The sequence below is a fragment of the Saccharibacillus sp. JS10 genome (assembly GCF_024436065.1).
Classification (GTDB): domain Bacteria; phylum Bacillota; class Bacilli; order Paenibacillales; family Paenibacillaceae; genus Saccharibacillus.
In genome coordinates this window covers 118,374-163,434 of the sequence record NZ_JANFNS010000006.1, presented here as the reverse complement: position 1 = coordinate 163,434, position 45,061 = coordinate 118,374, and the positions used below count along the sequence as shown (strand labels likewise).

Sequence of the window (45,061 nt, the reverse complement as noted above, 5' to 3'; positions counted from 1 at the left end):
CTCCTTTTTTAGTTCAGAAAAATAATAGTCGGCTTCGATATACAACTAAAAACCTCCAAATAATTCATAGTTATTAGGAGGTTTTTTGCTATATATTCAGCTTATTTCGCGGGTTAAATTTCGACAGTACATTCTTCTTTCTTTTGATCGAAACTTCGGTATAAATCTCCGTTGTGCTTACGCTGGAGTGCCCTAGAATCTCTTGAACCGACCGCAAATCGGCTCCGTTATCAAGCAGGTGAGTCGCAAAAGTATGTCGTAAAGCGTGAGGTGTAGCGGTTGGCGTAATACGTGCAGTGTCTCGGTATTTCGAAAAAATATTTTCAATCGAATAAATCGTTAAGCGGTTCCCATATTTATTAATAAACAAAGCTTCGTCCTGCGGAATGAGTTTAGCGCGTATCTTCATCCAATTTCTTAAAGCGGTTACGACTTCTTTACTAGACAGATACAAGATCCGTTCTTTTCTCCCTTTGCCAAAGATAAGTAATGTGCGCTCTCCCACATTCAAATCGCTCAGATCAATGTTCACTAACTCTCCAATTCGAATTCCTGTAGAAAATAATAACTCGACAATCGCCAAGTTCCTCGTAGCGATCAACTTTCTATAATCCGACTTGAGCATGGTAACGTCGTGTTCAATACTTCCCAGTAGCCGTTGAATTTCATCAATCGGTAATGTTTTCGGAATTCTTTTTGCTTTTTTAAACTTTGCTCCGAGCGAAAAGTCCGACATGGCACCCATCAATTGTTGTTCTCGCAAAAATTTAAAAAAGGTCTTTACCGAAATATATTTTCGCTTGATTGTCGTATCTTTCATCGTTCTTGATTCAATCAATTCAATAAAATACAAATGCAAAATACGATGATCTACAGCCTGATGATGATTACGCTCGCACCATGAAACAATTAAATTCAAATCATATTGATACGCTTGCACGGTTGTATGTGATAAGTTCCGTTCTACAATCAGATTTTCTCGATAACGATATATGTAACTTCGAAATAAATTAAGTTCCAGTCCTTCTTCTGCCATCCGGTTTTGCCCACTTCCCTTTCCAATATACGCGCATCATTAGTATCTTAAAGGGTAAAATCTTTTTACTCAAACCCAATATCTCCCACCCATAAAAAAGAGATAACCTTCTGAAAAGAAGGTTATCTCTTAAACAGGTTTTTCTCTCCATCTCAAAAAAGTGTAACGTAACTAGAAGCGAGAAGGCGGAGAGAGAAATTTGTTGTAGGAACGATAGTGTTCGCCTTTGAAATTGGGAAAGCTCCACTAAAAATTTATAATCTTTTTCCCAATTTCAACACGCGACCTAAAGACTTTCGAAGAAAGACACATCGTAAGCATACGCTAACGAATTTCTCTCGGAGCCTTCTCGCTTCTTCCCTCACATCAGTGCCCGAAATTCTCTTCCTCCGGCACATCCGTCTCCAAATACCGAATAAACTGCCTCAGTCTACCCGCAAGTTCTCGAGAAATTTCGCCTTTCTCGAACAACCGTTGTACATGGTCGCGTTGTTCTTGAATCGCAGCAAGACGCTCTTGCATACGATGTTCACGTTCTTCGCGTTCTTCCTCTGTTTCTTCGTCCAGCATACCGAAGTTCACTTTCGCCAAACGTGCAATCATCTGATTGTAATTTTCAATCAGACGCTTCGATTCTTGGCGATTGTATTCATTGGTGCGCTTTTCAATCGCTTCGATCGCGGCTTGCGCCATACGCGTTTTTGCAGTTTGCATCGTACACAGCGCTTTTTTGTCGCCCAATTCGCCGCGACGTCCGCGAGCGAATAAAGCAGCGGCAAAACGTCCGATGTCCGCAGCCGACGTCGTAACGCGAGCTTCCAATCGACCCGGAATACTTTCCTCAATCCGGCTCAAATGCTCAAAGATCGGCGTTGCTTCTTCTTGACCAAGCTCTCCGTCTTGAACCAATCGGCTTAATTCGCGGCGCTGTGCGCGAATACCCGCGTACATCAGATCCGCTTCCCGGCGCGGCGCATCCGGGTCGGCTGCATACGAATTCGTTGCTTCTTCAACCCGCTGCAAATAGCGGGTAAAATCGCGCATATCCGATGCCGACAACGCGGAACGTCCTTCGTCCAATTCTTCTTGACCGATCCGCTGCGCGATCGCGCTCAAAATACGGCGTTTAAGCGGCTGCTCGGCTTTTGGCGCTTCTGCCACTTCTTTATCCGTAAGTAGCGGCAATACGATACTTGCGGTCAGCAGCGTAAACAAAATCACTCCAGCAGCTAAGAACAAAATCAGATTTCGTTCCGGGAACGCTGTTCCGCCTTCCAACACCAAAGGAATCGAGAACGCACCGGCGAGTGTGACCGCACCGCGTACACCGGATAATGCGGTCTGAACAGCGGCTTTGAATAAAGGCTTGCCGCTACGTCCGCTTTGGAGTTTGCGATTGGTGAAAAACCAATAAGCGTAAATCCATAAGAATCGAAGTACGATCAGCCCAACCGAAATCCAAGTTACATGCCATAGCGCACTCCAGCTGCTTACAGACGGATCTTCAAAGATCGTACCCATAACTTCGGGAAGCTGCAAGCCGAGCAAAACGAATACAAGCCCGTTGAGTACATATAAAAATACCGACCATGTACTGTTCGACACGACTTGCAATTTCACACGTGTGGATTCGGCGCGATCACGCTCAATCGCATGGACGACCCCACCGGAAACGACGGCAAGGATACCCGAAAGCCCTAAATGCTCGGCAACCAAATACAACACAAACGGCGTTACCAATTGAATTAACACATGCAGCGTTTCGTCTTCCATACCGAATCGACGCAAAAATACCCGAATTCGAATAATGACAAAAGAAAGCACGGCTCCGGTAAACAACCCGCCGATCGCAATCAGCAAAAAGCTAAACGAGGCTTGATAGATCGAAAATGCACCGGTTACCGCAGCCGCAATCGCAAATTTAAACGCGACCAGACCCGACGCATCGTTCATCAGCGCTTCCCCTTCAAGCAGACGCATAATGTCTTTGGGAAGCTTGATCCGTCCAGCTAACGAACCGACCGCGACTGCATCGGTCGGCGATAAGATCGCCGCCAAAGCAAATGCCGCAGCGAGCGGAATACTCGGAATCACCCAATGGATCAGGTAGCCGAAGACGAAGACCGTAACAAATACTAACCCGAGCGCCAACAGTAAGATCGGCGCTCGAAGATTCCATAACTCACCGCGCGGAATAATTCTTCCGTCGTTGAATAACAATGGCGCAATAAATAGAACAAGGAATAATTCAGGTTCGAGCGGTACATGAATATGCGGCGGCAATAACTCGGCGGTTACGCCCAGACCGATCTGAATCAATGGAACTGGAATGAACGGAAGAAAACGATTCACGACATTCGAGATTCCGATAATCGCAAGCATAACTAAAATACTGATAAACAGCTCCATCTCATATCCCCCTTTTTATTGAAATCGACGATGTAGAAAACGTGTAGAACATAGCCTTTCGTTTACATGCAATCAATGCCGCTGGACTCGGTATACGGCTTTCGCCAATTCTTCTGCGACAATCTCAACGCTATCGCCGATTTTCTCGTCAGGCACACCCGATACGTTAAGCTTTAATATCGCGTCGTTACGAAATCCTTTCAAGTAGTGAGGTTTCGTAGATTCCGTATAAATATAACGCTCGCTCATCCGTTGGATAGCCGAAGATAAAGCCGCCGGAACTTTGGGGATTAGGTGCGTATGAATTCCGCCTTCGTCAGGCAAAAATCCGGTGAACGCATCTGGATAAGCATCTTGAGCCTGCCGAATCGCTTCGCCCAGTAGCTTAGAACGCCGAGCATAGCGACTGCGGATTTTTTCTCGGTGCCGCGCAAACATCCCGCTTTTTAAATACAATTCCAAAGCCGCTTGCGACAGCATCGAACTATCGATGTCTTGCAGTTTTTTGTAACGTCCAAATGACTCTGCGAGTTCGCTTGGCAGTACCGCAACGCCTATTCGCAGACCGGGAAACAAAATCTTGGAATAGCTTTTCAAATAAATAACTCGCTCCGCACGGTCATACGCATAAAGCGGATCAGACTTGGCATCGCACTCCAGATCTGCCATATAGTCATCTTCGACGATATACACCCCGTACTTTTCTGCTAGCTGAGCAATCTGCTCTTTTTGCCGACGATCGTACGAACAACCTAGCGGATTATGAAATCTGGGAATCGTGTAGAAAAACTTGATATTCCCGCCTTGAAAAAGACGTTCGAGTTCGCCCAGATCAATGCCGTACGCATCGCGCCGAATCCCGACTACCGGAACATGATGCGTCTCCAGATAGTTGATAAATAACGGATAGCTTGGCTGCTCGATAACCACGGTATCTTTTCCGTCTGGAAACGGCAGGTCGGCAAGGATTGTGAGTGCCTGCTGAACCCCGGACGTAATAAAAATCCGCTCCTGATCCGCAAACACCTGGTAATCCGCAAGATGACGCTGCATTTCTTTGACTAGCGAAGGCAATCCTTTTGGCGTGCCGTAGATAAACAAGTCATTTCGATACGTATCAATCGCTTTGTTCAGACAATGCTGAAAATCCAGATACGGAAAAATCTCCGGGTCTGGCGCCGCTTGAACGAAATCGATGACTTGTGCTTTCTGTCTTTCTTTTTCTAAGCGACCCAATACATAATAACCGCTTTTCGCTGACGCATAAATCAGATGGGAACGCTCTAGCTCGGATAATGCGCGGATTACCGTACTTTTGCTGCACGTATACCGTTCGGACAAGGTGCGAATCGAAGGCATTTTATCTCCTTCTTGCATATTTCCGGCGATCTGACGTTCCAGCTCGTTCAGTAATTCCATATACTTGTACATCCGCGACCTCCTAACTGTAATCTGTACCGGTACAGATCGTGAATATGTCTATTGTAGCATGTCATTGAGGTATTTAGAATAAGGATCAACCCGTCGCGCGACATTAAATTTTAAATAGTCGGAGGTTTCAAGATGTCTCAAGGTTCGATCAAAAAAGCTTATATCGCAGCGGCTTCAAACGCGCTTATTATCGGTTTTTCGTTTTTGTTCGTTAAAATCGCGCTTCAAGTATCGAATCCGCTCGATATTTTGGCTTATCGCTTTTTGTTCGCTTTTGTAGCGGCTACTTTATTTGCTTTTCCGGGAAAAAAGGGCATCCGTCATATTCGCAGCGGAGCTTGGAAAATGTTGCCCGTGACTTCGCTGTATCCGATTGCTTTTTTCAGCTTTCAAACATTCGGTCTGCTGTATGCCACTTCAGCGGAAGCCGGGATGATTCAAGGCGCTGTGCCGGTCTTCACTCTGATTCTGGCGATATTTATACTCGGCGAACGTGCCAGTAAAATTCAGATGGCGTTTACCTTATTATCTGTAATCGGCGTTGCCTTTTTGTTCGCTGGACGCGAAGGGGCTGCTTTTACCGCAAGTATCGGAGGAATTTTGCTGATCGTCTGCTCTGCGTTTTCCCAAGCCGGCTACAATGTATTAGCACGTCGTCTTCGAAGTTCTTTTGCGCCAAAAGAATTAACGTATTTTATGAATCTGCTTGGCTTTATCGTCTTCGGTCTGCTGGCACTGATTCGTCATATAGCCAACGGAACGTTATCCGATCTGCTTTCTCCGCTGTCGTCGCCTTCATTCCTGATCGCGATGCTGTATCTCGGCGTCATGTCTTCGCTCGTCACTTCTTACTTGTCGAACTACGCGCTGTCCAAAATCGAAGCGTCTCGGATGAGCGTGTTCGGAAGTTTGTCTGCTGTTGTCGCTTTGGCAGCCGGCGCTTTTATTCTCGGCGAACAAGTCGGAACTTTCGCTTTACTCGGCGCTGTCGCGATTGTAGCTGGCGTTATCGGAACCGCTACGGCTGGACGCAAAAAAAGCTACGCACCTTCTCGTCAATGAGAGGTTGCGCAGCTTTTTTCACTTTTATTTCTCAATCTTCGTCAAGCCTGTTCCCGAACCGTCGATACTGATCGAAGCTTCCGTACTCGGAGTTTCCGGTGCGCCAGGATACCACGGATTCAAGTGAATCATCACTTCGCTCACATTCGGATGAGAAGAAAGAATCGCTTTTTTGATTTTGCGGATCACGTCGTGACCTTGTTGGATCGTCATTTGTCCGTCTACCCCGACCCGTAGATCGATAATAATGTATTGTCCATGCTCGCGCGCACGAATACGGTCGATCCGCTTTACGTCTCCGATACTGCGAACGATACGTTCAAGTGCGGCGAGTTCTTCGGTACCGATAGCTTTTTCCATCAAAATATCGATCGACTCCCGCGCCATATCCGCAGCAAGTTTTAAGACGAGAACGGCTACGATAATCCCTGCGATCGGATCGGCATACGCGAGGATCGGCATATCGATCCATTGACCCCAGAGACCAAGACCAATCCCGATCACCGCAGCACCCGACGCATACACATCCGCCAGATGATCTTGCGCGGTTGCAATTAGCCCTTTGCTGTTCGCGCGGCGACCGATACGAATCGTATAGATATACAGCACGAATTTCCAGATCAGCGATACGATAGCAGCAAGCAGCGCCACGACATGGGCTTCCGGCATCGGATGAAACAACGCGACTGCTGAATGATAACCGACATATAGCGCCGCAAGCAAAAGAATCGTCGCGACAACGCTTGCTCCAATGACTTCCGCTTTGCCGTGCCCGTAGGGATGATCTTCATCCGGTGGACGACTTGAGATTTGCATAGAACCCAGAGCGGCTGCCGATGCAATCACATCCCCCGCGTTATGCACACCGTCTGCGATCAGTACGGGGCTTTTGAACAGCAGTCCTACTATAATTTTGATGATCGTCAAGATCACATTGCTGATTAAGCTAATCCATGCCGCGAAAATAGATTGCTTTTTCTCCAGCTCCATAGGGTTCAACTCCAATAAGTCGGATTATGGTTTCCGTATCGTTTTTTCAAAAATTCGTCAAGACGTATCATTATATTTCATTTCATCTGATTTGTGAACTTCTTTTTCAATGCTATTTACAAGCTTACATAAAGATTTTATACTGAATCCAGCCAAAGAACCAATCATCCTACCTTTAAAGGAGCTTCTATGTTTGAAAAGTTAGAAAAACGTACGTTATCCAGTCGCATTTACACCCAGCTTGAAACTTTAATTACAAGCGGCGAATGGAAGATCGGCAGCCGAATTCCGCGTGAAGCGGATCTCATGGAGCAGCTTGGAGTGAGCCGAAATACGCTACGTGAAGCGATTCGCGGGCTTGTACAAGTCGGTTTATTAGAGACGCGTCAAGGCGACGGGACGTTCGTGACCGCAAGCAGTGAACTCAGCGCGATCTTGAATCGGCGGGTTAGCCGTTCTTCGGTTCTTGAATCGCTTGAACTTCAACATGCGCTAGATCGGGAAGCGGCTGCACTGGCTTGTATTCGGCGTTCCGACAAAGATTTGCAAGAGTTGGATCGGTATTCGGCGTTGTGCATTCAAGCTGTAGCCGCTGATGATTATGTCGCTTTCAGGGAAGCCGACTGGCAATTGCATCTCTGCGTCGCTGTGGCGACTCAAAATTCGCTGCTTAAAGATTTGTACGAAAGTCTTTTCGAAAAACTACAAATCTCGCTTCTGTTCAATCATTTTATTCCCGGTAGCCGTTACGACGTGGGACATCCGACCTTGATTGATGCGATTCGTAGCCGCGATGCTGATCGCGCCGTCCAAGCGGTTGACGATTATATCGCACATTATAAAGCACCGCACGAAACTTAACAGACCCTCTCACCGAGAGTTAGAATGGAGAATCTCGTCATCATGAACAAAACCCAAATTCCAAGTACGCAAGACGCGCCGAATCGCGTCTATTATTTGCTGCTAATCGGCATTTTGCTCGTTGCAGCCAATCTACGTACGCATATCACTTCGCTCAGCCCGATTATCGATCATATTCGCAGCGCGTTGTCGTTATCGAACACGACCGCCGGATTTTTAACCACGCTTCCTTTACTTGCTTTTGCCCTACTGTCGCCTTTTATCGCGAAATGGGCTCGTAAGTACGGAACCGAGCGTATGATCTTCGTATCGCTAGTGCTAATCGTGATTGGCAGTCTGTTCCGTCCGTTCGGCGGCATTATTTCGCTGATGGCAGGAACGTTCTTGATTGGCTTGGCCGTTGCCGTATTTAACGTCTTGTTGCCCAGTATTATCAAACGGGAATTCCCATTAAAAGTAGGCGTTATGACCGGGCTATACTCGATCATGATGGGGATTTTCGCTTCGGTCGCCGCAGCGATCAGCGTCCCTGTCGCAAGTACGGGAATCGGCTGGCGCGGAGCGCTGTTGATCTGGACGATCTTGTCTGCGATCGGTCTGGTCGCTTGGTTGCCGCAGCTTCGTCGCAATCGACGCGTCGTTAACAATGCTGCGCCGGATGTACCGAAACGCAGCATCTGGCGTTCGCCGCTCGCTTGGATGATTACGATCAATATGGGGATGCAATCTTCGATCTATTACATTATGGTTGCTTGGCTTCCGAATATGATGCACGCGCAAAACCTGGATCCGGTCGTTGCCGGATATATGCTGTCGCTATTCCAAATGCTGATGATTCCGATCAATTTTATCGCACCGATCATCGCAGCCAAATTGAAAGACCAACGTTCGCTGATTATCATGACGTCGGCTTGTTACATCGTCGGTATTTTCGGATTTTTGTTTGCAAACGGTTCGTTCCCGATCATCATCGCGTCCATCGTCTTCTTCAGTCTTTCGGGCGGATTCTCGTTTAGTCTGATCATGATGTTCTTCTCGCTTCGTACCCAAAATGCTTCCGAAGCCGCCGATATCTCCGGTATGGCTCAATCGGTTGGTTATTTGCTCGCAGGTTGCGGCCCTCTGCTGTTCGGCGCTCTGCACGATGCGACAGGCGGTTGGACGATTCCGTATTACGTGATGTTCGGCATTACAGCCGCTTATCTATTGACCGGATTGATCGCCGGCAAAGGCGGCAAGTTTGTACACGAGTGATTGGATTTTAAAAAAGGTAAAAAGCGCGCCGACGAAGGAAAGATTCGTTGGCGCGCTTTGTTTAATTTTATAGATCGAATTTTCCAATTCCAGTCTGACTGATTTCTTGCAATTGAATATGTTGGTGAGACAATCTCAAATTACTACCTTCGATAGGTGCTACTGTCGTTTGATTCCACTCACGAACTTCTCGATTGTTGAATCCGGTTAACGATTTCAAAGCAATGAGTCCTGTTACTCGTTGTTGTGCTTCCAAGATTTCTATTTCTTTTTGCAAGATTTTATCATAACTAAAAACAGTATGAAACCGAATTTCGCTTGGCTTCAATCCAATTGTTGTGCAAAAAGATAAAGCACGCAATGTCGCACCTTCAAACTGAGTTTTGACTTTAGACCACTTCGTAAAATCAATCGTTCTTTTTAATTCAAAAATATAAATAGATGCTGCATATGGAGAGGTGGCATCATATTCAATAATTACACCATCTGCACATCTTTTGGCGCGCTCTGTATAACGAAGCCACGGATCATGTTCTAAAAGAAGCTGGATTCTTTTTTTATAAGGATGTGTTTTGAAATTTAGAGTTAAATTCGCTTTTCCATCGTTCCCTTTTTCCTCAATTGTTACAACCTGACCAACCTCTTGAAAATATTGGGGATCAGCACGCCGAAGGTCAAACCCAAAATTGATCACCGTCATCACTCACTCCGTATAATTTTGAATCATATCCGTTTCGACGATTAGTTTTTTTAACGTATCGTTAAACGTATCAATTACAAACCCATTTCGTCCTAATTCTAATTTCTTGACTACTGTATGCTCGCCTTCAACTTCAAATTGATACGCATTGACCGTCGATAAATCAGCTAAAATATCAGTTTCTTCATATTCTAGTTTGCGCAGTAAACCTTGTTTATTTGGATGTTGCGAGATTGCAAGTAGATTATTGATTTGCTGTGCTAGATTATCACTATGCGTTGTAATCCATACAGATTTGCCCTTATTAATCATGCGGAATAAAAATCTTGCCATACGAAGCTGCATTTCAGAATGAAGATGTGACTCTACTTCTTCTATAATCCATAGATTCGGGTCGTTCTGTGCAGATAAGAAAATAGAGATAGGCGTTAATTCAGAAATTAATGAAGATGTGACGTGTAATGGATAAGTTTGTTGATCTTGAGTGGAACGAAAACGAAATTGCTGACTTTCGTCTTTCTCAATTTCACCACCTAATAGCTGATTATTAAGGAAAGCAATTTCTTCAGCATACTTTTCTCGATTTTTACTATTGAAATTATGTTTTTGAAGCTGTGCAATAAAACGCGTTACAGGCAACGTTAATTGAGTTCCCGATATGGAAGAATAATTTTCATTACTATAAAAAGAATGTGTTAACCTATCCTCAAATACATTACCGACGATTGCTCGATACGTTTGCATAAAGCCGCTACGTGAAGCTGGAAAATAGATTGGATCTCGATCATGATCCACAAACAACGAATTGCTATCAAAGGAATTATCAGTGAGAAAGATGCTTAAAATAAAATATAATAAATATTTAATCTCTTCACTAAGTGATTCGTCCTCTTCGATTGGAATACTGATTTTAAATTCGTTATTGTAGTAAATATGAACCAGCTTAAAACTTTTAATAAATTCATGGTCTTCTACCTTTAAAAATACTGAACTCGGCTTTTCAAACTGGATTTCCAATTCATCTATAGATATATCAAAATTAAAAATTTTTTTAACTAGCTCATCTTTATACTTCTTTAAAAATTCATTTAAAATTCCAAACAATTTATTTTGAATAGTATGATCAATTTCAATCAAACCATTTTTCATAAACTGAGGCTTAATATAACTAATCAAATCGTCGAATTGATGACTCTTACTTAATGTCCTACCCATTAACTCAGGCACTTCATTAATGATCCCCCATAACAACTGCATCATATAACTTTTCCCACTATTATTTTTCCCGACAAACATCATAAAAGGCGACACTGTAATCGTGGCTTCTCGGATACGTCCGAAATTCGTTACATGTAGATCCCAACTATTAGACATCTTTAGCCCACCTTTCGAATTTCCGTGATTCGACTGCTTCGATACACAAAAGCTTCGAACTCTCTAATACCTTCATCATAGCAACAAAGAACTCCGTAATACAAACCCAATTCTTTGAATGTTCACTTTCTTTAATATTGACGCCGCCCCTACAGCTTTGCGACAATGAAAGCAATCGATATATCCGCACACAGCGCTGAACACGCGATGATTGTATACCCTATTTCACAACTTAAGGATGGTTAGCGATGAATTATTCAAAAGGCACAAATTATGCGCTCCATACGATGCTGGATTTGGCGGCGCGCGAGCCGGGCGTCAAAGTCGGCGTGCAAGAACTCGCAGCGAAGCAACATGTGTCGCCTACGTATTTGTCCAAAATTCTGACAAAGCTCGCCAAAGCCGGATTGATCGATTCGTACTCGGGCGCGCAAGGCGGTTATTGTCTGCGTTTGGACAAAGACGAAATTTCGTTTCTCGATATTATTCAGGCGATCGAAGGGCATACCCCTCTATTCAAAGGTTGCGAAATGAATGGCCCCGGCTGCTTGGTCGAAGCCGTGATGCGAGAATCGGAACGTAAAATGGACGAGCATCTGCGTTCAACGACAATTGGGCAACTTGCTGATCAAATGGCGGCTCATCTTGCCAAGCATACGTCGATGTCGAGTGAGAAGTAACTGACTTCTCTATATGTTAAAAGAAAAAGATCCGGTTCCGCACCTCAAGCGGTACACCGGATCTTTTTCTTTTTCAAAAAAACTCAATCTTTGAATCTTGCCGCTTCCCAAACTTCGCAGAACTGCTCTACCGATTCCCAGCGCTCTGTACGCTCCGCTGATACTGCTTTTGCAGCAATCTCGTATAATTCGTCGCTGGCTTCCCAGCACTCGCGCGAACGGTCGCTTTCATTGCCGAGCAGGCAAAATGCCATCGCACCCAGTGCATAGACATTCGTACGCGAATCAATCTCTGCTCCAAGTTCATATTCTTCTGGCGACATAAATCGTGAAGATCCCCACATCCGTCCCATTTCATTGGTATAAGGTGCCGGGCAATAAAAATCGATATCGCAGATTGTCATCGTTTTGCGTTCGAAGTCATAGATTAGACTGCCGTCATACAGATCGATCGCTACGTAACCACTGGCTTCGACATGAACATGGAAATCCAGAATTTGCTGCATCGCATCTAGTCGCTCTTGGATCGGGAGTCTACGGAACTTGGAGATTCCCGAATCTGGATCGTCGTTACGTAACAGCAATTCGCCGTCTGTCCATTCGAAGATTAGCGCGTACCCTTCCTCCGTATCAAAATGATCGAGTAATCGAACCAAATTGGGATGCTGCAACGCTTCAAAACTTCGCGCTGCGTCCCGCAATCTGCGAACCGCATCAAACGGATAACCTTCGTAACGAACGGTAGAAGCTCCCGCATATTTAATGAACACTTGCTGGTCTTCGATCTTCAAACCGAAAGCAATATTGCCCGAATCTTGCTGATCCCAGATTTTGAACACAATCCCGAACGGAGCAAGCCAATTAAAATCATGCGGACGTCGCAGCCAAAACGAAATGCCGTCGACACGCTGCTGCACTTCGGACGGGAAAGCCCCGTATCCCTCTGGTCGCTCCACTCCGACTACAGTTCCAATCAGCGATACAGGTTCCAGTTCGGGCGTATTCGGCTGGGTCAAAATGGGAGCAAAAGGCGTTCCGGCGTCTCCGAGTTCGACCGTTACTTGCGTAATGTCCAAATCTTCTAGCTCATGTTCCTCTGAATCTTCGGTTGGATGTTGATCGACTTGGAAATCACCGATCACATGAAGCAGCGATTCTACGGTATCCTCTACGCTATAGGTAGGCTCGGTTCCGGCATGTTCAATCGATTGCTCCGTTTCGACTTGTTTTTGCAGCGGTATTTCTTGTGGCTGGTTCAGCTTCATCACTTGCTCATGAACGATCCATTCGCTGCGAAGCAGCGCGTATAGGCATTGATCTTTCCATTCGCCATCTACCGTCGGTAGACTTTGACGGAAAAACCCTTCCATTCGCATCCCTATTTTTTCAAATAACGCACGCAAAGCCAGACTTTCTGGCGGGCAAGTGACGGTAATCCGATGTAGACTCCATTCATCGAAACCATGACGAAGCAACGCTTGTACCGCTTCATTGCCGTATCCGCGTCTACGATAATCGGAAGAAATCCCAAGCCCTAATTCAGCGGTCAACGGCTGTACACCCGGTCGGTAAAACACATGACCGATCAATTCGTCATCGTCCATCAACGCATACAGATTCGGATCGGCTGCCAAATCCCGCAAACGCCGCTCGGTATAAGCGCCTTCCGGAAAAGCGTCTGCGATCCCGTCGTCTTGCAAATAATGCAATAACCGCATCCATTCCTGCTGCTTAAAACGACGGATTTGCATCCGAGGCGTATTCATAAGCACTTCCGGCGTGAACTCGTCATCGATGATTTCTTTGTCTTTTTCCATCTTTTCCCCTCCTATGCCAAGCCGCTTTGCGGTATTTTTCTCCTCTGCGTCGCTTTTTCAAATCGGTAGGCGATCTCGATTAATAACGGATCAGACATTGCCGTACCGGAAAGGAGCAAGCCTACCGGACGTCCCGACGACGTATAACCGGCAGGTACGGATACCAATGGATAACCTGCGCGCGCCGCGAGATCCGAACCTGCTGAATCGACAAAAGCCAGCGCATGTATATCGTACTTTTGCAACGCAAGATCGATCCCTTCTGCACCTGCTCGGCGAACCCCGCTTTCTTTGCTGCCGCGATATTCGTCGTCTTCCAGACTGCCACCGCTTTGCTCGGCTTCTTCTAATAACGATTGCCCATATTTCAAACAAGCCGAGCGATTGTTTTCGTTAAAAGCAATCAATTCTTTTAAATTCGCGGGACTGGTTTCTGGATCTTGCGCCGCAAAAAAGGTATCAATCGCCGTTTTGAATTCGCGCCGCAATACAGTTCCGTCCCATTCGTCGTTGTAGGACGGTAGATCCACATTTTCGACCACTTGGATGCCCGCTTCTTGAAGCCCGGCAATCGCTTGCTGGAACACCGCTTGAGTTTCTTCATCCATCTCAGCCACCGCTTGCCGGACAATTCCGACTTTTAAGCGCATCGGCAGATCGTCTTCGCCGCGACCCGGCAAAAAGGAAATCGGACGCTGAGGAAGCAATGTGCAAGCATCAGCTTCATCGCCAAACGCCATCGCTTCCAAGATCAGCGCAGCATCCAGTACCGTACGCGCGATCGGTCCAAGCGTATCTTGCGTCAGCGACAACGGAATAACGCCGCTTCGACTAATCAATCCTACCGTTGGTTTGATACCGACTACCGACTGATAAGCAGACGGATCGACAATCGAACCCGAAGTTTCCGATCCCAATGCGCCTAAAGCGAAGTTTGCCGAGACCGCAGCGGCACTGCCGCTACTCGATCCGCCTACCGGATAATCGTCGTACGGATTGCGGGTCTGACCGCCGCGCGAACTATAACCCGACGGCATACGATCCGACATATAGTTTGCCCATTCCGTCATATTTACTTTGCCAAGCAAAATGGCTCCGGCTTCTCTCAGCTTTGCAGCGGCGAAAGAATCTTGCTTCGCGCGGCGTCCTTTCAATGCCAACGAACCCGCTGAAGTCGTCATCCGATCTGCGGTATCGATATTATCTTTGAGCAAAATCGGCACCCCGTACAGCGGAAGCGAACCAAGTTCATCGAAATTATCGTCGAGCTGCTTGGCTAACGCGACCGCATCCGGGTTGATTTCGAGTACGGCATGGATTTTTTTGTCCAGACGTTGAATACGGTGAATATAAGCTTCGGTCAATTGCATACAAGTCCAGCGACCGCTTTGCAATCGTTCTTTGAAACGTTCAATCGTAAGCTCTAACAAGTCTTCGTCTTGAATCTCTTCACGATCATGCGCTTTGTTGTGACTAAGCGCATTCCGGTTCGCGTTTTCCGAAGCGGTAGGCACATCTTCATCCAGTTCTTTTTGAATCGGTACCTTTAATTCCAAAGGCTTGGAAAGAGTCTTCGGTTTTTCGGTTTGAAGGTCACTCCACCCTGACGAAGCTTCCAAGATCGATGCCAAATCTTGCTTATTGGGACGATCCTTTTTAGGCGGCGGCGCGACCACTTCATTTTCGACCGGAATTCCTCTAGGATCGGGACGGTTAGGACGTTCAGCTGCTTCGGCTTTTTCGGAAGCCAATGATTTCGACGGTTCCTGCATAGATGATGCGACCTCCTTCTATATGAGTCTGTACCCCTATATGACTGCCGCGATCCACTATTTTCTGACGGAATTCAGTTAATCGATTTTTCCTTATTTAAAATGTACCACGAAGCACCCGAAAATAGTTTGATAAAAAGGTTGTTTCTCGCGTATTGAAGCTCTTTCCACATTCGCCTATGATAAAAAGCAGAAGGAGGCGCTGCATCATGGCAAGAACCAAAGCATTCGATCCGAACGAAGTCCTGCTCAAAGCGCTTGGCGTATTCGGCAATTTGGGCTACGAAGGAACTTCGCTCCCGGATCTACTGAAAGGACTCGGCATCGCCCGTCAAAGTATGTATGATACTTACGGCACCAAACGTAACCTGTTTTTGGCAGCCGTCAAACACTATATGGACAGCAAGCTTCACGATCTGCTCGAACTCACTCGGCAGCCGGGAAGTGCAGAAGAACGCATCACGCTGATTTTTGAACGCATTATCGATATATTGGATGATCCGGCTCTACGGCAAGATTGCTTCATTATCAGCAGTGCAATCGAGCAAGCGCCTCGCGACCCGGAACTCGCTGCTTATTTGTTGGCGAACGACCGCGAGGTCGAGCTTGGATTTGAAAAGCTGCTCTACCGCGGTCAAGAGAATGGCGAATGGAATAAAGATTTAAATATCTCGGAACTTGCCTGCTTTTTGACACATGAGCGTAATGCGCTTGTCCTCACCGCCAAACTCGGAGCAGATCGCGCCAAATTAGAACGTATTGTTCGTACTTCTTTATCCGTGCTTCGCTTGGCAAAAAGCAAAATGGAATAGCCGTTACGATACGCTTATTCTTATTTTTACCGCTTGTGTATTCGAAAAAAAGCCGAAACTGGACATCGAAATTTCGATGCTCGGTTTCGGCTTTTGTTGAGAAAGCTTCTTTTATACGAAAAGCGGCAATTCATCGCGAACAAATTGTTCAAAAGATCGAGGTTCTTTTCCTGTTACGCGAAGAACGGTATCTGTGACTTGATCTTCGATGCCTTCTGTCCGAATACGCGTATCCAAATTTGCCAAAAAAGACGCGTACGCTTGCGGTAAACCGACTTCGACCATACTCTCTTTTAATTCTTTTTCCGTAATCGATACAAAAGCAACTTCACGCCCGCTCACCCCTCCGATGATCTCCGCCGCTTCTTGATAGCTCAGCGAATGGGGCCCTGTAATAATTAATTCTTCATTAAAAGGTTCAAGGCGAACAAGCGCTTGAAATCCGACTTCCGCAATATTTTCCGCATCGACAAAGCCGACTTTTCCAGCACCTGTCGCGGTCAAGATTTGTCTTGAAGCTTGAATCGTCGCAGCGTGTACCGCTTCGCTAAAGTTTTGCATAAAGTACGAAGGTCGAAGTACCGCCCATTCCGGTGCATGTTGCTGCAAATAACGATGAACGGGTCCAAACACCGGATCATTTGCCGACACCGAAGCGCTAGATAACAACACAAAACGGCGTACCGACATATGGATGGCTTGTCGGATAAACGGAATCATGAGCTTTTCGGGATGCAAATCCGGCGGTGCAACCAAATACACAGCGTGGATACCGCTCAGAGCTGGCTCATAAGTGGATGGATCATACCAATCGAACATGACGTGTTCGGCATGTTCGATTGGATTTTCCGGAGCACGGCGCCCCGCGGTTCGAATAAGATACCCTTCTTTAGCAGCGAGCTGTGCAATTCGTGAAGACGTTTTGCCTTGACCGCCTGTTAACAGAATACGTTCTGCCGTGAAGTTCGAAGTTGAAGAAATTTCAGACATGATAAGCCCTCCTTTTTTATCCGAGACTAAGCGGGTTCCAATAATCTTGATAACGAATAATTTTGCCTTCTTGAAGCTCAATGACCGAAATATATTGTTGATCGTAAGGTTGACCCGAATCGTTCATCACGCCATGACCGCAAAACTCTGCGGTAAATACCGAAGCATCGACCGAACGATGAATAACCGGTTCAGAAAACGAATGTATTTTGAAAACACCTTGTAGGCTCAACAGATGAGCACGCAACTCACTTTTACTGGTTAGCTTTTTAACATACGGCTCCGGTGCATAAGGAAATTCGAAGCTTACGTTCTCATCGAATAAATCCAAAAATGCTTCAAGGTCTTGATTTAGAAAACTTTCTCGAAATACGACCATAATCTTTTCGGCTGTTTCGCGGGTAACAGGAATCATCGTAACGCCTCACTTTCGACTATAGAATGTAAAAAATCAGTCGCGAATTTGGATGGGCTGTCGATCTATAAACAGACTATAACCTATTTCGGACTATTCAGTCAAATATATTTTGATCATTTAGTCCGAAATAAAAAAACAAGATCGAACAGCATAAAAAATCCCGACCGCGAACCTTTGTCCACGATCAGGATTTTTTAGCATATCGATCATAATGATGCTTTTGCTTATTCAGGTTTTAAATTCACAATTTGGCATACCTGCTTGAATTCTTCGTAATTAGCATAACGTTTTTCACCTGTCCAAGCTTTTTCTGCCATGGCACGAAGCGGTTCGCGAATTCCCGAAGCGACGGCTTCTGCCGTCTGCATGGTCGGCTTATCCGACCAGACCGAGAACGAACATCCGAGCAGCGATGTCGGGTACGGAAGTGCCCACTCTTGCGATTCGCCTTCGGCGATTCTAGGCAACACGCCCGGCGTCCATCCTTCATACACTTTTTCGCCCGTAGGATAAGTGTACCCTGCATGTTCGCCCAATACGTAATAGAAATACGCATCGTTAAAGTTAATCAGTTGATGTCCTTGATCGACGAATGTTTGCGCCAATGCCATTTTCCGATCCCATTTTGTCCAATACGTGATCTGGATCGACGTTTTCAGCGCTACTCTTTGCTCTAGCCCTTCGCGGTATAGCCCATCATTCCAGACTCTAACCGTGAAATCTTTGTTTTCCAAATGAGTCGCGATTGTATTGAGATAATGAATATAGGCATCGACGCCTGTTCCTTCGGAAATACCAAGTTGCTGCTGAGCATATAGGGCAAGCTTGGGATATTCGTCGAATTTGCTAAAATCGATAAATTCATCGCCCCCGATATGAAAATACGGGCTGTCTGCGAATAATTCTGCATATTCATCGATTAGATCCATCACGAAAGCAACCGCTTTTGGATTCGTAATATCCAGCGCTCCTTTGGCAGCTACGCCTTCTTGATCCGTAAGTAACCACTCTCGGCGGTTGCGCAATGCCCAATCCAAATGTCCGGGCGAATCGAGTGACGGAATCAACGTAATGCGATGTTTGCGTGCTTCTTCCATGATTTCGCGGATCTCGATTTTCGTTAAATAACGTTCCGACATGAGATCTGGAAAACGTTCACTTTCGAACGTAAACCCTTCATGTTCGGAGAAGTGTAACTGTAACGTATTGAGCTTGAGTTCGGACATTTCGTGAACGCGTTCGATGATCCATTCTTTCGAATAAAATTTACGTCCGATATCCAGATGCAGCGAACGCTCACCCAGTACAGGTTCATCTTCGATCGCTCCGTATTCAAGCTTCCCTTCACTTGATGAAAGAAGCTGGAGCAAACTACGCAATCCGTATAATATAGCTCGCGAAGTCATTGCAATCAAGCGAATATGCTCTCCGATTTCGATCCGATAAGCTTCCGCATTTGTGGTATTTGGCACTTCGCCAAGTTCAATCAGAATATCGCCCGCTGCCGCTTCATGCGGCAATCCGTTACGTGAAGGCACGGCAAATACGCCAAGTTCCGCAAAGGTTTCTCGCATTAATTCGGTGATTTCAAGCACACTCAGCAATTCTTCTTCATCTAGCATGGCTTGTTCTTGTCGATAGACAAGTAGCGAAGATTGAACATGCGGCTGCCAAACTCCCGATTCGGTTTTCAAATACCGCCTGAGCCCGGGTACGGTCACACTCTGATACTTCTGTGGATTCTCCACGTTTCACCTCTTATCCAAAGTCTTTCTCCGATCAAATCGGCGCCTTTTTAGTTTTCTTTAATACGAAAAACATAATACGCATACGGTTGTAATTTCGACTGACCTTCATTCAGATCGTCTATATTCCATTCATCGGAGCAGACGATACATTCAGCATGACGAAGCTCAGCCGCGATATCCGAAGAATATTCGAATACGGTAGCCGTACGCGAAAAATTCAATACAACCAGCCAGCGTTCTTGTTCGTTTTCACGGAAATACGCATAAATATGCTCATGGTCATCCAAAATCGGTTCGTAAGTTCCAAGCGTCATCACCGGATGTTCCCGACGAAGAGCAATCATACGCCGATATAGATCCAATACCGAATTCGGATCCTCTTCTTGCTGCTTCGCATTGATTTCCTCGCGATTCGGATTGATGCGTTGCCACGGCTTGCCTGTCGTAAATCCGGCGCCTTCTTCATCATTCCACTGCATCGGAGTGCGGCTATGATCCCGATTTTTGTGAAGTACGCGGCGTAGAATAGTTTCTGGATCTTCTCCACGTTCGTCCACCATCAGATGATAATAGGCGAGCGCTTGTTGTTCTTTGATATCGTCGATACTGTTGAAAAAATGTGCGTTCGTCATGCCCAGTTCTTCGCCTTGCAGCAAGTTCGGCGTACCCCGTAGCGTCATCAAAAATACCGCCAACATTTTTGCCGATTGTTCCCGGTATTGCTCATCGTCGCCTAGATAAGACACCATCCGTACATGGTCGTGGTTGCTCAGATACATCCCGATCCAAGCTTCGTTATGCAGGTCTTTCAGCCATTTGCGCATAATATCTTTCAAATGACTTAATTCCCACGGCTTGGATTGCCACATATCGTTGGATTCGTCGCAAATTTTCGAAGCTTCGATCATTAAAATCAGATCCAGTTCGCCGCGATTCGGTAACGTGTACTTTTCTACGTCTTCCAATTCCACTTGCGAAGCTTCACCCATCGTAAAGATCGGATATTTCGAAAAAACAGAATCGTGCATTTCTCGCAAATATTCATGAATACGTGGACCATTTTTGTAAAAAGGTTCACCGCTGCCTTGAATTCGCTCTGTATCTTCGGTGTCCGGGAAACTCATATCTTTGGAGAGTACATTCGCGGTATCGACTCGGAATCCATCGGTTCCTTTTTCCAGCCAGAACTCCATCGCTTGCGCAATTTCTTGACGCACTTTAGGATTTTCCCAATTCAAATCCGGTTGATGCTTGGCATACGTATGCAAATAATATTCGCCGGTTTCTTCATCCTTTTCCCAAGAGGAGTCCCCGAGAAAAGATGTCCAGTTGTTCGGTGGATTGCCTTTTTCGTCGCCTGCGCGCCAAATGTAATAATCCCGGTAAGGACTGCTTTTACTTTTCAGTGATTCTTGGAACCACGGATGATCGCTGGAAGTATGATTCGGTACAATCTCCATAATGAGCCGAATCTGCCGATCATGGAGCGCTTGAATCAAGTTTTCGAAGTCTTCCATTGTTCCGTATTCCGGATGAATCTTACGGTAATCTACCACATCGTACCCGTAATCCCGGTTCGGCGAATCAAAGATCGGAGATAACCAGACCGCAGTCACGCCAAGATCTGCAATATAATCTACTTTTTCCATAATGCCGGGTAAGTCGCCGATCCCGTCGCCGTCACTATCATTAAAGCTGCGTACATAAATTTCGTACACGATATTTTCTTTCCAATTCATATCTGATGAGAGCTGCTTCGAAGAACGAGTAGAATCTAAAGATTTAGACATGGGAATCCTCCTTAAAAACAAACCTGAATAAAGTCGAAAAAGTGTAGCTCGCCTACTGTATATGTTTGATTACCCAAAAAATCGTAAGTAACTTTAAATTTAAAATGATAAAAAGCCCGCCGAACAAAGTTCGACGAGCTTTGGCAATCATTCCATCTATACAATTCGCTTACATTCGGATGCCGAGTCTTTCCCAATCTGCCGCTTCGTTTTGCTTATAGAACGGATACTTCACTCCGGTTAATTCTTCCGATACCCGCCACAACTTCGCCATCGTCTCTTCATTCATTTTATGATCGACAGACAAATCGAATCCCGGGTAGCCTTTGCGTCCGCCTTTTCCGGTTGGGCCGATATATTCTCCGCCGTACAGACCCGGATGTGTAGCTGCGTACAAAGTAGGCAAAGCTCCCATCGAAGCCGGTTGACTCATCAGTCCCCATAAGAAAGAAACCGCGCGACCTGCTTGCTTGCCTGAACCTCTTGAGATCAGATTTGTATTGGATACGCCAGGGTGACAAGCGACGCTGATCGTGCTCGCTCCGACTGCCGACAAACGTTTTTGCAATTCGCGCGCGAATAACAAATTGGCAAGTTTACTTTGACCGTAAAATTTCATCGCACTGTAGCCGAGTCTGCCGTCCAGATTGTTGAAATAGAGATACCCGCTTTTAGCGGCAATACTGCTGAGCGTCACGATGCGAGAATGCGGGGTGCTCATGAGCAGCGGCAATAAACGGCCTGTCAAAGCAAAATGCCCTAGATGATTACTTCCGAATTGAAGTTCGAATCCATCTTTCGTTTTGCCGTATGGAGGAATCATCACGCCCGCATTGTTGACCAGTACATGCAGCGAATCATATTTCGCGGTAAACTGGGCAGCAAAATTCTGAATACTTGATAAATCCGCAAGATCAAGACGCATCACTTCAACACTGGCTTGCGGGAATTTTTTGAGTAGACCGCTAGCGGCTTGATGCCCTTTTTCCAGATTACGCACTGCAAGGATGACTTGTGCTCCTTTTTCCGCAAAGCCATAAGCCGTTTCCAGCCCAAGACCTCCGCTTCCTCCGGTAATAATCACCGTTTTTCCATACATATTCGGCATATCTTCAATGTTCCATTCTCCGTTTGTACTCATGCTTAATTCCTCCTCTATCATTCGGTCAGTTACGTATTATATTCAGTTTGCCTGAATACGCAACGTTTTTCAAATCCGCAGCTCATCTTGAATAAATTCATTAAAAAAAGGCGCTTCCCGTAGGATAAACGCCTGTCTATCTGCTGTATCTGTATCGCTAATTCAACAACATCAACATAACACCTAACGACAACGAAACCAATAACAGAAAAAATCCGAGGGCTCGAAACGCTTGAGATTGAAATCTTGCCGGCTCAGACAGCTCACCGCCTGCATGATCACGCAGCGGATGAAGCAATCGATCCGGACGAGCAATCACTAACGGACATAGCAGTAAAAAAACACCGATCAGCAAAAACATCGTTATCGCCTCCACGGGTTGCGGATTTCGACGACTTAGCCGTCTATGTATGTATCATGTACCCGCAAAACACGAAAACTTATCACTGAATCAAGTCTTTCTTGATGGACTGCATGTTCTAAATTTTTATTCCTGATTGGATGAACGATCACGCTCGGCACGCAGCATCATTTCATTTTGTTCGCGCAGCAACTTGTTTTGTTCTTGAAAATGTTGATCCAAAGCTTGAAACCGATCCGCTTGACGATGCTCCAATAGATTTAGGTCTTTGCGCAGCGCATCGATATCCAATTTCACATCAGAATGATTGATCGCGGTGCGAATCACAAAATAATACACAATAAACGGAATGACCATAAAAGCTAGTGATAACAAAATCCCAAAAAACCCTGCTCCATATCCAAAATTAAAACTCATTTAAACCCCTCCTTGTCAAAAACCTCTAATCTATATAACGCTGCGTACACGAGAATAGTTGGGCTTTTCTGTATTTTTTTAAAAATAAAATGAAATAAAATAAGGAGAAAAAGATGAGATTCCAACCTCTTTGCTGAGTTTTGGTAAGTTCATTAACTTTTTTTTGAAAGCGTACGCTTTTCCTCTTGCCAACGATTGAAAACGGTGTTATTGTGTGTGTGGGATTGTTACTGAAAAGGCAAAACCTAAAACATGTGCGTAACGTGTTTTGGGTTTTGCCTTTTTATTTTTATTGTGCACAATCATTTATTTAAATTGTGTACAATGATATAATAGATACATGAAGCAGCTTCGATAAACAAGAGGTGAATGCAATGCAAATCTTAAGGGTGCTCAACAATAACGTCATCACGTCATTGGATGAATCCGATACGGAAATCGTCGTAATGGGTCGAGGGCTCGCTTTTCAAAAAAAGTCGGGAGACGAAATCGATAAAGACAAGATCGAAAAAATCTTTCGTCCGGAAAGCAATGATACGTCTCAAAAGCTAACCGAACTTTTGCAGCAGATTCCGATGGAATACGTTCAGCTAACCGAAGAGATCCGTAAGCTGGCAGTGTTGATGTTAGACAAAGAATTCGGAGATTCGATTTATCTATCGTTGACCGACCATATTCATTTTGCGGTAGAACGTCATCAACGCGGGTTGGATATCAAAAACGGGCTTTTGCTTGAAGTGAAAAGTCTTTATAAAGCCGAATACCAAGTCGGTCGTTCTGCTTTGAAGCTGATCAAAGACCGTTTAGGCGTCGAACTGCCAGACGACGAAGCCGGATTTATCGCGCTGCACTTGGTGAATGCTCAGCTTGGCGAAGAAATGCCGGTGCTGATGGACATCACCAAAATCATTCAAGATATTCTCGATCTCGTACGTAAGCACTTCGGGCTTGAGTATAACGAAGATTCGATCAGTTACTACCGTTTCGTCACGCATCTGAAATTTTTTGCTCAACGCTTGATCAGTGGGGATCATTCAGGCAACAATTACGACAGTCTTTACGAGATCGTCAAAGAAAATTGCCCGGAAGCTTATCCATGTACGGAACAGATCGAAGCTTACATCATGGAACATTATGATTACCGTCTGAACAAAGAAGAGATGTTGTACCTGACGATTCATATCGACCGTATCGCAAAATCTTAATTAAATACGATTCTCTAGCTTCACCGGGATTGTTACTGAAAAGGCAAAACCCGGGCCGTTACCGATCAGCAGTTGGCAATTTGCCAGTTCTGTGTTCGAACGCCCGGGTTTTTCGTTTTGTCCGGGGTAACGCTGACAGCGCTTACCCCAACTCAAGCTTTATCATTTTGTCTATGCGAAAGGAAGGCTTATCATGAGCAAGCACGAACAAACCGCTAAATCCGTCCTTGAAAAAATCGGCGGAGAATCCAATGTCAAAACAATGACCCACTGTATGACACGTCTGCGTTTCGAACTGCGAGATAACAACAAAGCAGATCGAGCAGCACTGGAAAATACACCTGGCGTTATGGGAACCAATATCGCAGGTACACAGTTCCAAGTCATCATTGGTAACGATGTACCGAAAGTCTACGAAGAAATTAATAAAGTTGCAGCATTCGGTGGTGGCTCCGCTCAAGCGGAAGAAGGACCGAAAAAGAAACGCAACCCATTCTCGGCGCTTCTTGACGTCATTTCCGGCATCTTCACTCCTTTGCTCCCTGCACTTGCGGGCGCAGGTATGATCAAAGCGCTGCTCTCCGTATCCGATGCGTTCGGATGGATGGCAGCGGACAGCAGTACGTATCAAATCTTAAAAGTCATCGGCGACGGTACGTTCTTCTTCTTACCGATCCTGATTGCATTTAGTGCCGCTAGAAAATTCGGCAGCAGCATGTTCTTGGCAGCGGCGATTGCCGGCGCTGTACTTCACCCGGATTTGACCGCGTTGTTCGGTAGTGGCGGCGATCTGAATTTCCTCGGATTACCGGTTACCGTCGTTACGTATTCGTCTTCCGTTATTCCGATTTTGCTCGCAATATGGGCATCTTCTTACGTAGAGAAATTTTTGGATAAAATTATTCCAAGTGCGCTTAAACTTCTGTTCGTTCCTATGCTTACACTGCTCGTGATCGTTCCTGCGACATTGGTCGCTTTCGGCCCTGTCGGCAGCATCATCGGTCAAAGCTTGGCAGGCGGTATTACTTGGTTGATCGACAACACAGGCATCTTCGGCGGTCTTGTACTGGGCGGCACGATGTCTCTGATCATCATGACGGGTATGCACTGGGCACTCGTTCCTATCGCAATCTTGTCGTTGTCCGAACAAGGCTTCGACTATATCTTGCCAATCATGTTCGCAGCGAACTTGGGTCAAGCGGGTGCAACATTCGGCGTATTCTTACGCTCGCGCAACCCACAGTTCAAAGCTTTGTCGTTATCCACTAGCTTCTCGGCAATGATGGGGATTACCGAACCAGCGATGTATGGCGTAAACATGCGTCTGAAAAAACCTTTCGTTGCCGGCCTGATCGGCGGCGCAGTAGGCGGCGCAATCTACGGATTGTTCCAAGTTAAAATCTATGTCATGGCTGGCGGCGCAGGTCTGCCGGGTATCCCAGCAATGATCGGCCCTACTTTTGTTTACGGTATGATCGGTATGGCTGTAGCCTTTGTTGTTGCAGCAGCAGCTACTTTCATCATGGGCTTCAAAGACGTTGCCGTACCGGCTTCCGAAACTGCACCGACAACAGATGCAGCTCCAGTAGCTACAGAAGAAGCTCCGGCTGCTGTCGTTGTACCAGAAGTTGCAGTTATCCGTAATACTGAACTGCTTAGCCCATTGGCAGGTACGGTTCTTCCGCTTAGCGAAGTAGACGATGCCACATTTGCAGGCGAGTATATGGGTAAAGGTATCGCGGTAATTCCAAGCGCTGGTGTCGTTACGGCTCCAGCAGACGGTATCGTCAACTCACTCGCCGTAACCAAACATGCAGTCGGCATGCAAACAAGCGACGGCGCGGAACTGTTGATCCATATCGGCTTGAATACCGTTCGTCTCAAAGGCCAACATTTCAACGTTCTCGTTGAAGAAGGCGAAGCTGTAGTCGCAGGTCAACCGCTGATTACGTTCAATATGAACGCGATTCGCGCAGCCGGTTACAGCCTGACTACGCCTATGATCGTGACGAATACCAAAGAATTCGAAGGCTTCACTTCCTTGCACGAAGGTTCGATCGAAAGCGGCGAACCGCTGCTGAAACTCAATGTTGCAGATCAAAACCTTGCGGCTTTGGGTGACTAATTTCGATACGTTGTCTGGCTCCGGTTACACGTTGATTTAACGTGTAACCGGAGTTTTTTTATTTGGCTTGGCTTAAGGATTCTGTATCCGTTAGCTATTTGCGATCGTTTCACTTTCAAAAAAAGACGACCCTTATAGGTCGTCTTTCAATCTCTTTTCCCAATTTCGACACGCGACCGAAACGAATTTTTCTTGTAGCCTTTTCGCTTCCTTCGCAATCGTCTTACTTGATCGAGTCGCCAACCCACAGCGTATCATTGGCTTTGTCCCATTTGATAGACTCGCCTACGCCTCTAACGATAATGCCGACTGGAACGCGAAGGACGCCGCGTTTGAATGACGGTGCGCCTTGCAATTTCACTTCTTTGCCGTTTACCCATGCGATATTGCTATCGGCAGTGATTTTTACCATGTTATCGCCGCGTGTGTACGTATAACTTTTCGTTTTTTGATCCCAAGAGATCATCAAGCCGTCAATCTCAAGTTGCTTAATGACGTCAGATGTCGCGTACAACGTACTTTTGATAAAGAACGGATACGCACTTGGTTTCACCATACCGTTGTTGCCGTAGATCATAGCAGCCGGTTCGGATGTTGGCATCATCGTCGCTTTCGGCGTAGTCGCCGGAGCGGCTTGAGCAGCAGAAGCGCCAAGAACAGCCGAGCCGAGCAGCGAAGCAATTAGGATTTTTTTCATAAAAAAGTCCTCCTTCTAAGTATGGTTATGAGTTTTGATTATAAGATGTCCAATAAAACACCCTACCTCTATATATAAACCTTATGAAGAACGATTTAGTTGCAGTTCTGACACTCCGTGGGAAAAATTTTGTAAGCAGCATCGATTATGTGTCGAGTTATAGTCAAAAAGAAGACCATATTTGCCCGGCAACCGTCCATTTGATCGCTTCTCGCTTTTGTCCATATCCGTCTAACAAAAGTCGCACTGCCGCTTCGCACAACTGCTTTTTATCGACAGTTATTGTAGCGTATACCCCGGAATCCGGCAGACAGGCTTGCTCTAATCCGTCGAACCCCGTGACTTTAACTTGCTGCGGTACGGCGATATTCAGTGCACGCAAGCGGCGAATCAGCAACAAAGCGATCCGGTCGTTCCCGCAAAAAAAAGCATCCGGCAAATCATCCGTATTCATAATTCGATCCAAAAACTCCCCGATCTCCTGCTCGTTTTTCTTTTCGTCAAAATCATCGGCATCCAGCAGTATATATCGGTCGTCGATCTGAAGCTGCGCTTCGCGCATCGCTCGCCAATACCCAAACCAACGTTCTTCATGACTCGTCGTCAGGTTAGCAGGGCCGATAAATCCGATCCGTTTATGTCCTTGCTCAATCAATAGACGGACAACCGACTCCGCACCTTCCGTATTTGCCGACACTGCCGCGGCGCAATGTAGATCGCGATAATACGAATCGAGCATCACCAGAGGAACGCCGGTTTCCCAGATCATCCGTGCGTAAGGCTTGGCGATGATCCCGAATAAAACCACTCCGATATGCGAGACGTCTTCGTACAATTTGGGCAATTCCAAATGCTGCTCCATATGACGATCGATTCGCACAATGACGGCATTATAGCCATGATCGCGAACGGTTTCTTCCAAAATCCAGAGCATATCATGGAAAAAACGAAAATGTTCACGGTCTTCATGGCTGATAATTCGTTCAGGTACAAGGAGCAAAATATTCGAGGAACTTTCTTCTTTTTGTGTAGAAGTTTTAGGCGGGATGTAACCTATCTCTTGAGCCGTCTGCTTCACCAATTGTCGTACGGATTCACTGACCCCTTTTTTACCGGATAGCGCCAACGATACAGCATTTTTTGATACTCCTAATCGATCTGCGATATCTTGCATTGAACTTTTTTTCGGTCTTGCCATCCAATCACGCCTTTCATAAGAACACTATGATCCGAAACTGAATTATGCTATGCTAACGATATTACTTTACAAAAATGATTTTCGTCAAGTTCTGTCAAGTTAATTGTATAAGCAGGAGGGTATTGAATGATCGCAATCGGTATCGATATTGGTGGCACCAAAATCGCAATAGGGCTCGTAGATGAAGCCGGAAGTGTCATCGCTCAACATTCGCTTCATACAGATCCCGCTCAGACCCCGTCGCAATTATTGCACCAAACAGCGCAAACGATCAACAGACTGTTAGAAACAAATAGCATCTCTCCTTCTGAAGTCAAAGGGATTGGAGTCGGCGCACCGGGACCTCTGGATGCTCAGCATGGACGACTGGATAGCCCGCCCAATTTGCCTGCATGGCACGGATTCGGCGTTGTCGAAGAACTGCGCAAACATTTCGGCGCTTTCCCTATTCATTTTCAAAACGATGCGACGGCGGCGACTTTAGCCGAAAAATGGTTGGGCGCGGCGCAAAATGTCGATAACTTTATTTTTATTACGATTAGCACCGGGATCGGCGCGGGCATCTATATGCACGGACGATTGATTACCGGAACGTCGGGCAACGCAGGCGATGTCGGGTTTATGATGATTGAACCGGGCGCGGCAGGAACCGAAGGCTATTGGGAGCAGATCGCTTCGGGAACCGCTATTGCCCGGCAAGCTTCCGAATTATTGGGTCGACCGGTACATACGAAAGAAGCTTTCGACCTTGCAGCAGAAGGCGAACCTTCAATGCGTGAGTTGATCGATCTGACTTACCGAAGACTCGGTATGGGCTGCGTGTCGCTCATTAATACGCTTGATCCCGAAATGATCGTGATTGGCGGCGGTGTGTCGCAGATCGGCGAGCCTTTGCTCGAAGGAATCCGCGATTATGTCTCCCAACACGCACTCAGCCCAGCCGGTCGACGCACATTGATTGTTCCTGCGGCACTTAATCAAAATGCGGGACTGATCGGAGCCGCTTCGCTCGTGCATCAAGCCTATTGAGTTTGACCGTATTCGAATCACTCCAGACGGGTAATAAGCACAAGCAACCTTTTCACTTCACAGCGATCTCGTTATATAATCAACATCATCATAACCACTATCTTTTATCCAAAAGGAGCGACTCTTTTTATGAACGAACCTCTTTTCCTGACTCCCGTTTTCCAAGAACGAATCTGGGGCGGCACGAAGCTGAACACGATTTTCGGTTACGATATTCCCAACGACAAAACCGGCGAATGTTGGGCTGTATCGGGACATCCGAATGGTCAAAGTATCGTACATAACGGGAAGTACGCCGGGCAAAAACTTAACGATCTATGGGTCGACCATGCTGAATTGTTTGGCGATTCGGAGTCTGACGTATTCCCGCTGCTCACGAAAATTTTGGATGCGTCCGACGATCTTTCGGTGCAAGTTCACCCGGACGATGCGTATGCGCGCGAGTTTGAAAATGGCGAGCTAGGCAAAACCGAATGTTGGTATATTATCGACGCCGAACCGGGCGCTACATTGATCTACGGGCATCACGCTCAATCGCGCGAAGAACTTCGCAGCATGATCGACCACGGTCAATGGGATGAATTGCTGACCAAAATCGAAGTGAAACCCGGCGATTTCTTCTACGTGCCAAGCGGTACGATTCATGCACTGGGCGCAGGGATTCTCGTTCTCGAAACGCAACAAAGTTCGGATACGACGTATCGCGTCTACGATTATGACCGTAAAGACGCCAATGGCAACGGTCGCGAACTTCATCTGGAAAAAGCGATCGATGTCACGACGATTCCGCAATCGTATACCGGCGGCGCTTATGAGACGGATCGATTAGACGGCGTTACGATTACCAAGTTCGTCTCCAATTCTTTTTTCACTGTAGAGAAATGGGACGTTGACGGTGTCGCGAATTTTGCAGATCGCGATCGGTATACGATCGTTAGCATTTTGAGCGGCGAAGGTAAACTCAATAACGCAGACCAACAATATCCGCTGAAAAAAGGCGATCATTTCATCATTCCTGCTAAATTCGGCGATTATACGATTGAAGGCACGTTGACGACGATCTCGTCTTGGGAATAGAAGATCAGCACTGAGCGTTTTTAAAAGTTTGGATAAAAAAGACTCTATTCAATCATTCGAATAGAGTCTTTTGTCGTTCGGTTTATTACCATGACCATTCTTTGCCTTCGTAGTCGCGCATGACAAGCCGTTCTTCATCGATCTTCGCTATCGATTCGTCCTCGGAAGAAGATGCACCGATAAAATAATCCAATGCCGCTTCTGCCGATTCTTCCGGTTCTAATTCAGCGGCTTCATTCCGTGTACCCGACATATACGTCCGCATCCAGCCGGGATGATACAGCCGGAACGTATAGCCGTCTGGACGAAGCCGTTGAAATAACGCGTACACACCTCGATTGAGTGCAGCTTTGGACATGCAATAGCCAAACCAAGCGGTACGCTCCGCTTGCCCGATACTTCCCGCTTCCGATGAAACATAGCAAAGCCGCTTGAACTGTCCATGTTGGAGCAGCGGCAAAAAAGCTTCGCTGACTTGAATCGGTCCAAGTGCATTCACGTTGTACATCCGAATCATTTCGTCGTAATCTTGCGCCATGTGAATATCGTCGTCGTTACGATCGCTAATCACACCGGCGTTATTGATCAATAAATCAATATGGCGTGTACGTTCTTCGACAGCCGCAGCGGCGGCTAGAATCGACGATTCCGAAGACACGTCCAGCGGCAATAAAACCAATAGATCGGGATAACGCATCTGCAACTCGTCGAGCTGTTGCCAATCTTGCAGATAACGACCGGCAAATACATGCCAGCCGCGAACAAGCAATTGTTCGGTCAGCGCCAGACCAAGCCCACGGTCGGCGCCGGTTACTACAGCATATTGAGCCGGATTCATAGTCTCCTCCTTTTGGGATTCACGATCAGCGTCAATTGATCTTCGTCGTCAGACGGATTAGTGAACAATCCGGCGGCAAAGCGCGCCGAATCGGCAAGTTCGCTCGCTAGCGAAGCCATCGGCTCGCCTGGTAGCTTATTTATGGAAGTCGGCGGCAAGCCGCTTGTTCCTGCCGAACTGGCTTGCGGCAATAGACCCGGATCGTACAAGCGGAATGTATATCCGCTGCGGCGCAGATCGTTAAATAGCAGCTTCGCTTGCATATGCAGCGCGGCGTGAGCCATCGCGCCCCCGATCTTCGCGTCTGCGGGAGCTTCGCCCGCAGACAAGCTGCCTTCGGACGAGGTCACGAAGGCGATCCGTTTCAATCCGCTGCCGGCGTCCAGCAGCGGAAGCATCTGCTCGGCTACGCGCAGCGGCGTCAGCGCGTAGCGCTCGTACTCTTGAAGACGATTTTCTGCTGCATCGCGCAGAGAATCGTCTTCAAGCCCTGCCCCGCTTGAATCCGGCACAAACTTGCCGGCATTCAGAACCAGCAGATCAATGTTCGCGATCTGCTCGGCAGTATGCCGCTTCGCTTGTTCCAGCGCTTGCGGATCAGACCCGTCCAGCGGAATCGGAATCAGCCGCCCGTGATGCGGCAAATCCCGATCTTCTTCGGCAACTTGCAACCTCGTTGCCGGTTCCGGTTCCGTTCGCCGCTGATTGCTTTCCGGGCCATAGGCGACCGAACCTTCGAATTCAATAAGCCCGGTCGTTCCGCTTCCCGTCGGAACCAGCCGATTTTCGCCGATTTGAAAATCTGACTCTACGCTCAAGTCCGAAGAAGCTCTTTCGTCATCTTTGACTCCGCTGTCTCCGCCCAACACTTTCCAACCTTTGGCGACTAATTCACGTGCCAATGCCGCGCCGAACGGTTCACGCAAATTCAGAATCCATGCGGTTTTATCCACAATAACTTCCTCCCTCGCCTCGTTCTTTTTTATTGGGCTAATCTAAAAATTGAAACTTCCATTTGAAGTTTGATCAGACGGCTCAGCTTCGCTTGTAACCCTACTCGGCACACCAATGCAGCGCATTGTTCAGCAGCTTCTGAAACATCGGATGATTCCAGACCTCTTCTTCGTGCCCGGGTGTTAGCACACAGATCTTGCCTTGTCCGTACATTTTCGTCCAACCGCCCGGCTGCTCTCCATGTTCGGATACCGTCCTCATGATCAGCTCCGTATCCGACTTCTCCCAATCCATCATATAATGCTCGTCATGTACCTGGAATTCTTCTACACCAGCGGCTATCGGATGGGATGACTCGGGACAGATCTTCACCGTGCAAGCTTCAGGATGGTGAAGAAAAGCCCCGCCAATCAACTTGCGAAACCGTTCGCCGGATTGATAACCCGCTGTTCCGGCATGGATCACAAGCAGCGAACCGCCGTTCTCGACATACCGTTCAAAAGATTGCTGAACGTCTTCGTTCATCCAAAAGCGATGTTCGTGTTCAAACTGGCTATTGGAGCGGCACACCGCTACGATCGGATAATCTTCCAGACGATTGGCATCAAATTCTTCTACCGAATCGGTCATTGTATATTGAAATGTATCTAGACCTAACTGTTCAAAGCCTTGAAAAACGATTTCCGCCGAATGCCAGCGATCTTTTCCAATCACCCATACGTTCATTCTCGACTCCCCTTTATCGCATAGAGTTGGATAAGGATTCCATTTCTCAACCCTTCTCTTCTATTAAACGTTAAACCTCCGATTGCATACGTAAAAAAGAAGAATCAAGAACGCACTTGTTGTCTGCGGTAATCGGTAGGCGTAAGCCCGGCATATTTTTTGAACTGTTTGGAAAAATAAAACGTATCGTTGAAGCCTAATTGCTCCGAAATTTCGGTCACAGACAAACTGGTCAAAGAAAGCGATTGTTTCGCTTTTTCGATCTTTTTATGCGTGACATACTGGATCGGCGGCATTCCTGCATACTGTTTGAACGTGCGGATAAAAGAATTCGGGTGCATATACGCGATGCCCGCCAATTCTTCTACGGCAATATTTTGCGCAATATGTTCGTCGATATAATCCAATACATGCGTTAAGCGATTGACCGTAGACCCGTTTTGAAAAGAAATCTGTTCTTCGTCAATATTCAGGTTCATCATATAGTAACTCACAAGCTCCATCAATTTGCTTTTGACAAGCAGCTTGGAGTAGATGGTATCGGTATTGGCATGATAGACGATGTCTTTGAAAATCTCGGTCACCTTTTGCGGCTGCGTTGGAGAACAATACGGATTCAGATCCAATAACTTGAAAAGATTAACGCCGCCGACCTGCGCTGTGAAGTGACACCAATATTTAAGAAAAGGACGTTCGCTAATCACCGAATATGACTGCTGCACACCTTCCGGCATCAAAAACAATTCGCCCGGCTTCGGGTAATAATCTTGTCCCTCGATCCGCAGCCATCCTTCTCCTTCTTCGATCCAATAGAACTTGCTGTAATCCGGCTTATAATCAAGCTCTCTCCAATCCAGTGGACATAAATTATGATGAGCCGTAATCAATTCCACTTCAAGGTTAGCCAAATAGTTCGACAACAATACACGACGATCCATAAAAAGACGACTCCTTCTCTTGCTATTTTTGTACAGCTTGCCGCTATTAATCTCCATGTTAACGCACGTATTCTTCTCGTATACTCAAGACATTACCAGACAGGAAGGATACGTGTACATCTATGGATAGAACCGCTTATTTACAACAAATTCAGCAAACGATCGAGAATGGTACGTTCAAAAACAATTGGGAATCGCTTAGTCAATTTGAAGTTCCCCAGTGGTACAAACAAGCCAAATTCGGCATCTTTATTCATTGGGGCGTCTATTCGGTTCCGGCTTTTGAAAGCGAATGGTATTCGCGCAATATGTATATGGAAGAATCGCCATGTTTTGACCATCATATCAAAACCTACGGCAAACATAGCGAATTCGGCTACAAAGACTTTATCCCGATGTTCAAAGCCGAGAAGTTCGATGCCAGCGAATGGGCAGAGTTGTTCCAACAATCCGGTGCCAAATATATTATGCCGGTGGCTGAACACCATGACGGCTTCCAAATGTACAAAAGCGAAATCTCGAAATTCAACGCATACGATATGGGCCCGCAGCGCGATCTGCTTGGCGAAATGAAGCAAGCGTTCGAAGAACGCGATCTGGTTATGTGTGCCTCTTCGCACCGCGCCGAACATTGGTTCTTTATGTCACACGGCAAAAAGTTCGAATCGGATATTCACGAACCGCTGAAACTTGGCGATTTCTACTGGCCTGCACAGCCTGAGCCGGATCATTATGATCTGTTCGGTTCTCCTCCAAACGCCGAGTTTTTGGAAGATTGGCTTATTCGGACTTGCGAGATTATCGACCAGTACCAGCCGAAAGTGTTGTATTTCGATTGGTGGATTCAAAGTGCCGCGTTCAAACCTTATCTCAAAACGCTAACTGCTTACTATTATAACAAAGGGATCGAATGGGGCGCTGAAGTCGCGATCAATTATAAGCACGATGCGTATATGTTCGGCGCAGCCGTTCCCGATGTAGAGCGCGGACAATTCGCTGATCTCAAGCCTTACTATTGGCAGACCGATACCGCTGTCGCGAAAAACTCATGGTGTTACACAGAAAATAACGAATACAAAACATCGGTTGAAATCATTCGCGACCTTGTCGATATCGTGAGTAAAAACGGAAATCTTTTGCTGAATATCGGTCCAAAAGCCGACGGCAGTATTCCGCAAGAAGACCGTCAAATCTTACTCGATATCGGCAATTGGTTGAATGTAAATGGTGAAGCGATCTACGGCACAACATTCTGGCGGATTGCGGGCGAAGGCCCAACGCAGATTGTCGAAGGGCAGTTCAAAGACGGCGAAACCAAATCGTATACGTCCGAAGATATTCGTTTTACGGTAAAAGGATCGAATCTGTACGCAACCGTGATGGTCTATCCCGAAGATGGATGCGTGAAGATTCAATCGCTCAAAAAAGATTCGCATCACTTTACAGGCTTGATCGAGAAGATCAGCATTCTTGGATTCGATGAAGAAGTGTCTTGGGAACGTACCGAAGAAGCTTTGGTGTTACAGACAACTACGGTATCCAGCGCGGTTCCTGTGGTGTTCAAAATGCAATTAGATTGATCCCTTTTAAATTGCCTAAAAAAGCCCACTTTCAAACCGGTATTCCGGTGAGAAAGTGGGCTTTTTTATACACAAGTTTCGTATTTATAAAAATCTAACTGTTCAACTTACACCGAAGCCGCAGGCGGAGGCGTTAATCCTTCGCTGGCATCCGCTTCGTGATGAGTAACAAGCGAATGTTTTTTCCAAACCCGGCTTTTCCAACGTGAGGTCATAACGATCGCGCGAATCCATTCATCGACTGCAATCGCCAGCCAAATACCTGGCAGTCCCATATCCATTTGGAAGACGAAGACGTAACCGAGCGGCAAGCTGATGCCGACCATCGAGATTAGACCGACATATACCGGGAACTTCGCATCTCCCGCTGCGCGCAGCGAACCGATGACGATCATATTGAACGTACGCGCCGTCTCCAGCACAATACTCAGAACAAGCACTTGCGTCGCCATACGAATTACATCGACGTCGTCGGTGAAAATACCGACTAACGGATGACGCAAAATAATAACAACCAGATCGACGATGACCGTAATCACAATCGCTCGTTTGACGCTACTCCATACTTGATGATACGCATCTTCTTTACGATTTGCTCCGACCAATCGACCGACGATAATCCCGGTTCCGATCGCTACGGCGACAGCAAATAGATAAATGAACATCGAGATGTTCGTTGCATACTGACGCGCCGCAAGCGCTTGAGCGCCAAGGAAAGTCGCATAGAAAAAGAAGATCATTTGGCAGGATTGGTACGTGATTTGCTCAAGTGCAGACGGAATCCCGATCCGCAAAATTTTCATGACGTACTCACGTGTCAAATTTACGTAAAACTTCAATTGAATCCGAACTTCCATCACTTGATACAACATCCAGACCAATACGACCGCAGCAACAGCGCGGCTTGCAACCGTCGAGATTGCCGCTCCTTCTACGCCCATCGCCGGGAATCCAAGATGACCGAAGATCAAGACATATCCACTGCCTACGCTCAAAATGTTCATGCCTAATGCCACGAACATCGTAAGTTTCGTCTGTCCATACGTACGAATCGTTGCAGACAACATATTGATCAGCGCTTGAAGGAAGATCGCTCCGCCTACAATGTGCATATAAGATTTCGCGTAGACGAGAATCTCACCACTAAGATTAAGTGCAACCATCAAGTGGTGCCCGAATCCTAAGAAAATCACACTCATCGTTACGCCGAGCATCAAGTTCAGCGTCAACGACAGACCCGAAATTTTAGCGGCTTCATAATGATTCCGTGCACCCAAATATTGCGCGATAACGATAGCCGCTCCGTTACCGACGACTTCAAGTATGAGGATAGCGATCGAGATGACTTGGTTTGCTGCACCAACAGCCGCTACCGCATTGTCCGATACGCCGCTCAACATCATCGTGTCCGTAATCCCCATTAACATAAATAAAAAGACTTCCAAAAAAATCGGCCAGGTCAACCGGAATAAATTGAACTCGCGCTCTAGCGGAAGCTTTGTTGCAGCATTTCCGTTTTTCGTTTTCATCTCTTCACCCTCCTTCGATACATTGTTTATTTAAAAACAAAACGTATCTTAGCACGGCTGAAATGAAAATACATCCCTTTTCACGAAATTTCCTGAAAATTATATGATGTGCTCTCAAAGTTTCCGTTTTCACCTATTCAATTTTTTATATTCAAATCCGAACATAATCGATTTCTTCGGTTAAAGGCTTTTCAAAATAACGTTCAGCGCGCCGTATCGTATTCCGTCCTTCCCTTTTGGCATCATATAGAGCAAGGTCGCAACTTTTATATACACGATCCAGCTGCGAACGATGTTGAGGAACAAAAGTCAGTGCGCCAATACTTAGCGTATACGTTCCTTCGACGGCTACACGAATACGCTCCGCAAGCAACGTTGATTCAGGAATCGAATACCCCGGCAATATAATGGCAAATTCATCGCCGCCATAACGACCGAATAAATCATTGGTCCCTAATTGCTGCGAGACGATCACGCTCATTTCCCGAAGTACCCGATCTCCGATATCATGCCCGTATTGATCGTTGATTCCTTTGAACCCATCAATATCGAATAACAAAAAAGAAACCGGAAGCTGCCGTTTGGCATGTTGATCCAGCATAATCTCGGATTTGAGCACAAAAGTACGGCGATTCCAGATCTGCGTTAGATCGTCAAGACTCGCCAAGCGAAATAAATCTTCATCCGATTTTTGCTTCGCGAGTAACACAAAACCGGTATTGGTCAGAATCATCGTCATGTACGCACAGATCGAAAATAAGTCATGCGTGACGCGAGAAGCAAGCAATCCGTTAAACGTATCTATGCTCAAAGCGCCGAATGTACGAATCAATAAAGCGATCGCAAGCAACGTATACACACTTCCCATAACTTTTCGAAGCGTAGAAGATTTTTTTTGATAGAGCAGACGAAGTGCAGGCGGAGTAATAAATAACGCGGCGAAAAAAGAGGCTACAGCTATACGGATCATTTCATCATTATGTCCAAAAAGAATCGAGTTAAAGCATACGATTGCCAAGATCGTCATCGCAATTCCGATTTTTTGCATACGGAGAGTCAAAACGTCTTGTAACTTGAGTAAAGCTGCCGCTTCAAAAGCGATCCCGATAAACAATAACGTATTCGATAACGAAAGAACGACGAGATCGTTAAAGTTCCCTTTCAGAACCATTAACGACCACGCCACAGCTTGTATTAATTTAGCGGTAAAAAAGAAAGAGATTGAAGCGTCCCGAATTTCACTTCGACGATAAGCGCTTAACAGCAAGATCGTCAGCACATGTCCACAAATTAACGAAACGTAGATGGTTTGCGGGTCCAAATGTAGATTCATCAGAGAGCCTCAATCTTCTTTTTGAATTTTTAATGCAGTGATGTCTTGCCAGCTTAATGCAATTTCTGTGAAGCGTTCATCGCCGATCTGAATTTCTTTGCGATCCACTTCTTTCCCGCCTAACCGTTGATAAAAAGCGATTGCTGGATTTTGTTCCAATACCCAGATCATTAGCGAACGGTATTCACGTGCTTGAAGCTCGCTTAACATGCGATCAACCATCTGACGTCCGATTCCTTTGCGCTGTTCACTTTGCAGCAGATACACCGCATATAATTCGGCTTCATGGACTTTTCCGCTTTCCCGATCTACCCCGTAATCCAGAAATCCGCAGATTTGCCCGCGATCATTTTCGGCAACCATGACCCCTTCGCCAGGCTCCGGGTCTTGTAGACGCTTTTGCCATTTCGTTCGGCGTTCCTGCACAGATAGATTATCCAAGTAAATATCGGAGACGATCCCTTTATACGTCGTTTTCCAGCTATCGACATGAACTTGCGCGATTCCGGCAGCATCTTCCGGTGTAGCGAATCTGATCTTCATTAGGGTCGCTCCTTTGTGAACATATTCAAGCCAGGATGATACCCTATATCATTCGGCGGGCTTTCATAAACTCCTGCTGGAAAAAGCAAGTTTTTGCTAAAATTTCTGAACAAATAAGTAAAAGAGGCTTCGTTTTGAAAAAGATCAATCCTTTTAATCTTCAGATTGTTTATTTCTTGTCTTGAAAAGTAACTTTTTGAATATAAAAAGCCGCTCTGTTAGGAGCGGCTAGAACACTGAAATTTGTAATTAGTGATTCCCTTGCAGACCTGAACGCGAAGCCATATTGGCTGGGTTCACGCCCCAAATCTCCGTAGCGTATTCTTTAATCGTACGATCTCCAGCAAAACGTCCGGACTTCGCGATGTTCAGAATCGATTTGGATGTCCACAACTTCGAATCTTGATAATCCAGACCGATTTGCGTTTGAGCATCGGCATAGCTTGCAAAGTCTCTCAATACGAAGTACTCATCATTGTGACTGAGCAGCGAATGATAGATCGGATCGAAACTTTGTCCGTTTTGACAGAAAGGTCCCGGTTGGATCAACTGATCCAGTACCTTTTTCACTCGCTCATCGCTATTATAGATCGCTTGCGCCGAGTAGCCGCCTTCACGGTAATATTTTTCGACTTCTTCGATACGCAGACCGAACAGATACATGCCTTCGTCGCCAAGCGATTCGTACATCTCGACATTGGCTCCATCCAGCGTACCCACAGTCAGCGCACCGTTCATCATCAGTTTCATATTGCCTGTACCGGACGCTTCTTTACCCGCTGTAGAAATCTGCTCGCTGACATCGGCTGCCGGAACGATCTTTTCAGCCAGCGACACCGAATAGTTTTCCAAAAAGAATACGTTCAACCGATCTTTCGTTTGCGGATCATTGTTGACGGTCTGCGCGATATTATTGATCAGCTTGATGATCTGCTTCGCCATATAATACCCTGGAGCCGCTTTGGCACCGAAAATGAAAGTTCGCGGTGTGATCTCAAGCGACGGTTCTTCTTTGATTCGGTTGTATAGATCCATGATATGCAGAGCGTTCAGCAATTGACGTTTATACGCATGAAGTCGTTTTACTTGCACATCGAAGATCGAATTTGTATCGACCGAAACGCCGTGTTTTTTATAAATATACGAAGCCAGACGTTCTTTGTTTTTCAATTTTACATGACGAATTTTATCTTGAACCACCGCGTCATTTGCATACTTCAACAACTCGTTCAGTTGATCCGGCTGCTTTTTCCAAGCTGTACCGATTGTATGATCGATCACATTTTCCAAATCCGGATTGGCGTGCATCAGCCAGCGGCGATGTGTGATTCCGTTTGTTTTATTGTTAAAGCGGTCTGGATATAGCTCGTAAAAATCTTTCATTTCGCGATTTTTAAGAATATCGGTATGCAGCGCCGCTACGCCATTGACGCTATAACTACCGTAAATCGCCAAATGCGCCATTTTCACTTGACCGCTTTCGATGATCGCCATACGCGATACCCGATCTTGGTCACCTGGATATTGTTTCAGTAACATTCCGCAGAAGCGAGCGTTCAATTCTTCGATAATCATATAGACGCGTGGCAGCAATTCGCGAATCATTTGCTCAGGCCACATTTCGAGAGCTTCGCTCAAAATCGTATGGTTTGTGTACGAAACCGTATGCGATACGATATCCCATGCTTCTTCCCAGCCAAAACCTTTTTCATCCATCAAAATACGCATCAGTTCTGGAATCACCAGCGTCGGATGGGTATCGTTAATATGGATTGCCACGCGTTCTGCCAATTGGGTATACGGCAAATGCAATTTGTCGAAAGTGCGAATTACGCTTTGCACACCTGCTGAACACAAGAAATATTCTTGCTTCAGACGCAGCAGTTTACCTTCGTAATTCGAATCGTCCGGATACAAAAATTCGGATACGGTCTCGACCGAACGTTTGTAATCCAAGAAGTTATAGTAGTTGCTTCCTGCGCCGCCAAAATCACGAGCTGGATTAGCTGCCGATTCGGCGCTCCATAGACGCAGCGTATTCACCGCGGAATTTTCATAACCGACTACCGGTACATCATAAGGAACTGCCCAGACCGTCTCGCTGTTTTGCGTTTCGTATACAAGGCGTCCATTCACTTCATGCGATTCAACGTTGCCCCAAAATTGAACGTTTACTTTTTTATCATCGCGGCGTACTTCCCATACGTTGCCTTTTTGCAACCAATAGTCGGGCAACTCGACTTGATGGCCGTCGATAATTTTTTGCTCGAACAATCCGTATTTATACCGAATTCCGTTTCCGTGCCCTGCATATCCCAAAGATGCCAACGAATCGAGGAAACAAGCAGCTAGTCGACCTAGACCGCCATTCCCGAGACCTGCATCTGCTTCATATTCTTCAATGTCTTCAAGATCCCATCCGAGTTCGCCAAGCCCTTCTCGAACAGTGTCCAATACACCCAAATTCAACAAGTTATTGCCAAGCAGACGTCCAATCAAAAATTCCATAGAAAAGTAATACACTTGGCGCTCACCTTGTTCGGTATAAGCGCGGTTAGTGGCAGCCCAATCGCTACCAATTCGCTCTCGAATCATGCTGCCGAGCGCGGCATAAACATCGTCTTCGGTAACTTCGTGCATTTGACGACCGGTTTTTCCGATCAAACGCTGTTTAAATTCTTGTTTGAAATTCTCTTTATTAGTGAACATAAGTGAGCCCCTTCCCCGTTTCGTCAAATTCCGCATTCGACGACGGACGAATAAAGTATGGTTTCTCTACATGACTGAGTTTTGAGATGAACGCTTAGATTATAACAGGAACCAAAAAAGCCTTCCACAACCGTATTCCGAAGAAATACGGTCTGGAAGACCTACGGCTTGCCCTATATATCGGCAAAAATATAAAATTGTTAAACCCTTTTTTTGACGATTGATGTCGAAATTTTACAACACGCTACGTTTGGCAATGACATAAGGTTTGCGCGAATCGCCAACGAGTGTACGATTTTCGGTTAACAAGACGTCTTTATCGAGAATTACGTTCTCTACGATCGCACCCGCTTCGATCACGCATTTCTGCATGATGATCGAATTGATGACTTTCGCTCCTTTTTCCACTTTGACACCACGGAAAAGAACGCTACCTTCGACTTCGCCTGCGATCTGGCAGCCGTTTGCGACGAGCGAATTTTTCACATCCGCACCTTCAAGGTATTTGGTTGGCGCTTCATACTTAATTTTGGTGTGTACCGGCATTTCCGGTGAGAACAACTGCTTATACTTCTCTGGGTCCAACAGTTCCAAGCTATTTTTGTAATAGCTTTGGATCGAGTTGATCACCGCATGATAACCTGTATATTCGTAACCGCCAATTTTCAGACCGCTTGGGTTACGCAGAATCGCGTCACGGAAAAAGTAACTGTCGCCGTGTGCGATGCAGTATTCCATTTGTTGGAGGTACAGACCTTTTTCCATAATAAATAGTTCGATATAAATATTATGGTGGCCTTTTTCGTTATGAATTCCGCTAACAAAGCCGTCTTCACCGAGATCTACGCGGAAACAAGCATCATGTTCGGGTTCCAGCAGATCAACGCGTTTGTAAACGACGGTTACGTCTGCTCCCGAAGCTTTATGTTTTTCTGCGAGATCTTGAAAATCTACTTTGGATAAATGCTGGCTTCCGGAATGCACGACATATTCACCGGTACTCCGTGCGAAAAAGTCACGGTTATTGTGCATGTGTTGTAGATCGCCTGCCGAAATATCGGTTGGATCGTTCCAATCCGGAGGCAAAATGAACAATCCGCCGCGTTTACGGTCGAGATCCCACGGACGACCTTCGCCCAGATGGTCAAGTAGCGAACGATATTTACGGCGTACAAACAATGCGATATCTTGCACGCCTGCGCTCATCATATTCGATAACGCAAAGTCGATCAGACGGTAACGTCCCGCGAAAGGAACCGCCGCGCCTGCCCGGAAATACGTCAGCTCGTTTAATTGGTCCAGTTCGTGGTCCAAATTGATTACACCCATGAGTTTCATGGTTCCACCGTCCCTTGTATGCTGTGTTGTGATGCGTGTGTCGGCTCGGCAAAACCCTTTTTACCTTTCGTTTGTCGAGGCGCTGCGAGAGAAATTCGATTAAAACGCTGTTTCACTCGGAAAGATGTAAGACGATGCAGGAAGTAGCTTTCCGAGTTCAAAGGCGTTTTGATCTGAATTTCTTCCTCCGCTGACTACGAACGAAGAAGAAGGATTTTCGAGCTTTGGTATTTATGGGGTGAAGATAGTACGTTCAAAATTGTAGGGGTGGTGCTTGTTTAGTAAGGCGAATCACTTTCGGTGATTGGGTCACACCGCTGACTCGGATCTCGTCAGTAAGGCGAATCACCGTTAATTAGCAAGATCTCATTATCGTCTTCGCGGTCTGCGCCGATGACGGTATTGTCGGGAATGACTTTGCCTTGATCGACGATTGCGCGGTGGATACGGACGTTTTTGCCGATTTTGACTTCTGGCATAATGACCGATTCGGTAATAACGCTGCCTTCGCCGACTTCAACGCCGTAGAACAAGACGGAACGGTCGACTTCGCCGTGCACCGAGCAACCTTCGTTGACCATGCAGTTTTTCAATTTCGCATCAGGCGAAATATATTGAGCCGGCTCGTTCGGATTACGCGTATAAATGCGCCATTCCGGGTCGTTCAAGTTCAATTCAGGATCATCTTTGAGCAGATCCATATTGGCTTCCCACAGACTTGGAATCGTACCTACGTCGCGCCAGTAGCCTTCGAATGGATACGCGTAAAGCGCCAATTCGTCGGCAAGCATTTTAGGAACGATGTCTTTACCGAAGTCGTGTGCCGATTCGGAATCCGGCTTATCGATGTCTTCGACCAGATATTTGCGTAGAACGTCCCATTTGAAAATATATACACCCATCGAAGCCAACGTGCTTTTTGGCTCTTTCGGTTTTTCGTCAAATTCATAAATCTTCAAATCTTCATGTGTATTAATCATGCCGAAGCTTGGAGCTTCTTCAAGCGTAACGTTAATAACGGAAATCGTGCAGTCCGCGCCTTTTTCCTTGTGGTAATCCAGCAATTTCGTGTAATCCATTTTATAAACATGATCGCCCGATAAGACGAGCAAATGCTCAGGATCGTATTGGTCGATAAATTTAAGATTTCGCGAGATGGCATCTGCGGTTCCGCGGTACCAACTACTTCCGTCTTCGCGTTCATGGGGTGGCAAAACGAACACGCCGCCGTTTTTGCGATCCATATCCCAATCACTTCCGACTCCTATGTAAGAATGAAGAACAAGAGGTTCATATTGAGTAAGTACGCCTACAGTGTCAATTCCGGAATTTGTGCAGTTACTCAACGGAAAATCGATAATCCGATACGTTCCTCCGAAATAAACAGCAGGTTTGGCAAGAGATTTCGTCAATCCTTTCAATCTCTTTCCCTGTCCGCCGGCTAGCAGCATTGCGATCATTTCTTTTTTCTTCATTCAGACGAACCTCCTCGGCAATATGTGCGGTTATACTCGTGGCGGAACGGTGTCCGCAAATGTGTCATGTCCTCAATTGGGACCGTTGCGGGTTGCCAAGATCGAAAACGGTTGTTCAAAAAGCGAGACAGAGAAAAACCACATAAACATCTTTAACCTTAGTAAGAGCTTTGGAATCGTTTAAAAACAGGATTTGCGAAGAAAAAGGAATTAAATTTAAAAATCCGGAAAAATAAGTGGAAACCGAGGAAGAAAATCAGAGATGACTGAACCTTCTTTGTTTTTGATGATACCATATTTTTGAAAAAACAAAAGTTTTATATTGATTTTTCCAGCAACTTTTCATAGTGTTTTATTCGAAAACGCATTCGAAACAGAAGATTAAAAAAAGCGAAGAAAGTAGGCGGTTTTCAAGATGAATCTTTATTGCTCGGGCATTTTGCATCAACTTCATTACGCAATCGACACGGTAATCGAAATGTTGAATACACTAGAAACTGCTGATCTGAATCGGCGACCTACATCTCATAAATCTTCTGTCGGTGAACTATTTATTCATCTATCGATGTTATGTGAAGCCGATCTTAAAATCGGCATGGGCGCCTCGTTTGAAGAGATGGAAATTTTTTATGCCACCTCTAAGCCGCCTAATACGTTACCCGGGATTGAACAAGCGCTTCGTCTTCACTACTCCAACTTAAAAT

General features: G+C 46.1%; 38 protein-coding genes and 1 pseudogene (1 of these 39 running past the window's edge). 11 read left to right on the top strand and 28 right to left on the bottom strand.

Annotated elements, in window-relative coordinates:
• Window positions 1–88: 88 nt before the first annotated feature.
• The 3 genes from NOM90_RS17485 to NOM90_RS17475 all read right to left on the bottom strand — a co-directional run bounded on the left by NOM90_RS17485 (window position 89) and on the right by NOM90_RS17475 (window position 4,876).
• On the bottom strand, window positions 89–1,036 hold the full coding sequence (locus tag NOM90_RS17485) for a tyrosine-type recombinase/integrase (protein ID WP_255943814.1): 948 nt from the start codon (window positions 1,034–1,036) through the stop codon (window positions 89–91).
• Between the two features lie 366 nt (window positions 1,037–1,402).
• Window positions 1,403–3,445, bottom strand: a complete 2,043-nt coding sequence (locus NOM90_RS17480) for a Na+/H+ antiporter (RefSeq protein ID WP_255943812.1) — start codon at window positions 3,443–3,445, stop codon at window positions 1,403–1,405.
• A 72-nt stretch (window positions 3,446–3,517) separates the two neighbouring features.
• Window positions 3,518–4,876 (bottom strand): aminotransferase-like domain-containing protein, encoded by a 1,359-nt coding sequence (locus NOM90_RS17475; protein WP_255943810.1) that lies wholly within the window; start codon window positions 4,874–4,876, stop codon window positions 3,518–3,520.
• A 132-nt stretch (window positions 4,877–5,008) separates the two neighbouring features.
• Between NOM90_RS17475 and NOM90_RS17470 the strand changes: the two genes are divergently transcribed.
• Window positions 5,009–5,938, top strand: a complete 930-nt coding sequence (locus NOM90_RS17470) for a DMT family transporter (RefSeq protein WP_255943808.1) — start codon at window positions 5,009–5,011, stop codon at window positions 5,936–5,938.
• 24 nt (window positions 5,939–5,962) lie between these two features.
• Here the strand turns inward: NOM90_RS17470 and NOM90_RS17465 are convergent, their stop codons facing one another.
• A complete protein-coding gene (locus NOM90_RS17465) occupies window positions 5,963–6,928 on the bottom strand; it encodes a cation diffusion facilitator family transporter (RefSeq protein ID WP_255943807.1) in 966 nt (321 codons plus the stop codon).
• Between the two features lie 189 nt (window positions 6,929–7,117).
• Between NOM90_RS17465 and NOM90_RS17460 the strand changes: the two genes are divergently transcribed.
• The gene (locus NOM90_RS17460) at window positions 7,118–7,789 is read left to right on the top strand and encodes a FadR/GntR family transcriptional regulator (protein ID WP_255943805.1); all 672 of its coding nucleotides are present in this window, start codon (window positions 7,118–7,120) and stop codon (window positions 7,787–7,789) included.
• A 42-nt stretch (window positions 7,790–7,831) separates the two neighbouring features.
• Entirely contained in the window at window positions 7,832–9,043 is a 1,212-nt protein-coding gene (locus NOM90_RS17455) for a CynX/NimT family MFS transporter (protein ID WP_255943803.1), read from the top strand.
• 67 nt (window positions 9,044–9,110) lie between these two features.
• On the opposite strand, the gene NOM90_RS17450 is transcribed toward NOM90_RS17455, so the two are convergent.
• Window positions 9,111–9,743 carry a hypothetical protein gene (locus NOM90_RS17450; RefSeq protein ID WP_255943801.1) on the bottom strand — a complete coding sequence of 211 codons (633 nt, stop codon included), beginning with the start codon at window positions 9,741–9,743 and terminating at the stop codon, window positions 9,111–9,113.
• Between the two features lie 3 nt (window positions 9,744–9,746).
• Window positions 9,747–11,117: an AAA family ATPase gene (locus NOM90_RS17445; RefSeq protein ID WP_255943800.1), complete on the bottom strand. Its 1,371-nt coding sequence runs from the start codon at window positions 11,115–11,117 to the stop codon at window positions 9,747–9,749.
• Window positions 11,118–11,365: 248 nt separating this feature from the next.
• On the opposite strand from NOM90_RS17445, the gene NOM90_RS17440 reads away from it, so the two are divergent.
• Entirely contained in the window at window positions 11,366–11,797 is a 432-nt protein-coding gene (locus NOM90_RS17440) for an RrF2 family transcriptional regulator (RefSeq protein ID WP_255943799.1), read from the top strand.
• 83 nt (window positions 11,798–11,880) lie between these two features.
• On the opposite strand, the gene NOM90_RS17435 is transcribed toward NOM90_RS17440, so the two are convergent.
• The 3 genes and pseudogenes from NOM90_RS17435 to NOM90_RS17425 all read right to left on the bottom strand — a co-directional run bounded on the left by NOM90_RS17435 (window position 11,881) and on the right by NOM90_RS17425 (window position 15,386).
• The gene (locus NOM90_RS17435) at window positions 11,881–12,714 is read right to left on the bottom strand and encodes a protein kinase domain-containing protein (protein WP_255943827.1); all 834 of its coding nucleotides are present in this window, start codon (window positions 12,712–12,714) and stop codon (window positions 11,881–11,883) included.
• A gap of 465 nt (window positions 12,715–13,179) precedes the next feature.
• Window positions 13,180–13,548, bottom strand: a pseudogene (locus NOM90_RS17430) (GNAT family N-acetyltransferase); the annotation flags it as partial.
• Window positions 13,549–13,625: 77 nt separating this feature from the next.
• On the bottom strand, window positions 13,626–15,386 hold the full coding sequence (locus NOM90_RS17425; protein WP_255943798.1) for an amidase family protein: 1,761 nt from the start codon (window positions 15,384–15,386) through the stop codon (window positions 13,626–13,628).
• Window positions 15,387–15,595: 209 nt separating this feature from the next.
• Here NOM90_RS17425 and NOM90_RS17420 point away from each other — a divergent pair, with 209 nt between their 5' ends.
• A complete protein-coding gene (locus NOM90_RS17420) occupies window positions 15,596–16,198 on the top strand; it encodes a TetR/AcrR family transcriptional regulator (RefSeq protein ID WP_255943797.1) in 603 nt (200 codons plus the stop codon).
• Window positions 16,199–16,309: 111 nt separating this feature from the next.
• Here the strand turns inward: NOM90_RS17420 and NOM90_RS17415 are convergent, their stop codons facing one another.
• From NOM90_RS17415 to NOM90_RS17385, 7 genes are all read right to left on the bottom strand, one after another.
• Window positions 16,310–17,188, bottom strand: coding sequence for an NmrA family NAD(P)-binding protein (locus tag NOM90_RS17415; RefSeq protein WP_255943796.1), 879 nt, complete (start codon window positions 17,186–17,188; stop codon window positions 16,310–16,312).
• 16 nt (window positions 17,189–17,204) lie between these two features.
• Window positions 17,205–17,603, bottom strand: coding sequence for a nuclear transport factor 2 family protein (locus tag NOM90_RS17410; RefSeq protein WP_255943795.1), 399 nt, complete (start codon window positions 17,601–17,603; stop codon window positions 17,205–17,207).
• A 227-nt stretch (window positions 17,604–17,830) separates the two neighbouring features.
• Complete coding sequence (locus NOM90_RS17405; RefSeq protein ID WP_255943793.1) at window positions 17,831–19,354, bottom strand: family 20 glycosylhydrolase; 1,524 nt, start codon at window positions 19,352–19,354, stop codon at window positions 17,831–17,833.
• A 47-nt stretch (window positions 19,355–19,401) separates the two neighbouring features.
• Window positions 19,402–21,144 carry a glycoside hydrolase family 13 protein gene (locus NOM90_RS17400; RefSeq protein ID WP_255943791.1) on the bottom strand — a complete coding sequence of 581 codons (1,743 nt, stop codon included), beginning with the start codon at window positions 21,142–21,144 and terminating at the stop codon, window positions 19,402–19,404.
• Window positions 21,145–21,313: 169 nt separating this feature from the next.
• Window positions 21,314–22,285, bottom strand: coding sequence for an oxidoreductase (locus tag NOM90_RS17395; protein ID WP_255943789.1), 972 nt, complete (start codon window positions 22,283–22,285; stop codon window positions 21,314–21,316).
• Between the two features lie 157 nt (window positions 22,286–22,442).
• Window positions 22,443–22,646, bottom strand: a complete 204-nt coding sequence (locus NOM90_RS17390; protein WP_255943788.1) for a hypothetical protein — start codon at window positions 22,644–22,646, stop codon at window positions 22,443–22,445.
• A gap of 126 nt (window positions 22,647–22,772) precedes the next feature.
• Window positions 22,773–23,063 (bottom strand): hypothetical protein, encoded by a 291-nt coding sequence (locus NOM90_RS17385; RefSeq protein WP_255943787.1) that lies wholly within the window; start codon window positions 23,061–23,063, stop codon window positions 22,773–22,775.
• A gap of 374 nt (window positions 23,064–23,437) precedes the next feature.
• On the opposite strand from NOM90_RS17385, the gene licT reads away from it, so the two are divergent.
• Both licT and NOM90_RS17375 read left to right on the top strand, forming a co-directional pair.
• Window positions 23,438–24,268, top strand: coding sequence for a BglG family transcription antiterminator LicT (gene licT / locus NOM90_RS17380; protein WP_255943785.1), 831 nt, complete (start codon window positions 23,438–23,440; stop codon window positions 24,266–24,268).
• A 193-nt stretch (window positions 24,269–24,461) separates the two neighbouring features.
• Window positions 24,462–26,393, top strand: coding sequence for a beta-glucoside-specific PTS transporter subunit IIABC (locus NOM90_RS17375; RefSeq protein ID WP_255943784.1), 1,932 nt, complete (start codon window positions 24,462–24,464; stop codon window positions 26,391–26,393).
• Window positions 26,394–26,616: 223 nt separating this feature from the next.
• Here NOM90_RS17375 and NOM90_RS17370 read toward each other — a convergent pair whose 3' ends face one another.
• A complete protein-coding gene (locus NOM90_RS17370) occupies window positions 26,617–27,090 on the bottom strand; it encodes a copper amine oxidase N-terminal domain-containing protein (protein ID WP_255943782.1) in 474 nt (157 codons plus the stop codon).
• Between the two features lie 163 nt (window positions 27,091–27,253).
• Entirely contained in the window at window positions 27,254–28,288 is a 1,035-nt protein-coding gene (locus NOM90_RS17365; protein ID WP_255943780.1) for a LacI family DNA-binding transcriptional regulator, read from the bottom strand.
• A 126-nt stretch (window positions 28,289–28,414) separates the two neighbouring features.
• Between NOM90_RS17365 and NOM90_RS17360 the strand changes: the two genes are divergently transcribed.
• Together NOM90_RS17360 and manA are read left to right on the top strand one after the other, a co-directional pair.
• A complete protein-coding gene (locus tag NOM90_RS17360) occupies window positions 28,415–29,317 on the top strand; it encodes an ROK family protein (protein WP_255943778.1) in 903 nt (300 codons plus the stop codon).
• Window positions 29,318–29,446: 129 nt separating this feature from the next.
• Window positions 29,447–30,394 carry a mannose-6-phosphate isomerase, class I gene (gene manA / locus NOM90_RS17355; RefSeq protein WP_255943776.1) on the top strand — a complete coding sequence of 316 codons (948 nt, stop codon included), beginning with the start codon at window positions 29,447–29,449 and terminating at the stop codon, window positions 30,392–30,394.
• 85 nt (window positions 30,395–30,479) lie between these two features.
• On the opposite strand, the gene NOM90_RS17350 is transcribed toward manA, so the two are convergent.
• From NOM90_RS17350 to NOM90_RS17335, 4 genes are all read right to left on the bottom strand, one after another.
• Window positions 30,480–31,232, bottom strand: a complete 753-nt coding sequence (locus NOM90_RS17350) for an SDR family NAD(P)-dependent oxidoreductase (protein WP_255943775.1) — start codon at window positions 31,230–31,232, stop codon at window positions 30,480–30,482.
• Window positions 31,229–32,185 carry a Rossmann-fold NAD(P)-binding domain-containing protein gene (locus tag NOM90_RS17345; protein ID WP_255943774.1) on the bottom strand — a complete coding sequence of 319 codons (957 nt, stop codon included), beginning with the start codon at window positions 32,183–32,185 and terminating at the stop codon, window positions 31,229–31,231. Before NOM90_RS17345 ends, NOM90_RS17350 begins: the two co-directional genes overlap by 4 nt.
• Window positions 32,186–32,285: 100 nt before the next feature.
• Window positions 32,286–32,912: a ThuA domain-containing protein gene (locus NOM90_RS17340; RefSeq protein ID WP_255943773.1), complete on the bottom strand. Its 627-nt coding sequence runs from the start codon at window positions 32,910–32,912 to the stop codon at window positions 32,286–32,288.
• A gap of 104 nt (window positions 32,913–33,016) precedes the next feature.
• On the bottom strand, window positions 33,017–33,850 hold the full coding sequence (locus NOM90_RS17335) for an AraC family transcriptional regulator (protein WP_255943772.1): 834 nt from the start codon (window positions 33,848–33,850) through the stop codon (window positions 33,017–33,019).
• A gap of 122 nt (window positions 33,851–33,972) precedes the next feature.
• Between NOM90_RS17335 and NOM90_RS17330 the strand changes: the two genes are divergently transcribed.
• Window positions 33,973–35,430, top strand: a complete 1,458-nt coding sequence (locus NOM90_RS17330) for an alpha-L-fucosidase (protein WP_255943771.1) — start codon at window positions 33,973–33,975, stop codon at window positions 35,428–35,430.
• A gap of 107 nt (window positions 35,431–35,537) precedes the next feature.
• Here NOM90_RS17330 and NOM90_RS17325 read toward each other — a convergent pair whose 3' ends face one another.
• The 6 genes from NOM90_RS17325 to NOM90_RS17300 all read right to left on the bottom strand — a co-directional run bounded on the left by NOM90_RS17325 (window position 35,538) and on the right by NOM90_RS17300 (window position 44,357).
• Window positions 35,538–36,959, bottom strand: coding sequence for an MATE family efflux transporter (locus tag NOM90_RS17325; protein WP_255943769.1), 1,422 nt, complete (start codon window positions 36,957–36,959; stop codon window positions 35,538–35,540).
• A gap of 151 nt (window positions 36,960–37,110) precedes the next feature.
• On the bottom strand, window positions 37,111–38,292 hold the full coding sequence (locus NOM90_RS17320; protein ID WP_255943768.1) for a GGDEF domain-containing protein: 1,182 nt from the start codon (window positions 38,290–38,292) through the stop codon (window positions 37,111–37,113).
• A gap of 9 nt (window positions 38,293–38,301) precedes the next feature.
• Window positions 38,302–38,835: a GNAT family N-acetyltransferase gene (locus NOM90_RS17315; RefSeq protein WP_255943767.1), complete on the bottom strand. Its 534-nt coding sequence runs from the start codon at window positions 38,833–38,835 to the stop codon at window positions 38,302–38,304.
• Window positions 38,836–39,084: 249 nt separating this feature from the next.
• Window positions 39,085–41,544 carry a glycogen/starch/alpha-glucan phosphorylase gene (locus NOM90_RS17310; RefSeq protein ID WP_255943766.1) on the bottom strand — a complete coding sequence of 820 codons (2,460 nt, stop codon included), beginning with the start codon at window positions 41,542–41,544 and terminating at the stop codon, window positions 39,085–39,087.
• 234 nt (window positions 41,545–41,778) lie between these two features.
• Window positions 41,779–42,882, bottom strand: a complete 1,104-nt coding sequence (gene glgD, locus NOM90_RS17305) for a glucose-1-phosphate adenylyltransferase subunit GlgD (RefSeq protein WP_255943764.1) — start codon at window positions 42,880–42,882, stop codon at window positions 41,779–41,781.
• A 332-nt stretch (window positions 42,883–43,214) separates the two neighbouring features.
• The gene (locus NOM90_RS17300; RefSeq protein WP_255943762.1) at window positions 43,215–44,357 is read right to left on the bottom strand and encodes a glucose-1-phosphate adenylyltransferase; all 1,143 of its coding nucleotides are present in this window, start codon (window positions 44,355–44,357) and stop codon (window positions 43,215–43,217) included.
• A 415-nt stretch (window positions 44,358–44,772) separates the two neighbouring features.
• Here NOM90_RS17300 and NOM90_RS17295 point away from each other — a divergent pair, with 415 nt between their 5' ends.
• Window positions 44,773–45,061: the 5' portion of a DinB family protein gene (locus tag NOM90_RS17295; protein WP_255943760.1), read on the top strand. The gene runs 185 nt beyond the window's last position; 289 of the gene's 474 nt are visible here — the first part of the coding sequence; it begins with the start codon at window positions 44,773–44,775; its stop codon lies beyond the right edge, outside the window.

What these genes read in the sequence shown, in the direction of transcription:
- NOM90_RS17445 (WP_255943800.1), bottom strand. Translation starts at nt 11,117, where the DNA reads ATGTCTAATAGTTGGGATCTACATGTAACGAATTTCGGACGTATCCGA.
- NOM90_RS17335 (WP_255943772.1), bottom strand. Translation starts at nt 33,850, where the DNA reads ATGGATCGTCGTGTATTGTTGTCGAACTATTTGGCTAACCTTGAAGTG.
- NOM90_RS17460 (WP_255943805.1), top strand. Translation starts at nt 7,118, where the DNA reads ATGTTTGAAAAGTTAGAAAAACGTACGTTATCCAGTCGCATTTACACC.
- NOM90_RS17410 (WP_255943795.1), bottom strand. Translation starts at nt 17,603, where the DNA reads ATGATTCCTGTTACCCGCGAAACAGCCGAAAAGATTATGGTCGTATTT.
- NOM90_RS17395 (WP_255943789.1), bottom strand. Translation starts at nt 22,285, where the DNA reads ATGAGTACAAACGGAGAATGGAACATTGAAGATATGCCGAATATGTAT.
- NOM90_RS17450 (WP_255943801.1), bottom strand. Translation starts at nt 9,743, where the DNA reads ATGACGGTGATCAATTTTGGGTTTGACCTTCGGCGTGCTGATCCCCAA.
- NOM90_RS17485 (WP_255943814.1), bottom strand. Translation starts at nt 1,036, where the DNA reads ATGGCAGAAGAAGGACTGGAACTTAATTTATTTCGAAGTTACATATAT.
- NOM90_RS17455 (WP_255943803.1), top strand. Translation starts at nt 7,832, where the DNA reads ATGAACAAAACCCAAATTCCAAGTACGCAAGACGCGCCGAATCGCGTC.
- NOM90_RS17360 (WP_255943778.1), top strand. Translation starts at nt 28,415, where the DNA reads ATGATCGCAATCGGTATCGATATTGGTGGCACCAAAATCGCAATAGGG.
- NOM90_RS17365 (WP_255943780.1), bottom strand. Translation starts at nt 28,288, where the DNA reads ATGGCAAGACCGAAAAAAAGTTCAATGCAAGATATCGCAGATCGATTA.
- NOM90_RS17320 (WP_255943768.1), bottom strand. Translation starts at nt 38,292, where the DNA reads ATGAATCTACATTTGGACCCGCAAACCATCTACGTTTCGTTAATTTGT.
- NOM90_RS17480 (WP_255943812.1), bottom strand. Translation starts at nt 3,445, where the DNA reads ATGGAGCTGTTTATCAGTATTTTAGTTATGCTTGCGATTATCGGAATC.
- NOM90_RS17420 (WP_255943797.1), top strand. Translation starts at nt 15,596, where the DNA reads ATGGCAAGAACCAAAGCATTCGATCCGAACGAAGTCCTGCTCAAAGCG.
- NOM90_RS17470 (WP_255943808.1), top strand. Translation starts at nt 5,009, where the DNA reads ATGTCTCAAGGTTCGATCAAAAAAGCTTATATCGCAGCGGCTTCAAAC.
- NOM90_RS17425 (WP_255943798.1), bottom strand. Translation starts at nt 15,386, where the DNA reads ATGCAGGAACCGTCGAAATCATTGGCTTCCGAAAAAGCCGAAGCAGCT.
- licT (WP_255943785.1), top strand. Translation starts at nt 23,438, where the DNA reads ATGCAAATCTTAAGGGTGCTCAACAATAACGTCATCACGTCATTGGAT.
- NOM90_RS17300 (WP_255943762.1), bottom strand. Translation starts at nt 44,357, where the DNA reads ATGAAGAAAAAAGAAATGATCGCAATGCTGCTAGCCGGCGGACAGGGA.
- NOM90_RS17340 (WP_255943773.1), bottom strand. Translation starts at nt 32,912, where the DNA reads ATGAACGTATGGGTGATTGGAAAAGATCGCTGGCATTCGGCGGAAATC.
- NOM90_RS17385 (WP_255943787.1), bottom strand. Translation starts at nt 23,063, where the DNA reads ATGAGTTTTAATTTTGGATATGGAGCAGGGTTTTTTGGGATTTTGTTA.
- NOM90_RS17415 (WP_255943796.1), bottom strand. Translation starts at nt 17,188, where the DNA reads ATGTCTGAAATTTCTTCAACTTCGAACTTCACGGCAGAACGTATTCTG.
- NOM90_RS17375 (WP_255943784.1), top strand. Translation starts at nt 24,462, where the DNA reads ATGAGCAAGCACGAACAAACCGCTAAATCCGTCCTTGAAAAAATCGGC.
- NOM90_RS17315 (WP_255943767.1), bottom strand. Translation starts at nt 38,835, where the DNA reads ATGAAGATCAGATTCGCTACACCGGAAGATGCTGCCGGAATCGCGCAA.
- glgD (WP_255943764.1), bottom strand. Translation starts at nt 42,882, where the DNA reads ATGAAACTCATGGGTGTAATCAATTTGGACCACGAACTGGACCAATTA.
- NOM90_RS17330 (WP_255943771.1), top strand. Translation starts at nt 33,973, where the DNA reads ATGGATAGAACCGCTTATTTACAACAAATTCAGCAAACGATCGAGAAT.
- NOM90_RS17350 (WP_255943775.1), bottom strand. Translation starts at nt 31,232, where the DNA reads ATGAATCCGGCTCAATATGCTGTAGTAACCGGCGCCGACCGTGGGCTT.
- manA (WP_255943776.1), top strand. Translation starts at nt 29,447, where the DNA reads ATGAACGAACCTCTTTTCCTGACTCCCGTTTTCCAAGAACGAATCTGG.
- NOM90_RS17475 (WP_255943810.1), bottom strand. Translation starts at nt 4,876, where the DNA reads ATGTACAAGTATATGGAATTACTGAACGAGCTGGAACGTCAGATCGCC.
- NOM90_RS17325 (WP_255943769.1), bottom strand. Translation starts at nt 36,959, where the DNA reads ATGAAAACGAAAAACGGAAATGCTGCAACAAAGCTTCCGCTAGAGCGC.
- NOM90_RS17465 (WP_255943807.1), bottom strand. Translation starts at nt 6,928, where the DNA reads ATGGAGCTGGAGAAAAAGCAATCTATTTTCGCGGCATGGATTAGCTTA.
- NOM90_RS17390 (WP_255943788.1), bottom strand. Translation starts at nt 22,646, where the DNA reads ATGTTTTTGCTGATCGGTGTTTTTTTACTGCTATGTCCGTTAGTGATT.
- NOM90_RS17400 (WP_255943791.1), bottom strand. Translation starts at nt 21,144, where the DNA reads ATGTCTAAATCTTTAGATTCTACTCGTTCTTCGAAGCAGCTCTCATCA.
- NOM90_RS17310 (WP_255943766.1), bottom strand. Translation starts at nt 41,544, where the DNA reads ATGTTCACTAATAAAGAGAATTTCAAACAAGAATTTAAACAGCGTTTG.
- NOM90_RS17370 (WP_255943782.1), bottom strand. Translation starts at nt 27,090, where the DNA reads ATGAAAAAAATCCTAATTGCTTCGCTGCTCGGCTCGGCTGTTCTTGGC.
- NOM90_RS17440 (WP_255943799.1), top strand. Translation starts at nt 11,366, where the DNA reads ATGAATTATTCAAAAGGCACAAATTATGCGCTCCATACGATGCTGGAT.